This window comes from Micromonospora violae (assembly GCF_004217135.1).
Taxonomy (GTDB): Bacteria; Actinomycetota; Actinomycetes; order Mycobacteriales; family Micromonosporaceae; genus Micromonospora; species Micromonospora violae.
Genome location: NZ_SHKK01000001.1, coordinates 4127811 through 4184704, shown reverse-complemented (window position 1 = coordinate 4184704; position 56894 = coordinate 4127811). Strand labels below are relative to the sequence as shown.

The following is a 56894-nucleotide window of genomic DNA, read 5'->3' as shown; positions in this document are numbered from 1 at the left end:
GACCTCACTGGCCGCGTCGTCCTTCGCCGCGCCGCCCTGCTGACCTCCGCAACCAGCGGCACCGACCGCGACGAGGGCGAGCACGCTCAGGCCCGCGACGAGCCGTACGTCGATTCGTCTCACAGTTGTTCCTCCACACGATTGGCTGGTGATCCGGACATTGGCCGGCTGGCGCGGCGGATGAACACACCCGCCGCCGCGACGGCGGCCAGCACCGCGCCGACCGTGACCGGCACGGGTTCGAGCCAGAGCAGGGTGACGCCGGCGAGGGCGCCCAGCACGCGTTCCGGGGTGCCGGCCGGGCCCACACCGGGCAGCCAGCCACCGGCGGCGACGGCGAGCACCGCCACGCTGAGCGCGGTGACCACGGCGGCGAACGCGATCCGGGGCACGCCGCCGATGCCGAGCAGACCGAGCCCGGCCGGCGTGATGACGAACGCGACCGGAATCAGGTACGCCGGCAGCGCGTACCGCAGGGTCTGCCACATGGTCGGCACCAGCCGGCCGCCGGTGACCGCGGCGGCGGCCACCGCGGCGAGCGCGGTCGGTGGGGACACCTCGGACAGCACCGCGAAGTAGAAGACGAACATCGCCGCCGCCGGTGCGGTGACGCCCAGATCGAGCAGGGCCGGACCGACGATCACCCAACCGATCACGAACGACGCGGTGACCGGCACCGCCAGGCCCAGCAGGCTCAGCGCGACGGCGGCGAGCAACGCGGTGAGCACCAGCACCAGCGTCGGATCCGAGGTGACCGCCTGCGCCCCACCGATCAGCAGCGCCGCCGCCTGCGGCCCGAGACCGGTCTTCGTGGTGGTCGCCGTGATGATGCCGGCGGCGGCGCAGACCGCAGTGACGGCGAGGACGCCGCGTACGCCGGTGACGAGCGCGGTCATCAACCGGCCCGGGGTGAGCCGGTACGCGCGGTCGTTCCTGGGGGCCAGGAAGGACAGCGCGACGGTGAGCACAATGGCGAACACGACCGCCCTCGTCGCCGACATGCCCACCGCGAGGAACACGATGATGGCGATCAGCGAGGCGAAGTGGTAGCCGAACCGGGCCAGCAGACGCCAGGGCGAGCCGACGTCGATCACCACGGGCCGCACGCCGGACCGGCGGGCGTCGATCTCCACGGAGAGCAGGATGCCGAGGTAGTAGAGCACCGTCGGCACCGTTGCCCAGCCCAGCACCTGGAGGTACGAGACGCCCAGGTACTCGGCGATGATGAACGCCGCCGCGCCCAGGGTCGGCGGGGAGAGGATCGCGCCCACGCCCGCTGCGGCCAGCATGCCGCCGGCCCGCTCGGGCGGGTAGCCGGCGCGGCGCAGCAGCGGCCAGGTGACCGCGCCGATGCTCACCGTCGTCGCCGCGCCGGAACCGGAGACGGTGCCGAGCAGGAAGCCGGAGGCCACCGCCGTCCGGCCGGCGGCGGTCCGCGACCGGCGGAACGCCGCGGCCGACAGGTCGACGAAGAACCGCCCGGCCCCGGACAGCTCCAGCACCGCGCCGTAGATGGTGAACAGCACGATGTACGAGGCGGCCACGTCGAGCGGCGTGCCGTAGAACCCGCTGTCGGAGTTGTAGAACGCGTCCACCAGTTGACTGAAGTCGAGCCCGGCGTGCGCCACCGGCCACGACTGCGGCAGTAACCCGCCGTAGTAGCCGTAGCCGAGGAACAGCAGGCAGACCGCCGGCAGGATCCACCCGGTGGTACGCCGACAGGCTTCGAGTAGCAGGAGCAGCAGGACGGTGCCCAGCGCCAGATCCGTCGGTGCCAGCAGACCCTGCCGGTCGAGGAACGCGTTGTAACCGCCGCCACCGCTGCCGATCCCGATCGGCAGGACGGGGTAGAGGCAGGCCACGACCGCCAGGGCGACCAGGACCCAGTCCGTCACGGTGGGTCGCGTCGACGCTGTTGTGGCTGGGGTGTTTTCGGCGCTCGTGCCGCGTTGTCGGCGCGTGCGGAACCGGGCCGGTAGCCGCAGGTCGGCCGGGTAGGCGAGGAAGACCAGCGGGAGTACGCCGGCCAGAAAGATGATCAGGTAGTACTTGCTGCCCTGCGACAGGGGACGGAACACCTGCCACAGGGCGAGAGCGCCGACCGCCAGCGCCACCGTGCTGAGGAGCAGGGCGGTCGGCCCGGACAGCACCCGGCCCGGCTTCTCGTCCTCGAACTGCGCGGCCAGGTCCCGCGTGGCGCGCTCGGCGACGTCAGGCCCGCTCGGGTCGGGTCTGCTCGCGGGGGTGGTGGGGTTGGGTGAGGGGGCGTCGGCGGGTTCCGCTGGCGCTGCCTCCGATCGCGGTCGGGGTGGCCCACCGCCGGGGCTCGCCGCGGTCTCGTCGGCGGGAGAGTTGGCTGGTCGGGCAGGTGGAGACGAACCATCGGGCTTGCTGATGGGCGACACGAGGGGACGATACACGTCGATCGGCTGACGGGTGGGGCATCGATCGGCGTTTCGCCGTCGGCGGTACGGACACCGGGGTGACCGGCCGCCGCGAGCGGTTATTTGCGTGGAGGGCTGTCGGACCTGGCGGTTAGTGTCGGGCGGTGACTTCGGGGCGACCACTGATTCAGGCTCGCGGGCTGGTGAAGCGGTTCGGCGAGTTCACCGCCGTGGACGGCATCGATGTCGAGGTGCGCTCGGGTGAGGCGTTCGGCTTCCTCGGGCCCAACGGCGCGGGCAAGTCGTCCACCATGCGGATGGTCGGCTGCATCTCCCCACCCAGTGGTGGCGAACTGCGCATCCTCGACATGGATCCGGTCCGCGACGGGCCGGCGATCCGCGCGCGCCTGGGTGTGTGCCCGCAACTGGACAATCTCGACCCGGAGCTGACCGTCCGGGAAAACCTGACCGTCTACGCCCGCTACTTCGGCATCTCCCGCCGGGCGGCCCGGGAGCGCGCCGCCGAGCTGCTCGACTTCGTCCAGCTCACCGAGCGCGCCGACAGCAAGGTCGAGCCGCTCTCCGGTGGCATGAAGCGTCGATTGACCATCGCCCGCGCGCTGGTCAACGATCCGGAGATCGTGCTGCTCGACGAGCCGACCACCGGGCTCGACCCGCAGGCCCGGCACCTGGTGTGGGAGCGGCTGTTCCGGCTCAAGCAGCAGGGCGTCACGCTGGTGCTCACCACCCACTACATGGACGAGGCCGAGCAGCTCTGTGACCGGCTGGTGGTGATGGACGGCGGTCGGATCGTCGCGGAGGGCTCGCCCCGGGCGTTGATCGAGCAGCACTCGACCCGTGAGGTGGTCGAGCTGCGCTTCGCCGCCGAGTCGCAGGAGCCGTTCGCCGGCAAGCTCGACGGGCTGGGGGAGCGGGTCGAGGTGCTGCCCGACCGGGTCCTGCTCTACGTTCCCGATGGCGACACGGCGGTCGCCGAGGTCGCCGCGCTGGGGCTCCAGCCGGCGAACGTGCTGGTCCGGCGCAGCGGCCTGGAGGACGTCTTCCTGCACCTGACCGGCCGCACCCTGGTCGACTGACCGCGCCGCGGAGTGCCGGTGGCGACTCGACCGCGACATTACCGGCGTATCGACCTCCGATTCGCGAAGATCCACTCGGCTTCCTGGAAGTCGGGGTGACGCGGCGCCGCGGACAGCCCGATTTCCTGAAACCCGAGTGGATCACCGCTCAGCGGGCTCTGGCCCAGGTGAGGAACCGGTCGCACAGCCGGTGGTGGTCGACCTGGCCGGCGAGATCCCCGGCCGCCTCGTGGTGCACCGTGGCGAGGTAGACGAGCAGGCTGATCCGGTCCTCGCGGTACTCGCCGAGCAGCGCCAGGCGGGCCGGCGAGCAGGGCCACGCCGCGCCGCAGACCCGGCAGCGCCAGGACGGGCGGGCCGCCACATGCGGGCGGTAGCGGGGCATCGGAGTCTCCCATGCTCATCAGCCGGCGGGGCGGGGCGTGTGGACTGGGTGGGAGCGCCCCGGATCGGGGGTCACGGGGCGATCCCGGCCTGGTTCCGCCCGCCGTCCGATCCCGTGAGCGGTTCCGCTGCGTGACAGTCTGCTGATGATCCGACTACGGTGGGAGGTTCCGCACGCCGACGACCAGCGCGTACGCCGATCGGCCCGGCACGGTACGGGAATGTACGGAGGGTGTCCGTGGAGAGTTCGTCCATGCTGGAGCACTTCGCCGAGGAGTTGCGGCTGGCTCGGGCCGCCACCGGGATGTCGCAGACGGCGCTGGCCGAGGCGTTGAGCTACTCCGGTGCGCTGGTCGCCAAGGTGGAGACGTCCGAGCGCCGGCCGAGCCTCGACTTCGCCCGTCGGTGTGACGCCGTGTTCGCCGCCGACGGACGGTTCGAACGCATCCAGCGGCGGATCAGCCGCGAGGCCGTGGTGCCGTGGTTCCGCGACTGGGCCGGCATCGAGCAGGAGACCACAGCACTGCGCTCGTTCGAGCCGCTCTACGTGCCGGGCCTGGTGCAGACCGAGGGTTACGCCCGCGCCATCCTGGCCGGTGCCGGGCTCTTCGCGGCGGACGAGGTCGAGCAGCAGGTGACCGCCCGGTTGGACCGGCAGCACGTGCTCACCCGGGACCGGCCGCCGCTGCTCAGCCTGGTCGTTGACGAGTACGCGCTGCGCCGCCATGTCGGCGGGCCGGACGTGATGCGCGAGCAGTTGCGTCACCTGGTGAAGCTCGGCTCGGCCCTGCCCCGGGTCCGAATCCAGGTCGTGCCGCTGTCAGCCGGTGCGTACGCTGGGCTCGATGGTCCCTTTGTGATCGCCACCACCGCCACCGGTGAGGATGTCGTCTACCTGGACGGGCAACGCCACGGTCAGGTGATCGACCGGTCCGACTACGTGCGGCAGATGGTCGAGGTGTGGGAGTCGATCCGTGGTGAGGCACTATCGCAGCAGCAGTCCCTCGACCTGATCGCGGAAGTGGCGGAGACATGGAGCTGACCGGCGCCCGGTGGCGCAAGAGCACCCGCAGCAACGGCAGCGGCGGCAACTGTGTGGAGGTTGCCGACAACCTTCCTGGTGTGGTCGCCGTTCGCGACTCCAAGGACCCGGGCGGCCCCGTGCTGGTCTTCCCGCCCGACGCGTGGCGGGCGTTCGTCGGTTCCGACTCGGTCCGCCGGTAGCTGGCTGCCACACCGCTTCGATCCGCTCGTTGATCCACTCGGCTTTCAGGAAAACGGGGGATCAGGGCGGCTCTGACACCGCGACTTCCTGCAAGCCGAGTCGATCAAGCAGAGTTGATCAACGAGCGGGCCTGGGGTGGCGCGCGGCGAAACCCGGGCGACACGTCGGCGGGGTCGTCGTAGGGTGACCGGCGGTCTGTCGTACCCCGGGGGTAGACAGGTCGTGGTGGACGGCGCGGTGGGCGGGGTGGTCGGGTGAGTGTGACGGGGTCGGCTCGGTTCCCCTGGGTGCCGGCGTACGCGGTGTTCGAGCACTACCTGGTGGGTCTGCGACGCACCTGGCGGGCCGGGGTGTTCTCCTCGTTCCTGTTGCCGGTGCTGACCGTCGTCGGCTTCGGGCTGGGCGTCGGGGCGTACATCGACCAGGGCGTCGGCGGGGTGCGTTACCTCGACTGGCTGGTCCCCGGGCTGATCGCCTCGACCGCGCTCCAGGTGACCGTCGGTGACTCCACCTGGCCGGTGTTCAGCAACTTCCAGTGGGTCAAGACCTACTTCGCGCAGGGCGCGTCGCCGCTGCGGGTGGCTGACATCGTGGCCGGGCACCTGGCCTTCGTGCTGTTCCGGGTGCTCACCACGATCGCGGCGTTCCTGCTGGTCACCGGGTTGTTCGGGGCGCTGCGGTCGCCGTGGGCGGTGGCCACCCTCCCGGTGGTGGCGTTGCTCGGGCTGGCCGTCGCCGCGCCGACCTTCGCGTACGCCGCGTCGGTGTCGAGCGACAGTTGGCTGGCGATGCTGTTCCGGTTCGCGATCATTCCGATGACGCTCTTCGCCGGGGTGTTCTTTCCGGTCGAGTCGCTGCCCGACGCGTTGCGGTGGCTGGCGTACGTGACGCCGTTGTGGCACGCCGTGGACCTGTGCCGCGCGGCCACGCTCGGCGTCGCCCCACAGTGGTCGATCGCCGGGCACCTGCTCTACCTGGCCGCCTGGGCGGTGGCCGGCTGGTTGCTCGCGCTGCGCGCGTTCCGCCGCAAGCTCATCGTCTAGGGAGCCCTCGTGGTCACGCTGATCCTGCCCCGGCTGGTCGACGTCTCCGCCGCGTCCCGGCGGTCGGCGTCGGTGGTCGGGCGCAACGTCGCGGCGCTGAAGTCGGTCTACTGGCTGCTGCTGCTCTCCGGCTTCGTGGAGCCGCTGCTCTACCTGCTCTCCATCGGGGTGGGCGTGGGCGCGCTCGTCGGTGACCTGCCGCTGCCCGACGGGCGGCTCGTCTCGTACGCCGAGTTCGTGGCCCCGGCGATGCTCGCCTCCTCGGCGATGACCGGGGCGCTCGCGGAGACCACCTTCAACTTCTTCGGCAAGATGAAGTACATGAAGCTGTACGACGGGATGATCGCCACCCCGGTACGGCCGTTCGAGATCGCCGTGGGCGAGTTGGGTTGGGCGATGCTGCGGGGCAGCGCCTACTCGGCGGCATTCCTCGGGGTGATGGTCGCCCTGGATCTGACCAGCGTGTCCCGTGCGCTGACCGCCCTCCCGGCCGCCGTGCTGGTCGGGTTCGCGTTCGGGGCGCTCGGCATGGCGATCTCCACCCTCATGCGCAGCTGGCAGGATTTCGACCTGATGGGCTCCGCGCAGTTCACGCTCTTCCTCTTCTCCGGCACGTTCGTGCCCGCGCAGGCCTATCCGACGGTGCTGCACTGGCTCGTCGAGGTCACCCCGCTGTACCGCTCGGTGCACCTGATCCGCGGGGTCACGCTGGGCAGTGGCGGCTGGCTCTGGCTGCTCGACGTGCTCTACCTGCTGGCGATGGTGGCGATCGGCCTGCTGGTGGCTTCTCGCCGAATGGCCAGGTTGCTCTACAAGTAGGGGTTATCCGCACCCGTCGACGGGGCATGACCGGAGGTGACACCGCCGACCAGGAGGAGGGGCGATGGCCTCGGACGAGTCTTCCGCCCATCGTGAGCGTGAGCGTGACCCCGCCACCACGCCGGTTGGGCCCGACGCGGGCCCGGACAGCCCCACCGACCTGCCCGGCAGTGGCTGGAAGGCGGCGTTCCGCCGGACGATCACCGAATTCCAGGACGACAGCCTGACCGACTGGGCGGCGGCACTGACCTACTACGGGGTGCTGTCCATCTTCCCGGGTGTGCTGGTGCTGATCTCCCTGCTCGGCCTGCTCGGCGAGAGCGCCACCCAGGGCGTCACCGACACGGTCAACCAGGCGGTGCCGGACGGCAGCATCCGGCAGATCATCACCGATGCGATCGAGGCCGCGGGCCGCAACGGTGGCCTCGCCAGCCTCGCCGCGATCATCGGTCTGGTGGCGGCGTTCTGGTCGGCCTCCGGTTACATCGGCGCGTTCATGCGCGCCTCCAACACCATCTATGACGTGCCGGAGGGGCGGCCGATCTGGAAGACGCTGCCGATCCGGCTCGGCGTGACAGCGGTGATCGGGGTGCTGTTGCTGGCGAGCGCGGTGATCGTGGTCTTCACCGGCCGCCTCGCCGAATCGGTGGGTGACGTGATCGGGCTCGGCTCGACGGCGGTCGCGGTGTGGGACGTCGCCAAGTGGCCGGTGCTGCTGATCCTGGTCAGCCTGATGTTCGCGATCCTCTACTGGGCCTCGCCGAACGCGCGGCACGGCGGCTTCCGCTGGGTCAGCCCCGGTGGCGTGCTGGCCGTGGTGATCTGGCTGGTGATCTCCGGTCTGTTCGCGTTCTACGTGAGCAACTTCGGGTCGTACGACAAGACGTACGGGACGCTGGCCGGGGTGATCATTTTCTTGGTCTGGCTCTGGCTCAGCAACATCGCGATCCTGCTGGGGGCGGAGTTCGACGCGGAGTTGGAGCGTGGCCGCGCGATCTCGGCCGGCCACGCGGTGGACGACGAGCCGTACGTCGAGCTGCGCGACGACCGCAAGCTCCGCAAGAAGCGCAACTCCGCCGCCCGCCGCTGACGGCTCAGCGCCAACCGCCGGGCCGCTGACGGCTCAGCGCCAACCGCCGGGCCCACCCCGGCTCAGCGCCAATCGCCCCGCCACCGAGGATCGGCTGGCGGGGCGTTTTTTCGTGATGGTCGATGGAACTGCAGGCGAGGGGTCACGGGCACTCCGTGATCCTTTACTTGATCGACTAGTAGCTTTTGTTCTTTCGGACAAAAGTTGGTCTCGGAACGGTTGAAGCTCTGGACAGGCGGCGTGGCGCGCTCCTACTGTGTCGGACACAACACATCGGCGTTGCGTCGATGTGAACGCTGCCAATGAAGAGGGGGCTTCAGTGCGGACTGTCGACCCCCTGCACGTGCGACTGTTGCGGTTGCTCCGTGACGAGGGCGCCGTGTCCCGGGCCGAGCTGGGCGACCGACTCCAGATGCCGCGCCCGCGCATGCTCGCCGAGCTGGATCGGTTGGTGGCGTTGGGTTACGTCGCCGAGGCGGGCCTCGCCGCGTCCCGGGGTGGGCGTCGCTCGACGCTGGTCGAGCTGAACCCGAATCTCCGCTTCGCCGCCGTCGACCTCGGTGCCAGCTCGATGGATGTCGAGGTGGTCAACGGCCGCCTCGAACCGGTGGCCCACTACGCCGAGGCGGCCGACATCCGCAACGGTCCGAAGGTGACCCTGCAACGGGTCAACGAGCTGCTGCACAAGGCCCGGGTCGACGGCGCGTACGAGCGACTGGACGCGGTCGGCATCGGCGTACCCGGTCCGGTCAGCTTCCGCGACGGCGTTCCGGTCTCACCACCGATCATGCCGGGCTGGGACCGGTTCCCGGTGCGCGAGCTGCTCAGCCGGGAGCACGGCTGCCCGGCGGTGGTCGACAACGACGTCAACATCATGGCGATCGGGGAGCGGCACGGTGGTGTCGCGCACTCGGTGGACGACTTCCTCTTCGTGAAGATCGGCACCGGCATCGGGTGCGGCATCTACCTCACCGGCGAGGTCTACCGGGGCACCGACGGCTGCGCCGGCGACATCGGCCACATCCAGGTCGACGCGCACGGCCCGATGTGCTCCTGCGGCAACGTCGGCTGCCTGGAGGCGCTGTTCAGCGGTGCCGCGCTGGCCAAGGACGCCGCGGCCGCCGCCCGCAGCGGGTCATCGCCGGCGCTGGCCGAGCGGCTGGCGCTGCGCGGTGTGGTGACCGCGCTGGACGTCGCCGAGGGCGCGGTCGAGGGCGACGTGACCTGCATCCAGTTGATCCGGGACGGTGGACGGCGGGTCGGCGGGGTGCTCGCCGGCCTGGTCAGCTTCACCAACCCGTCGATGATCGTGATCGGCGGCGGCCTGGCCCAACTGGGCCACATCCTGCTCGCCGAGATCCGCAGTGTGGTCTACCGCCGGTCCCTGCCGCTGGCCACCGGCAACCTTCCCGTCGTCCTGTCCGAGCTGGGCGGCCGTGCCGGAGTCACCGGCGCGGCGGTGCTCGCGAGCGACGTCGCCTTCGGGGAAGCCGCATGAATCTGTTCGAGGTTCCGTCGTGAGCGAGGAGGAGACTGTGGCCCTGCCCGAGGATGACCCCGCCACCGCGTCGGCCGAGGCCGTCGCCGAGGCGCCGCTGGTCGAGGCTCCCGCCGACACCGTCGCGGGCGAGGTGGTCCTGCGCCTCACCGATGTGGTCAAGACCTTCCCCGGCGTACGCGCGCTCGACGGCGTGCAGCTGGAGGTGCGTGCCGGCGAGGTGCACTGCCTGCTCGGGCAGAACGGCGCCGGAAAGTCGACCCTCATCAAGGTGCTCGCCGGGGTGCACCAACCGGATTCGGGGCTGGTGGAGTGGCGTGGTGAGCCGGCGACGTTCACCAATCCGCAGGCCGCCATGAAGGCCGGCATCGCCACGATCTACCAGGAGCTCGACCTCGTCGAGGACCTGTCGGTGGCGGAGAACGCCTTCCTCGGGCACGAGTACCGCAGCTTCGGGTTCGTCCGGCGCGGCCGGATGGCCCGGCACACCCGGCAGATCCTCAGCCGGCTCGGCCACGGTGAGATTCCGCCGGGACGGATGGTCCGGTCACTGCCTGCGGCGGGCAAGCAGATCGTCAGCATGGCGCGGGCGCTGTCGCACGAGGCGCGTCTGATCATCATGGACGAGCCGAGCGCGGTGCTGGCCCACGACGAGGTCGGCAACCTGTTCCGGATCATCCGGGAGCTGACCGCGCAGGGCATCGCCGTCATCTACATCTCCCACCGCATGGAGGAGATCCGCGAAATCGGCGACCGGGTCACCGTACTCAAGGACGGCCGGACCACGGCGGCGAACCTGCCGGCGCGCGACACCCCGACCCGCGACCTGGTGAGCCGGATGACCGGCCGCACCATCGAGTACGTCTTCCCGGACCGGCCGACCGACGACACCGCGGGTGCCGACCTGCTCCAGGTGGAGGGGTTGACCCGCGAGGGCGAGTTCGCCGACGTCTCGCTGAACGTGCGGGCCGGGGAGATCGTGGGCATCGCGGGGCTGGTCGGCTCCGGTCGCTCCGAGTTGCTGGAGACGATCTACGGTGCCCGCCTCGCGGCGGCCGGCACGGTGCGGATGGGCGGGAAGGTTCTGCGTCCCGGCGTCGGCGCGGCGGTTCGCGCCGGCATGGGGATGGCCCCGGAGGAGCGCAAGAGTCAGGCGTTGCTGCTCGGTGAGCCGATCTACCGCAACGTCACGCTGGCCACCTTCGGCCGGTACGCGCGGCTCGGTTTCACCAACGCCGGCAAGGAACGCGCCGAGGCGGACCGGATCGCCGAGACCCTGGAGCTGCGGCCCCGGGACGTCGACCGGCCGGTACGCACGCTCTCCGGTGGCAACCAGCAGAAGGTGGTGGTCGGGCGGTGGCTGCTCGGCGGCACCAAGTTGCTGCTTCTCGACGAGCCGACCCGGGGTGTGGACGTGGGCGCCCGGGCTGAGCTCTACCAGGTCATCCGGACGTTGGCCGCCCAGGGCGTGGGGGTGCTGTTGGTCTCCAGCGAGGTGCCCGAGGTGCTGGGTCTGGCCGACCGGGTGCTGGTGATGCGGGAAGGGCGGGTCGTCCGCGAAGCAGCGGCCGGCGAACTCGATGAGAACACTGTGCTTGACCTCGTGATGGCGGGGTCCTTGATGGAAGGCGCACCGGCATGAGCGACGCGACTCCCACACCCACCGCGACACCGGAGCGCCCGCAGCTTCCGGCGCAGTCGCCGCCGGTGGATCCGGCGGAGACGGCGGTGGCCAGCGATAAAGCAGCATCCGCGGGCAAGCTCTCCTGGTGGCGGGGTGACGGTGGCGACGGGGCCAAGCGCAACCTCGGTCTGATCGGGGTGCTGGCCGCGCTCATCGTGGTCGGCGCGGTCACCAAGCCCGACCTGTACGGCGACCCGAACTGGGTCTGGAACAACGTCCTGGCCATCCTTCAGCTGGCCTCGGTCGTCGGTGTGGTCACGGTGGGGATGACCTTCGTGATCATCGGTGGTGGGATCGACCTGTCGGTCGGCGCGATCGTCGCGCTGGCCGGGGTCTGGTGCACCACGGTGGCCACCCAGAGCTACGGCGCCGGCGGCATGATCTTCACCGCTCTCGTGGTCGGCATCTGCGTCGGCCTCGTCAACGGTGTGCTCATCTCGTACGGGCGGCTGGTTCCCTTCATCGCCACGCTCGCGATGCTGGTGGCCGCGCGTGGCCTGGCGGCATCGATCTCCAACAAGCAGACCCAGGTGTCGAGCAGCACGTTCATCAACGACATCGCGGCGCGCAAGGTGATCGGGATCCCGATCCTCGTCTACATCCTCGGCGCGGTCGTGCTGGCCGGTTGGGTCGTGCTCAACCGCACCACCTTCGGGCGGCGGACCATCGCCGTCGGCGGTAACCCGGAGGCGGCCCGGCTGGCCGGCATCAACGTCCGGCGGCACACCATGCTGCTCTACGCGCTCTCCGGTCTCTGCTGCGGTATCGCCGCCATCATGCTCACCTCGCAGGCGACCTCGGCGCAGGCGGCGATGGCCAACCTGTACGAGTTGGACGCGATCGCGGCGGCGATCATCGGTGGGACGTTGCTCAGCGGCGGTCGGGGCACCATCGTCGGCTCGCTGCTCGGCGTCATCATCTTCGCCACGATCACGAACCTCTTCGCCATCAACGGCCTCTCCATCGAGGCACAGAACATGGTCAAGGGCGGCATCATCGTCGCCGCCGTCCTGATCCAGCAGTTCAAGTTCAAGTCAGTCACTCGGCTCCTCGCGCGGAACAGGGTCACCACCGCAACCTGACGCACCGCACCGTTGTCCTGGCGACGTCGAAACTTTCGACAGTGGCCGGGCCTCGCACACCCTCACTACCTCATATCCCGCTCCCAGGAGGTCGTTCATGACCCAGCACAGTCGCGACCTGTCGCGCCGCCGGTTGCTCTTCGGTGGAGCCGCAGTAGGCGCTGCCACCCTTCTGACCGCCTGCACCAGCAACGAGACCCCGGCCGCAAGCACCCAGACCAAGGCCGCCGGGAACAGCGAAGGCAACAACGCCCCGGGCAAGAAGGTCGTCATCGGTTTCTCCGCCCCGGCCGCCGACCACGGCTGGATGGGCGCGATCCACGCCAACGCCAAGGCCCAGGCCGCGGCCTACTCGGACGTGGAGTTCAAGGAGGTCGACGGTGGGTCGAACTCGGAGGCCCAGCGGTCCACGCTCGGCACGCTGATCGCCCAGAAGCCCGACATCATCGTCGTGCTGCCGCACGACGGCAAGGAGGTCAACGCCGTTGCCCTCCAGGCGATGCAGGCGGGCATCCCGATCGTGAACCTGGACCGTGCCTTCCCCGACGCGCTGGCCTCGCGGCTGGTCATCAAGGGCGACAACTACGGCATGGGCGTCTCGGCCGGGCACTTCATCGGCAAGATGCTCAAGGACAAGGGTGTCGCCAACCCGGTCATCGGTGAGATCGCCGGTCTGGAGATCCCGCTGACCGTCGAGCGCAGCGAGGGCTTCAAGGCCGCCCTCGCGACCTACGGGTTCAAGGTGACCAACCGTCGCTCCGCCGAGTTCACCTCGGACAGCGGCCAGCGCGAGGCGTCGCAGCTGCTCCAGGCGCTGCCGAAGATCGACGCTGTCTGGAACCACGACGACGACCAGGGCATCGGTGTGCTCGCCGCCATCAAGCAGGCCAACCGGTCGGAGTTCTTCATGGTCGGCGGCGCGGGTTCCAAGCTCGCGATCGACGCGATCAAGGCCGACAACACCGTGCTGAAGGCCACCGTCACCTACAACCCGTCGATGGCCTCGTCGGCGGTCTCGCTCGCGCGGCTCATCGCGCAGGGCCGGGGCATGGGCGACCTGACGGAGCTGCAGGTTCCGAAGGAAGTGACCCTGGCCTCGGAGACGATCACCAAGGAGAACGCGAGCAGCTACGACAAGCTCGGGTTCTGACATATCGGGGGGAGACCCACCTTGTCCACGACAGACAGAGAACTGCGGGTCGGCATGGTCGGCTACGCGTTCATGGGCGCCGCGCACTCACAGGCGTGGCGCACCGTGAACCGCGTGTACGACCTGCCGGCGCGGGCCCGGATGGCGTTGATCTGCGGCCGAGACACAGCGAAGGTGGCCGACGCCGCCGACCGGCTCGGCTGGGACGCGTACACCACCGACTGGCGTGACCTGATCAACCGGGACGACATCGACGTCGTCGACATCTGCACCCCGGGCGACAGTCACGCCGAGATCGCTCTCGCCGCGTTGGCCGCAGGCAAGCACGTCCTGTGCGAGAAGCCGTTGGCCAACACGGTGGAGGAGGCACGGGCGATGACCGCCGCGGCGGATGTCGCCCGGGCCGCCGGAGTGCGGTCGATGTGCGGGTTCAACTACCGCCGGGTCCCCGCGGTCACGATGATGCGCCAGTTGGTCGCCGATGGACGACTCGGGGTGATTCGACACGTCCGTGCGACGTACCTGCAGGACTGGATCGTGGATCCGCAGTTCCCGCTGGTCTGGCGGTTGCAGAAGGACAGGGCGGGCTCCGGCGCGCTCGGTGACATCGGCGCGCACATCATCGACCTGACCCAGTTCGTCACGGGCCAGCGGATCAGTGGCGTGAGCGCGGTCACCGAGACCTTCGTCAAGGAGCGGCCGTTGCCGGCCGAGTCGAGTGGCCTGGCGGCCACGGCGGACGGCGGCACGGCACCGACCGGGCAGGTCACCGTCGACGACGCCGCGGTCTTCGTGGCGCGGCTCGACGGTGGCGCCCTGGCCACGTACGAGGCGAGCCGGTTCGCGACCGGCCGGAAGAACGCGCTGCGTGTCGAGATCAACGGCTCGCTGGGCAGCGTGGTCTTCGACCTGGAGCGCCTCAACGAGCTGGAGTTCTACGACGCCACCCGGCCCACCACGGAGCAGGGCTTCAGCCGCATCCTGGTGACCGAGGGCGAGCACCCGTACATGTCGGCGTGGTGGCCTCCGGGCCACATCATCGGCTACGAGCACTCGTTCACGCACGAGATGCGCGACTTCATCGAGGCGGTCGCCACCGACGTCGACCCGACTCCCTCCTTCTCCGACGCGTTGCAGGTCCAGCTGGTGCTGGACGCGGTGGCCCGTTCGGCGGAGCTCGGCTCGTCCTGGGCCGAGGTGGCACCGACGCTGACCCCGGCGTCCGTCTGACCTTTGACCATCCGCGATGGCGGTGCTCGCACCGCCATCGCCCGACCAGCTTTCCGACGCCGACCGGCGAGGAACCAGCCACGGATTGCGCCCCGTGGCCGGGACAGAGGTCGGCGTCGGGGAGCGTGCAGCCGGGCCGTAGGGCCCGGTGGCGCACGAGCAGGACGGTCGTCCGGTGCGACCGGACCGGGATTCCCCGGCCGCACCGGAGGACCGCCACCATCGGTGACGATCCAGAGGATTTGATGACACCGGTCGGGGCATGCCAACGCCCCGACCGGCCGGATGCGGGGGAGGCAGGGTCGAGACGCCGACCCGACCCTGCCTACCAGCCCCGTCTGCTCGCACCTGCCGGGATCCGGTCCGGCGTCGTCGCCGCCGACGCCGACGTCGGAAGCCGGTGCTGTTCCAGTGCGGGTCGGGCGGACGGGGCCCATCCATCCGGGGCGTATCTTTCCGAAACATATTCTGATATTCCTATATTTAGCGGTACCGACGGTTCCTCGTGAACGGGGAAGGAGCACCATGCGAACAGGTGTCTGGCTGGTAGGAGCGCGCGGTTCCGTCGCGACCACCAGCATCGTCGGAGGGCTCGCGCTGCGAGCCGGCCTGGCCGGGCCCACCGGCTGCGTCACCGAACTTCCCGAACTGCGCGGCCCGGCCCTGCCGGGCTTCGCCGATCTGGTCTTCGGCGGACACGACCTGGCCACCACCCCGCTGTGCAAGCGCGCCGAGGCCCTCGCAGACGCCGGTGTCGTCCCCTGGCGGCTGGTCGCCGCGCTCCGCGACGAGCTGGGCGTGGTCGAGCAGGAACTGCGCACCGCACCGGCCGACGGCACCCAGGCCGACCGGGCCGCCGCCGTGGTCCGCGATCTCACCGACTTCCGCGAGCGGCACGAACTGGACCGGGTCGTGGTGGTCAACGTCTCCGCCACCGAGCCGGCCCCGCAACCGCACCCCGGGCACGCCGATCCGGCGGCGCTGCGCGCTGCCCTCGACGGGCCGGACGAGGTGCTGCCGGTCAGCTCCCTCTACGCGTACGCGGCGGTGCTCGCCGGCTGCCCGTACATCGACTTCACCCCGTCCACCGGGCTGCGGCTGCCGGCGCTGGCCGCGCTGGCCGAGGAGGCCCGACTGCCGTACGCCGGGCACGACGGCAAGACGGGGGAGACCCTGGTCAAGTCGGTGCTCGCGCCGATGTTCGCGATGCGCAACCTGGCCGTGGGCTCCTGGTCCGGGGTGAACCTGCTCGGTGGTGGCGACGGCGCCACCCTCGCCGACCCGGCCGCAAACGCGGCGAAGGTGCAGAGCAAACAGCGGGTGCTCGGCGAGACGCTGGGCTACGTCCCGCAGGGCGGCACCCGCATCGAGTACGTCGAGGAGCTGGGCGACTTCAAGACCGCCTGGGATCTGATCACCTTCAGCGGTTTCCTCGGCACCGGCATGCGGATGGAGTTCACCTGGCACGGCTGCGACTCCGCGCTGGCCGCTCCGCTGGTGCTCGACCTGGCCCGACTCACCGCCGCCGCGCACGCCGCCGGGCAGGTGGGGCCGCTGGTCGACCTGGGCTTCTTCTTCAAGGACCCGCTGGGCTCGCCCACCCATTCGCTGGGCGAGCAGTGGGCCCGGCTGACCACCTTCGCCCGGCAGCTGCACGACGGCGCGGACGGTGCCCATGGCCACGCTGGCTGACCTCGCCGAGCTGGTTCGGGCGCCGGCCGCGCTCTCGGTACCCGGTGACGTGATCGCCGGGGCCGCGGCGGCCGGCGCGTTGAGCCCGCGTACCCCTGCCCTGGCCGGCGCGTCGGTGCTGCTCTACTGGGCCGGCATGGCCGCCAACGACTGGTCCGACCGGCACCTGGACGCCGAGGAACGGCCCGAGCGGCCGATCCCGAGCGGGCGGGTCACCCCGGCCGCCGCGGTCGGTCTCGCGGCGGGCCTCACGGCCGCCGGCGTGGGCCTGGCCGCCGCCGTGGGCGGTCGCCGCGCCGCCGCGCTCGCCGTGCCGTTGGCCGCCACCATCTGGGGGTACGACCTGCTGGCCAAGAACACCGCCGCCGGCCCGGCCGTGATGGCCGCCTGCCGCGGGCTGGACGTGCTGCTCGGCGCGTCCGGCGGCCGGCTGACCCGGGCGTTGCCGGCGGCGGCGACCGTCGCCGCGCACACCTGGACGGTCACCGCCTTGTCCCGCCGGGAGGTCACCGGCGCGGACGCCAGCCTGCCGATGCGCACCCTCGCCGGCACCGCGGCGGTCGCGGCCAGTGCCGCCGTCGCCGTTCCGAGGGCCCGACGCGCGGCCGACCGGACGGTGCACCACACCGGCCCCGCCGACCCGGCTGCGGCGGTCGACGGGGCCGGTGTGCGCGCCGGTCGTACCCGGTCGGCCAGGATCGCGGCCGTGCTGCCCGCCGTGTTGGCCGGCTGGTACGCGGCCCGCTACGGCGCGGCCCAGGTCGAGGTGGTCCGCGATCCGTCGGCAGGGCGGGTCCGCGCCGCTGTCGGCGCCGGGATCACCGGCCTGCCCGCCCTACAGGGTGCGCTGACCGCGCGGGGTGGGGCCGGCCTGCTCGGGGTGGCCGTCGCGGCGGCCGCACCGCTGGGTCGACGGCTGGCCCGGAAGGTCTCCCCGACATGAGCGTGCCCGAGCCCCGGTCCGGCGCGCCGGTCGCCGACGCCACGACGCTGCGCCTCGGGTACGGCACCAACGGCTTCGCCAACCACCGTCTCGACGACGCGCTCGCCGTCATCGCCGATCTGGGCTACGACGGGGTGGCGCTCACCCTGGACCACGACCACCTGGATCCGTTCGCGCCCGGGCTCACCCGCCGGGTCGCCGCGGTCGGTCGACGGTTGGAGTCACTGGGGCTGTCGGTGGTCATCGAGACCGGGGCCCGCTACCTGCTCGACCCGTGGCAGAAGCACGCACCGACGTTGCTGCACGACGACCCGACCCGGCGGGTCGAGTTCCTGCGCCGGGCCGTGCGGATCGGCGCCGACCTGGGCGCGGAAGCCGTGTCGTTCTGGGCCGGCGTCCGACCCGAGGCGGTGTCACCGCAGTGCGCCTGGGACCGGCTGGTGGCCGGCTGCGCCACCGTGGTCGACGCGGCCGACAACGCCGGTGTCACCCTGGGCTTCGAGCCGGAGCCGGGCATGCTGGTGCAGGACATCGCGGACTGGCGTCGACTGCACGCGGCGCTCGACAACCCGGCCCGCTTCGGTATCACCCTCGACATCGGCCACTGCCGGTGCCTGGAGCCCTGGCCGGTGCCGCAGTGCGTGGCCGAGGTGGCCGACCACCTGGTCAACGTGCAGATCGACGACATGCGCCGGGGCGTGCACGAGCACCTGGAGTTCGGCGTCGGCGAGATCGACTTCCCTCCGGTGCTGGCCGCGCTGCGCGACGCCGGTTACCGCGGCCTGGTCGCCGTCGAGCTGCCCCGCGACTCGCACGCCGCGCCCGCTGTGGCCGCGCGGTCGATCGAGTTCCTGCGTGCCGCCGCAGCGACGGCCACCAATGACCACCCTGCCAACACCCTTTGCTCTGCACCCGCCGAGGCGACACCTGCCGAGGCGACGCCCGCCGAGGCGAGACCCGCCGAGGCGACGCCCGCCGTTGCGACACCCGCGACAGAGGCCCCGGCGCATATATAGGTGCAGAGCAAAGGGTGGCGGGGCGCGCCTGGAGCAGCAAGAGGGAGGAGACGGGATGACACCGGATTCACTACGGGCCGCGCTGGGAGGCGTACCCGATCCCGACTGGCTGGACACGGCGCTGCGGCGGGTCGCCGCCGAGCCCACCGCGATCACCCGGCTCTTCCCCGCCGTCGGCCGACGCTGCGGTCGGGCCGCGCTCCCCGAGGCCCCCGGCTGGACCGCCGACGACGCGGCCCGGGTGCTGCTGCTCACCAGCCTGCCCGGCGACCACGCGGAGTACGCCGAGCGCCTCTACCAGCACGGTGACGCGGCCGAACGACGAGCCGTGCTGCGCGCCCTGCCGTTGCTGCCGATCGGCGCCGACGGGGTGCCGTTGCTGCACGACGCGATCCGGACCAACGACACCCGACTGGTCGCCGCCGCGCTCGGCCCCTACGCCCGGCACCTCGACCCGGCCGCCTGGCGGCAGGCGGTGCTCAAGTGCGTGTTCAGCGGGGTCCCCCTGGCCGTCGTGGCCGACCTGGACACCCGGGCCGACGGCGAACTGGCCGCCATGCTGGCCGCGCTGGCCGCCGAACGACACGCCGCCGGCCGGGACCTGCCCGCCGACGCCACCGACCTGCTCCACCGGCTCACCGCCGCATCGCCCCGGGAGGCGTGAATGCGCATCTTCGACCCCCACATCCACATGACCTCACGCACCACCGACGACTACGAACGGATGGCCGCCGCCGGCGTACGCGCGGTGGTGGAACCGGCGTTCTGGCTGGGGCAACCGCGGACCAGCGCGGCCTCGTTCACCGACTACTTCGACTCGCTGATCGGTTGGGAGCCGTTCCGGGCCGGGCAGTTCGGGGTGCGCCACTTCGCCACCGTCGCGCTGAACCCCAAGGAGGCCAACGACCCGCGCTGCCGTCCGGTCCTCGACCTGCTGCCCCGTTACCTGGACAAGGACGCGGTGGTCGCGGTCGGCGAGATCGGGTACGACTCGATGACGCCCGAGGAGGACGAGGCGTTCGCGGCGCAGCTCGCCCTCGCGGTGGCGTACGACCTGCCGGCGCTGGTGCACACCCCGCACCGGGACAAGGCGCGCGGCTGCGAGCGCACCCTCGCCGTGGTCGCCGAATCCGGCATCGACGCGGGTCGGGTGGTGGTCGACCACCTCAACGAGGTGACCGTCAAGCTGGTCCGCGACAGCGGCTGCTGGTTGGGCTTCTCCATCTACCCGGACACCAAGATGACCCCGCAGCGGATGGTGCAGCTGCTGCGGGAGTACGGCACGGAACGGATGCTGGTCAACTCGGCAGCCGACTGGGGACGCTCCGACCCGCTGCTGACCCGGGCCACCGCAGAGGCGATGCTGCTGGCCGGCTTCAGCGACGACGACGTCGACAAGGTGCTGTGGCGCAACCCGGTGGAGTTCTACGGGCAGTCGGGGCGGCTCGACCTCAGCGAACTGGACGAGGCCGTCGCCGTGGACCCGCAGACCGGCAACTCGATCCTGCGCGGCGGTAGCTGATGCGGCTGCGACATGCCGGCGGTGAGACGGTCCACCTTGGCTACTGCACCAACGTGCACCCCGCCGAGGACCTCGCCGGCATTCTCGGTCAACTGGACACCTACGCGGTGCCGGTCCGCGCGGCGCTCGGCAGTGACGTGCTCGGGCTCGGCCTGTGGCTGGCCGCCCCGGTCGCCGCCGAACTGGCCGCCGACTCCGGGCTGCGCCGCCGGTTGCGCGCCGAGCTGGACGCGCGCGGGCTGGAGGTGGTCACCCTCAACGGCTTCCCGTACGCGGCCTTCCAGGCGCCCGTGGTCAAGCAGGACGTGTACCACCCGGACTGGACCACCGGGCAGCGCCTGACGTACACCCTGAACCTGGCCCGGGTGCTCGCCGACCTGCTGCCCGACGACGCCGCCCGGGGTTCCATCTCCACCCTGCCGCTGGCGTGGCGTCAACCGTGGGACACCGGCCGGGCCGACGCGGCCCGCCGCCGGCTGGACGAGCTGGCCGCCGGTTTGGCCACGGTGCAGCGCGACACCGGCCGCGAGGTGCGCATCGCGTTCGAGCCGGAGCCCGGCTGCGTGGTGGAGAGCAGCGCCCAGGCGGCGGCGCTGTTCGCCGGGATGGACACCGAACGGCTGGGTGTCTGTCTCGACCTGGCCCACCTGGCCTGCGCCTGGGAGGAACCGGCCGAGGCGCTGCACCGACTGCGGGCGGCCGGGCTGCCGGTGGTGAAGGTGCAGGTCTCCGCCGCCGTCGAGGCCGCCGACCCGCAGGGTGGGGCCGAGGCGCTGCGCCGCTGGGTGGAGCCACGCTTCCTGCACCAGACCCGGGGCGCCGGGTGCGCCGCGCTGGCCGACCCGGCCGACCCGGCGTACGCGGCCGACGACCTGGACGAGGCGCTGGAGCGGGCGCTGCCCGGCCCGTGGCGGGTGCACTACCACGTGCCCCTGCACGCCCCACCCGAGGAACCGCTCGGCTCGACCCTGCCGGTCCTCCGTGCAGCCCTGAGAGCGCTCTTCGACGGCCCGAACGCCGGCTGCGACCACCTCGACGTCGAGACGTACACCTGGGGGGTGCTGCCGGCCGCACGACGGCCCGGCACCGACGCGGAGCTGGCCGCCGGCATCGCCGCGGAGCTGGCCTTCGCCCGAGACGAACTGGTCGGCCTCGGTCTGACCGTGGAACGCAACGTGAGCATGGGGGTGACGCGATGAGCCGGCGACTGGTGGTCCTCGACGTGGTGGGGTTGACGCCCCGGTTACTGGCGCACATGCCCCGGCTGCGGGGGGTCGCCGACGGCGGCTTCCGGGCCGAGCTGGGCACCGTGCTGCCCGCGGTGACCTGTTCGGTGCAGTCCACCTTCCTCACCGGCGAACCGCCGAGTGGGCACGGGATCGTCGGCAACGGGTGGTATTTCCGGGAGTTGGGCGAGGTGCTGCTGTGGCGGCAGCACAACGCGCTGGTCGGCGGGGACAAGCTCTGGCAGGCCGCCCGTCGCGCCGAGCCCGGCTACACCGTGGCCAACGTCTGCTGGTGGTACGCCATGGGCGCGGACGTCAACTGGACGGTGACGCCCCGCCCGGTCTACTACGCCGACGGGCGCAAGGAACCGGACTGCTACACCGACCCTCCGGAGCTGCACGACGCGCTCACCGGGCGGCTGGGCACCTTCCCGCTCTTCACCTACTGGGGGCCGACGGCCGGGCTGCCGTCGTCGCGGTGGATCTGCCAGGCGGCCGAGCAGATCCTCGCCGACGTGTCGCCCGATCTGACACTGGTCTACGTCCCGCACCTCGACTACGACCTGCAACGCTTCGGGCCCTCGTCGGCCCAGGCCGCTGCCGCCGCAGCCGAGCTGGACGCGGTGCTCGGCCCGCTCCTGGACGCCGCCCGGGCGCGCGACGCCACGGTGGTGGTGTTGTCGGAGTACGGCATCAGCGACGTGTCCCGCCCGGTGGACGTCAACCGGCTGCTGCGCGCCGAAGGGCTGCTGCGGGTGCACACCCAGGCGGGCATGGAGTACCTCGATCCGTGGACGTCGAAGGCGTTCGCGGTCGCCGACCACCAGGTCGCGCACGTCTACGTCAAGGATCCGGTCGACGTGCCGGCGGTGGCGAAGCTCTGCGCCGGCCTGCCCGGGGTGGCCGAGGTGCTCGACGCCGACGGCAAGGCCGCACACGGGCTGGACCATCCGCGCGCCGGTGAGCTGGTGCTGGTTGCCGAGCCGGACGCCTGGTTCACGTACTACTACTGGTTGGACGACGCCCGGGCCCCGGACTTCGCCCGACTCGTGGAGATTCACCGCAAGCCCGGGTACGACCCGGCCGAATTGTTCTTCGACCCGGCCAACCCGGGTGCCGCGAAGGCACGCGCCGGGGTGGCGCTGGCCCGCAAGAAGCTCGGCATGCGCTACCTGATGAGCGCCGTCGGCCTGGATGCCGGCGCGCGGGCGGTACGCGGCTCGCACGGGCGGCTGCCGGACGACCCGGCGGACGCCCCGGTGCTGCTCTGCTCGGACCCGAGCGCGGCCCGCGACAAGATCGCCGCGACCGAGGTCAAGGGGTTGCTGCTGGAGTTGGCCGGGCTGAGCTCCAGCGGTAACGGCGGGTCGGGGGAGGGGACATGACCGTCACCGTCGCGCCCACCGACGCCAGCGAGCTGCGGGCGCGCTTCGACGCGGAGCTGGCCGGGTTCCTCGACCGGCAGGGCCCGGACTGGCCGGACGGCGCGCCGCGCGGCGTGTTCACCGCGCTCCAACGGTTCGTGCTGGCCGGGGGCAAGCGGTTGCGGCCGCTGTTCTGCTACTGGGGTTGGCGTGGCGCGGGGGCTGCCGACGGGACCCCGATCGTGGTGGCCGCGGCGGCCCTGGAGCTGTTCCACGCGTTCGCGCTGATCCACGACGACATCCTGGACGGCAGCGACCGCCGCCGGGGCGAGCCGTCGGTGCACCGCCTCTTCGCCGACCTGCACGCCCGCTCGTCGTGGCGCGGTGACCCGGAGGCGTACGGGCGCAACACCGCGCTGCTCTGCGGGGATCTCTGCGCGGCCTGGTCGGACCAGATGTTCCACGAGTGCGGGCTGAGCACCGAGCAGGTGCACCGGGGGTACGGCGTGTTCGCGCTGATGCGTACCGAGGTGATCGCCGGGGAGTACCTGGACCTGGTCTCCGGGGTGGGCGACGGCTCGGTGGCCAGCGCGCTCACCGTGATCCGGATGAAGGCCGCCCGGTACACGGTCACCCGGCCGTTGCAGATCGGCGCGGCCCTGGCCGGGGCGGGTCCGGAGCTGATCGCCGCGTTGGGCGAGTTCGGTGACCCGCTGGGTGACGCGTTCCAGCTCCGCGACGACGTCCTGGGCGTGTTCGGCGACCCGGCGGTCACCGGGAAGTCGGTCCTTGACGACCTGCGGGAGGGCAAGCCCACGGTCATGATGGCGCTGGCCCGCAGCGCCGCCGACCGGCCGCAGACCCTGCGGTTGCGGGAGCTGTTCGGCAACCCGGCGTTGGACGCCGAGGGCGCGGCGGAGCTGCGCGACATCATCGAGGCGACCGGCGCGCGGGAGCGGATCGAGCAGATGATCCGGGTCCGGACCGAGGCCGCGCTCTCCGCCCTGCGCAACGCCGTGGTGGCCGACGAGGCCCGCGCGGCCCTGGTGGCGCTGGCCGGGCAGGCGATCGACCGACGCGCCTGACCGGCGACTTTCGATCAAATCGACGAAAGTTGATGCTGAACCGCCGGAAGGCATGGACACATCGAGATGTACGACTTAGTGTCGTGACCAACACGACAATGTTTCGTCGAGGTGAACCGGCGGCGCGGTAACCCATCGACCCCTCCACCGCTACGGCATCCGGCGCGACGGCGCGCGCCCGGCCTGGCAGTCACACGTCAGGAAGGGACGGCACAGATGTCTATCAAGGACGCTCCTCGACAACGGTCCCGACGATGGTTCTCCGCCGGATCAGCACTGCTGCTGGCGGTCGCCGCCGGCACGGCCGCCGTCGGCGCCGGCTCGGCCCCCGCACAGGCACACACGATCGTCGCCAGCGACTTCCAGCAGGTCGAGCTGGCCCGTGGCGTGACCGACATGGGTGAGCCGATGTCGTTGGCGGTGCTGCCGGACCGCTCGGTCCTGCACACCGCCCGCAACGGCACCCTGCGCCGCACCGACGCCAACGGCACCACCACCGTGATCGGCACCCTGTCGGTCTACACCCACGACGAGGAGGGGTTGCAGGGCGTCGGGGTCGACCCGGGCTTCGCCAGCAACCGCTACATCTACCTCTACTACGCCCCGCCGCTCTCCACCCCCGGCGGCGACGCACCTGCCACCGGCACCGACTTCTCGGCTTGGAACGGCGTCAACCGCCTCTCCCGGTTCACGCTGAACTCCGACTTCACGCTCAACCAGTCCAGCAAGGTCGACGTGCTCGACGTCCCGGCCAGCCGGGGCATCTGCTGCCACGTCGGTGGGGACATCGACTTCGACGCCGCCGGCAACCTCTACCTCTCCACCGGGGACGACACCAACCCGTTCGAGTCGTCCGGCTACTCGCCGTTGGACGAGCGGACCAACCGCAACCCCGCGTACGACGCGCAGCGCAGCGCCGGCAACACCAACGACCTGCGCGGCAAGATCCTGCGGATCAAGGTGAACGCCAACGGCACCTACTCCATCCCGTCGGGCAACCTCTTCGCGCCCGGCACGGCCAGCACCCGGCCGGAGATCTACGCGATGGGGTTCCGCAACCCGTTCCGGATCAGCGTGGACAAGGCCACCGGCGTGGTCTACGTCGGTGACTACGGGCCGGACGCCGGCTCCACCAGCTCCACCCGAGGGCCGTCCGGCCAGGTGGAGTTCAACCGGGTCGCCGCACCGGGCAACTACGGCTGGCCGTACTGCACCGGCACCAACACCACCAGCGAGACGTACAACGAGTGGGACTTCGCGACCAACTCCAGCGGCGCGAAGTACAACTGCACGGGCGGGCCGACCAACAACTCGTTCCGCAACACCGGCCGGACCACCCTGCCGCCCGCCCAGCCGGCCTGGATCCGGTACGCCGGCGACGCCGGCACCCCGACCGAGTTCGGCGGGGGCTCCGAGTCGCCGATGGGCGGCCCGGTCTACCGGTACAACGCCTCGTCGACCTCCACCACCAAGTTCCCGCAGTCGTTCGACGGGCAGTTCTTCGCCACTGAGTTCGGTCGAGGCTGGATCAAGCCGATCCACGTCAACTCCGACGGCTCCCGGGGCGCCATCGACACCTTCCCCTGGGTGGGCAAGCAGGTGATGGACTCGGCGTTCGGCCCGGACGGCGCGTACTACGTGCTCGACTACGGCACCGGCTACTTCAACGGCGACGCCAACTCGGCGCTCTACCGCTTCGACTACGTCGGCGGCGGCAACCGGGCGCCCACCGCGGCGGCCAGCGCCAACCGCACGTCCGGGGCCGCCCCGCTCGCGGTCACCTTCTCCTCGGCCGGCTCGTCCGACCCCGAAGGTGGGGCGCTGACTTACTCGTGGGCCTTCGGTGACGGCACCACCTCGACCGCCGCCAACCCGACGAAGACGTACACCGCCAACGGCACCTACACCGCAACGCTGACGGTGCGGGACCCGCAGGGCGCCACCGGCAGCAGCAGCGTGCAGATCAACGTCGGTAACACCGCGCCCACGGTCACGATCAACAACCCGGGCAACGGTCAGCTGTTCAGCTTCGGGGACACGGTGCCGTACAGCATCACGGTGACCGACCCGGAGGACGGCACCATCGACTGCACGAAGGTCAAGATGACCTACGTGCTCGGGCACGACCAGCACGGCCACCAGATCACCTCGAAGACCGGGTGCTCGGGCTCGATCACCATCCCGGTCGACGGTGAGCACGACGATGCGGCGAACATCTTCGCGATCTTCGACGCCGAGTACACCGACGCGGGTGGGCTGACCACGCACACCCAGCACACGCTGCCGCCACGGCACCGCCAGGCCGAGTTCTACGGCACCTCGTCCGGGATCAACGTGTTCAGCAAGACCCCGGCCGAGGGCGGCAAGACCGTCGGCGACATCCACAACGGCGACTGGATCGCGTTCCAGCCGTACCGGCTGGGCAACGTGACCTCGTTCAACGCCCGGGTCTCCTCGGCGGGTTCCGGCGGCACCCTCCAGGTGCGGGCCGGCTCGGCCACCGGGACGGTGCTCGGCTCGGCCACGGTCCCGGTGACCGGCGGCTGGGAAACCTTCACCACGGTCACCGGGACGATCACCAACCCGCCGACCGGCACGACCACGCTCTACCTGACCTTCGCCGGGTCGGGCACCGGGGCGCTCTACGACCTGGACGCCTTCACCTTCGTCACCGGGACGTCCCCGGCCGGCGGAACGGGGCCGATCAAGGGCCTCGGCGGCAAGTGCCTGGACGTGCGGGGCGCCGCCACCGCCGACGGCACGCAGATTCAGATCTACACCTGTAACGGCACCGCGGCGCAGACCTGGGCGGTCACGCCCAACTCGACGATCAAGGCGTTGGGCAAGTGCCTGGACGTGTCGGGGGGTGCCACCGCCGACGGCACCAAGATTCAGCTCTGGACCTGCAACGGGACCGCCGCGCAGAACTGGGCTGCCCAGGCCGACGGCACGCTCCGCAACCCGTCGTCGGGCAAGTGCCTCGACGTCTCCGGCAGCAACTCCGCGGACAGCACGGTGGTCCGCCTCTGGACCTGCACCGCCGCCGCCAACCAAAAGTGGACCCTGCCCTGAGCTGGCGGGAGGGGCCTCTCCGACAACACCTAGTGTGAGGTGAGAGGCCCCTCCTAACCGCGATTAGGAGAGCGATATGCGCAGACGCCTGCGACCCGTCCTCGGTGCGGCCATGGCCGCACTCGCCGTCATCGCCTGCACCACCCCGGCCACCCCGGCCAGCGCCGCCGACGCCCCCTACGACGTGCTGGTCTTCTCCAAGACCGCCGGTTTCCGGCACGACGCGATCCCGGTCGGTATCCAGACCATCCGCGACCTGGGCGCGGCGAACAACTTCACCGTCACCGCGACCGAGGACGCCGCCGCGTTCACCACCAGCAATCTCGCCCAGTACGAGGCGGTCGTCTTCCTCAACACCACCGGCGACGTGCTCAACGCCAGCCAGCAGACCGCCTTCGAGTCGTACATCGGCTCCGGCCGTGGGTACGTGGGGGTGCACGCCGCGGCCGACACCGAGTACGACTGGCCGTTCTACGGCAACCTGGTGGGCGCGTGGTTCGCCTCGCACCCGGCAATCCAGCAGGCCAACATCAAGGTGGAGGACCGGGGCCACGCGGCCACCGGGCACCTGCCGCAGACCTGGACCCGCACCGACGAGTGGTACAACTACCGGACCAACGCCCGGTCGACCGCCCACGTGTTGGCGACCCTGGACGAGTCGTCGTACTCCGGCGGCGGGATGGGTGCCGACCACCCGCTGAGCTGGTGCAAGAGCTACAGCGGTGGACGTTCCTTCTACACCGGCGCGGGGCACACCCAGGCGTCGTACGCGGAGCCGAACTTCCGCAACCACCTGCTCGGCGGCATCCGGTACGCCTCGGGCCGGAGCAAGGCCGACTGCCGGCCCGAGACCGGCTACACCCCGCTGTTCAACGGCTCGACGGCCGGCTGGTCGCAGGCCGGCCCGGGCAGCTTCACCAACTCCGACGCCACCCTGACCTCGGTCGGCGGCATGGGGCTGTACTGGTACAACACGAAGCAGTTCACCAACTACTCGCTGAAGCTGGACTGGAAGCTGCTCGGCGACGACAACTCCGGCATCTTCATCGGTTTCCCGCCGTCCAGTGACCCGTGGTCGGCCGTGGACAACGGGTACGAGATCCAGATCGACGCCACCGACGCGGCCGACCGCACCACCGGCGCGGTCTACACGTTCAAGTCCGCCGACATCGCCGCTCGCGACGCGGCGCTGAACGCGCCGGGGGAGTGGAACACCTACGAGCTGTTGGTCGAGGGTGAGCGGCTACAGATCTTCCTCAACGGGGTGAAGATCAACGATTTCACCAACACCGACCCGGTCCGTTCGCTGGCCGGTCACATCGGCATCCAGAACCACGGCACCGGGGACGACGCCCTCTTCCGCAACATCCGGATCAAGGAGTTGGGCACCACCCCGCCGCCGACCGGCACGATCCAGGCCGAGGCGTTCAGCTCGGCCAACGGCGTCTCCGCGTTCGCCAAGGCGGGTGCCAACGGCGGGCAGACCATCGGCTACATCGACCCGGGCGACTGGGCCGGTTACAACGGGGTCGACCTGACCGGGGTCACCTCGTTCACGTCCCGGGTCGTCTCCGGCGGCCCGGGTGGCACCATCCAGGTGCGCACCGGCTCGGCCACCGGCCCGGTGCTCGGCTCGGTCGCCGTGCCCAACACGGGCAGCTGGACGACCTTCGCCAACGTCACCACCGCGCTGTCCAACGTCCCGTCCGGCACCCAGAACCTCTACCTCACCTTCACCGGTAGCGGCACGGGGCTCTTCGACGTGGACGACTTCACCCTGGTCAAGGGGGGTGGGGGCACGAACGGGGTCGGCCCGATCAAGGGTCTCGCCGGAAAGTGTCTGGACGTGCGCGGCGGCGGCACCGCCGACGGCACCCAGATCCAGATCTACACCTGCAACAACAGCGCGGCGCAGACCTGGACCGTGACGCCGAATTCGACGATCAAGGCGCTCGGCAAGTGCCTGGACGTCAACGGCAACGGCACCGCCAACGGCACCAAGATCCAGCTCTGGACCTGCAACGGCAGCGGCGCCCAGAACTGGGCGGCCCAGTCCGACGGCACCCTGCGCAACCCGTCGTCGGGCAAGTGCCTGGACGTCTCCGGCAACAACTCCGCCGACAGCACCATCGTGCACCTCTGGACCTGCCTCAACGCGGCCAACCAGAAGTGGATCCTGCCCTGATCGACTGATCCCGGAAGGGTCGGGAGGCGGTGTCCCTCACGAGCGTGATGCCTCTGAATCATCTTGATGACTCAGAGGCATCACGCTCGCACTGATTCGTCCGCCGCCCCGCGGACGCCCGCGGACCGGCTCACAGCCGACTGCCGTACCTTGACCTGCATGGGGCGGTTCGCGCAGTGGCGCGGGAGGGTGCTCGCGCAGGGGCACCGGCTGGGTGATGCGCTGCGCCGGCCCGGCGAGCCGGACGATCCGTCGCCCGCGCCCAGCTTGAACCGCCTGGACGCATTGGTGGAGGGCTTCACCGCCGGCCAACCGGTGCGGTGGAGCATGGCCGGGCAACCCCGGCCGCTGCCCGGCCCGGTCGACGTCGTGGCGTACCGGATCATCGAGGAAGCGTTGCTCAACGCGTGCCGCCACGCGCCCGGCGCTCCGGTCGGAGTGCGCCTGCGCTACGACGCGGCGGGCATCACCATCGAGGTCCGCGACGAGGGCGCCGGTCCCGCTTCGTCAGGCGGCGGCACCCAGGCCGCCGGGCGAGGTCTGCCCGGGGTACGCAGGCGCGCCGAGCGGCTGGGCGGCACGTTCTCCGCCGGCCCGCGCGCCGGTGGCGGCTTCACCGTACGAGCCGTGCTCCCCGCGCCCGAGGAGATGGCCGAATGATCGGCCGATCGCGGGGCTTCCCCGATGGGGTCATGCGGAAATAGGGTGGAGGACGGCGACCGTGCTGGTGGCCGGTGACCCGGTGGGAGGCGCAACCCGCCGGGCTCAGGTGCTCCGCACCCACCGGTGACCGCCCGACGCCGCGTACGTCCGGTCACCCTCGCCCCGGTCCGCACAAGGAATCCCCATCACAACAGGGGAGAAGGACAATGGCGCGACCCATCACGCTCTTCACGGGCCAGTGGGCCGACCTTCCGTTCGAGGAGGTCTGCCGGCTCGCCTCCGAGTGGGGCTACGACGGTCTGGAGATCGCCTGCTGGGGCGACCACTTCGAGGTCGACAAGGCGCTCGCCGACGACTCGTACATCGAGCGTAAGAAAGAGACCCTCGCGAAGCACAACCTCCAGGTCTTCACGATCTCCAACCACCTCGTTGGTCAGGCGGTCTGCGACCACCCGATCGACGAGCGGCACCAGGACATCCTGCCCGGCCGCATCTGGGGCGACGGGGAGCCGGAGGGGGTCCGCCAGCGGGCCGCCGAGGAGATCAAGGACACCGCGCGGGCGGCGGCGAAGCTCGGGGTGAAGACGGTCGTCGGCTTCACCGGTTCGTCGATCTGGCACACCCTGGCGATGTTCCCGCCGGTGCCGCCGTCGATGATCGAGCGCGGTTACCAGGACTTCGCCGACCGGTGGAACCCGATCCTCGACGTGTTCGACGAGGTGGGGGTGCGGTTCGCGCACGAGGTGCACCCGAGCGAGATCGCGTACGACTACTGGACGACGAAGCGGACGTTGGAAGCGATCGGCAACCGGCCCGCGTTCGGGCTGAACTGGGACCCGTCGCACTTCGTCTGGCAGGAGCTGGACCCGGTGAACTTCATCTTCGACTTCGCCGACCGGATCTACCACGTGGACTGCAAGGACGCGAAGGTGCGTACCGGGGATGGCCGGCGTGGCCGGCTCGCCTCGCACCTGCCCTGGGCCGACCTGCGTCGCGGGTGGGACTTCGTCTCCACCGGCCACGGCGACGTGCCCTGGGAGGACTGCTTCCGCGCGTTGAACGCGATCGGCTACACCGGCCCGATCTCCGTCGAGTGGGAGGACGCCGGGATGGACCGGCTGGTCGGCGCACCGGAGGCGTTGCAGTTCGTCCGCCGGCTCGCCTTCGACGCACCGAGCGCCGCCTTCGACGCGGCGTTCAGCAGCAAGGACTGACCCCACGTCGGACAGACCACGGGCCGGTCGCCCTACGGCGACCGGCCCGTGAACGTGCGGTTGGTCAGAGCGTGCTGGCGTTCGTGCCCGAGCCGGACGGCTTGGTGCGGGGGTTGGTGGACGTCGGCGACCCGGAGGTCGTGCCGACGGTGCTGGTGCCCGCCTTGGCGCCCACGGTGGCGGGCGTGCCGGCGAACGCGTCGTCGGCGGCGGTCAACTCCTGCTTGCCGGTGCTGCCGTTGCCGGTGCCCAGCTTCTCGCCCAGTTTGGTCTGGCCGAGCTTGTCCTTGCCCTCGCTGTAGAGCTTGTTGGCCTGGGCCTGCGCGACCCCGGCCGCCTCCTGGACGGTCGGGTGGTCGAGCACCTTGCGGCCCCGGACCACGAGCTCTTCGTACTTTTCCCGGCCGGCACGGGCGCCCAGGACGAATCCCGCAGCCAGCCCGCCAAGAAACATGATCTTTCCGCGCATGGCGGCTCCTTCCGTACCTGACGCGCCGTCACCCCGCCGAGTTGCCCCGCCGGAAGGCGACCTGTTCGCGCCTGCGTCCTCTGTCCGCAGCTAACTACCCATCCTGCTCTGCGCTCAAGCATGCTTGTGCCGGGATGGCGATTTACCCCGTTTGTCAATGCGCCGGCGGGGAGGGAACCCACTGGACCACCACCGGGGGATGTCCTGTACTCTTGTCCCGTCGCACGGCGTCGGGGAGATCCGAAGCCGAGCGGTGCACGATCCCCTGTAGCTCAATTGGCAGAGCAGCCGGCTGTTAACCGGCAGGTTATTGGTTCGAGTCCAATCGGGGGAGCTTCTCCACCACAACGCCCGTCGGCCCCGGCCAACGGGCGTTAGTCATATCCCCCCACCCACCCCACCCCACCCCCCGCCCCGCCCGGCCCCACCCACGCCCCTGAGCCGGGTCGATCATGGAGTTGTGGTGCCGGAGTTATGCCGTTCTGTCACCTTCGTCCACCACCACAACTCCTTGATCGACGCGGGCGGAGGTGTCGGACGCGCAGCACCGCAACTCCTTGATCGACGCGGGCGGAGGTGTTGGACGCGCAGCACCGCAACTCCTTGATCGACGCGGGCGGGGATGCCGGGTTTGTGCTTTTAGTGGATGTTTTGGCGGCAGGATGGGCGGTGTGTGGGCCGGCCTTTTGGGGGTGTGAGTGGGGATGTCGGGGCGGGGCGGCAGGGCCACGCTGATCGCCGTGGCGGTCGTGCTGGCCTGGTTGGTGATCGGGGGCGTGGCCGGCCCGTACGCCGGGCGTCTCAGCGAGGTCGCCACCAACGACAACGCGGCCTTCCTGCCCACCGACGCCGAGGCGACCCGGGCGCAGGACCTCGCTGGCGAGTTCGTCGACCGGCAGACCATCCCGGCCCTGGTCGTCTACGCCCGGCCCACCGGGATCACCGACGCGGACCGGCAACGGGTGAGCGCCGACGCCGCCCGGTTCGCCCAGATCCCCGGCGTGGTCACCCCCCTACCCCCACCCATCCCCAGCCAGGACGGCCAGGCGCTCCAGGTCGTCGTACCGGTGGACGACGCCGAAGGTGAGGAGATCGGCGCGATCGTCGACCAGCTCCGCGACATCACCGGCGGCGACCGGGACGGCCTCACCGTGGACGTCGCCGGCCCGGCCGGTCTGCTCGCCGACCTGATCAAAGTCTTCTCTGCCATCGACGGACCACTGCTGCTGGTCACCCTGGTCGTGGTGCTGATCATCCTGCTGGTCGTCTACCGCAGCCCGGTCCTCTGGATCTTCCCGCTGCTCGCCGCCGGGATGTCGTACGCCCTCGCCTCGGTCTTCGTCTACCTGCTCGCCGACGCCGACGTGGTCAAGCTCAACGGGCAGGCCCAGGGCATCCTCACCGTGCTGGTCTTCGGCGCCGGCACCGACTACGCGCTGCTGATGATCGCCCGGTACCGGGAGGAGCTGCACCGGCACGACCGCCCCTGGCCCGCCATGAAGACCGCCTGGAAGGGTGCGGCACCGGCCATCATCGCGTCCGGCGGCACGGTCATCGTCAGCCTGCTCTGCCTGCTGCTGTCCAGCCTCAACTCCAACCGGGCGCTCGGCCCGGTCGCCGCCATCGGCATCGCCGCCACCCTGCTGGTGATGCTCACCTTCCTGCCCGCGCTGCTGGTGCTCGGCGGGCGGTGGGCGTTCTGGCCCCGACGGCCCCGAGCCGACCAGGCCGACCCGCGGGCCGAACACGGCATCTGGAGCCGCATCGCCGGCTTCGTCGCCCGGCACGCCCGGCCGATCTGGCTGAGCACCGCCGTCGTGCTGGCCCTGCTGACGTTCGGCCTCACCCAGCTCGGCGCGACCACCCTCGGCCAGTCCGACCTGTTCACCCAGCGCACCGACTCGGTCGACGGCCAGGAGGTGATTTCCCGCCACTATCCGGCCGGCACCGGCAGCCCGGCCACCATCTTCACCGCCGAGCGGACCGCCCGACAGGTCGCCCAGGTGGCGAAGGACGTGCCCGGCGTCGCCGACGTCCGCCCCCTACCGGCCGGCCCGCAGACCGGCCCACCCGAGGAGAACGCCGCCCCGAAGGTCGTCGACGGGCGGGTGCAGCTGGAGGCGACCCTGTCCGACCCACCCGACAGCGACGGCGCCGAGCGGACCATTCGCGAGCTGCGCGTGGCCGTCCACCGGGTGCCCGACGCGGACGCGGTGGTCGGTGGCTTCACCGCGATCAACGTGGACACCTCGGACGCCGCGAAGCGCGACCAGAACGTCATCATCCCGGTGGTGCTGGTGGTCATCGCGGTCATCCTGGCCGTGCTGCTGCGCGCGCTGCTCGCCCCGCTGCTGCTGATCGCCACCGTGCTGCTCAGCTTCGCGGCCACCCTCGGCCTCTGCGCCCTGCTGTTCCGGTACGTCTTCGACTTCCCCGGCGTGGACGCGGCGTTCCCGCTGTTCGCGTTCGTCTTCCTGGTCGCGCTCGGCATCGACTACAACATCTTCCTGATGAGCCGCGTCCGTGAAGAGTCGGTCAAGCGTGGCACCCGGGCCGGGGTGCTCGGCGGCCTCGCCGTCACCGGCGGGGTGATCACCTCCGCCGGCATCGTGCTCGCCGCGACCTTCTCCGCGCTGGCTGTCCTACCGCTGGTGGTGCTCGTCGAGCTGGGTACGGCGGTCGCGCTCGGGGTGCTGATCGACACGATCATCGTCCGGTCGCTGCTGGTGCCGGCGCTCGCGTACGACATCGGGCCGAAGGTCTGGTGGCCGGGCCGGTTGTCCCGGGCGAACGGTGAGCGGGCGGCGCGCGACGGTGGTTGAGACGGTCGCGCGTCACCGGTCAGCCCCACCCGAGCCGACCATTCGGGCCGAGTTGACCCGGCTGTACGGCCGGTGCGCCGCCGGCTGAAACCACCGCGCCACCGCGGCCATCCCCGCCGCGCCCCGCCGCAGGGGCGGCTGCGCAAACCGGTGGCGTTGGGGGAGGGCCCGTTCGTGGCCGGTGACCACCGGACAACCCATCGATCCAGGGTGCTCTCACCAGCGGATGGCGCGCCGCCGGCGCGGTGCTGAACGAGCTGCGTACCGGTCGATACCCGCCGCAAAATGAGGGCACCGCAGCCGTAAATGATCACCTATGATCCCCGCCATGCCCGCCCCCCTACCGGCCCCCACCTTCGACGCCGGTGCCGCGTACCCCGAGGTCAAGAATCTGCGCACGGCCCTCGATGCCGCCGACTGGCCCGCCGTTCGCGCCATGGTCGCCGACCGCGACCCGGACGCCCGGACGATGCTGGCCGGGGTCGTCGCCGATCGGCCCGGGATCGAGGCGTTTCTCCAGCGGGCGTACGACGACAACCCCGAGGACCCCCACGCCGGCCTGCTGCTCGGCGCCTACCTGATTCGCGCCGGCTGGCGGATCCGCAGCTCCTACCGCGCGCAGCACGTCAGCCGGTCCCAGTTCGCCCAGTTCCACGAACACCTGCGCCGCTCCGAGCGGGTGCTCATCGACGTCACCGCCCGGTACCCGGACGATGCGGCCGCCTGGACCCAACGGATCACCAACAACCGTGGCCTCCAACTGGGACAGGCCGAAGCGCGCCGCCGCTACGACCGTCTCGCACAGCACCACCCGCACCACGCGCCCGCGCAGTCGAGCCTGCTCCAGCAGTTCTGCCCGAAGTGGAGCGGCACCTGGGACCGCGCGTTCGGCTTCGCCAGGGAGTGCACCCAGGCCGCCCCGGACGGGGCGCACAACGCGGTCCTGATCGCCGAGGCGCACCTCGAACGCTGGCTGGAGTTCGACACCGAACGGGAGAGTGCCGCGTACCTGCGCGACACCGCGGTGGTCGACGAGGTCATGCAGGCCGGGCAGCGGTCCGTGCTGCACCCCGACTTCGTCGACGGGCCCGGCTGGGTGTCAGTTCGCTCGGCGTTCGCGCTGATCTTCAGCCTGACCGAGCAGTGGACCGCCGCCGCCAGCCAGTTCACCGCCCTCGGAAACCGGGGCACCGACTACCCCTGGGACTACGTCGACGGAGTCGCAGGCTTCACGAAGTACCGCGCCAAGGCGTACGCGAAGGGCGGCCAGTCATGATCCAACACCTGGACGTGGACGGGGTGCCCACGCTCCTCGCCGCCACCGGCGGGCCGATGCGCGCCGGGCTGACCTTCCGGGTCGGCACCGCCGACGAGACGCTCGCCAGCTCCGGCATCACCCACCTCATCGAGCACCTCGCGCTCGCGCCGCTCGGCCTGGCCGACTACCACGTCAACGGGGCGACCGCCCAGGCGTTCACCACGTTCCACACCCAGGGCTCCGACGCGGACATCGCGGCCTTCCTCACCGCTGTCTGCGGGAACCTCACCAACCTGCCGCTAGCGAGGCTGGACGTCGAGAAGGAGATCCTGCGGACCGAGTGGAGCAGTCGGGGCGGCGCCGCAGTCGACAACATCCCACTGTGGCGACACGGTGCCCGGGACTACGGGCTGACCAGCTACCCCGAGTGGGGCCTGGGCGCGCTCACCGCCGACGACCTGCGCGAGTGGGCCGCCCGGTGGCTCACCCGGGAGAACGCGGTGCTCTGGATCGCCGGTGATCGGGTGCCCGCCGACCTGCGGTTGGCGCTGCCCACCGGAACCCGCCAGCCCGTACCGACGGCGTCGTCGGCGCTGCCCCAGACGCCCGCGTACTTCGTGAACGGCTCCCGGGCCGTCGTGCTCGACTCGGTGGTGCGGCGGAGCGCCGCCGCCAGTGTCTTCAGCGGCGTGCTGGAACGGGAGCTGTACCGCTCGTTGCGCCAGGACGCCGGCCTCTCCTACACCACCACCACGGGGTACGAGCCGCGCGGCGACGGCTACGCCACGCTGCGGGCACTTGCCGACGCGCTACCGGAGAAGCAGGACGCGGTGCTCGGCGGCTTCATCGACGTGTTGGCCAAGATGCGAGTCGGCCGAATCGAACAGGCGGATCTCGACGCCACCATCGCCAAGCGGGAAGACATCCTCGGCATCGCCGAGGTGGACGCGGCACGGCTGCCGTCGTACGCCCTCGACCTCCTGGCCGGAGAACCGACCCGCACCGTCGACGAGCACCGGGTCGAGCTCAAGGCCGTCGACCTCGCCGCCCTGCACGAGGTGGCGAAAGAGATGTCCGCGTCGGCGCTGCTGATGGTGCCCGGCGGACTCAGCGCCGACTGGGCCGGCTTCGTCGCCGCACCCACTCACTCGACCGAGATCCTGCAGGGCTCCACCTACACGTCGAAGGAAGGGAACTCCGCGCTGCGCGTCGGCGTGGACGGGGTGACCGTTCTGCAGACCGACAATCCGCTGACCGTCCGGTACGACGACTGCGCCGCCATGCTGGTCTGGCCGGACGGCGCCCGCCAGCTCATCGGCTCGGACGCTATCGCACTGCACATCGAGCCCACCCTGTACAACCTGAACCCGGGGACGATCCCGGCCATCGACGCCAAGGTGCCAGACGACCGGCAGATCGCCATGCCGGCCCGCGACCCAGACGAGATCCCACAGCCACAGACCGCCGTACGGCAGCACACGGAATCCGCCGACAGCACCTGGTGGGAACTCCCCGTGATGGTGCTCAGCGGAATGGGCATCCTCCTGGTCGGTGCCCTGAGCGTGCTGCTGACCCTCGCCATGCTCCTCACCGAGACCGAACCGGGCGAGGAACAGCTCTGGGGTGCTGTCGTGGTGCTCTGGCTGCTCACTGTTATTCTCGCGTTGCCCATCGTGAAGCTGCAGCGACGGCGGCGGGGTCGATGAGGTGGGGCTGGAACGCTGCTGGCCCGTGATCCACCGGGCGGGATAAGATCCGGCGCGGTGTTCGGGGCGGTAGCTCAGCCGGTTAGAGCAGGGGACTCATAATCCCTCGGTCGCGGGTTCGAGTCCCGCCCGCCCCACCGATGTCATTCTGGTCTCGAACTGCGCTTCTTGGTTCGTATGCTGTCGCTAACTATAGCCTGGGCTATAGTTAGCTCCATGCCTCACGGTTCCGATCGTCGCTGGGCGATCAGAACGACCAGCGATGTCCGCGACTGGTTGCGCTCGCTCCGCCCTACCGATCCGGCGACGTACCGGTCGGTCAACGTGGCGATCGACATGCTCGCTGACGCCGGTCCGGGTTTGGGGCGTCCACTGGTCGACACGCTCAAAGGTTCGAACATCAGCAACCTCAAGGAGCTGCGACCGAGGTCTGGGCGGGAAGTCGCCATCCGGGTTCTGTTCGTCTTCGATCCCTGGTCGCAGGCGGTGTTGTTGGTGGCCGGCAATAAGGCCGGCGACTGGTCTCGATGGTACGAGGAAGCAATTCCGGTCGCCGAGGTCGCGTACGAGGGCTGGCTTGCCTTTGAGAGGAAGCGGAGGGAGGGCTGATGGGCGACTTCCATGACTGGGACGACATCCGTGCCGAGCTGCACGACGGGGACGACGACGCGCTCGATGTGGAGCGTGCCCGTACCGAGGCGTGGGTCAGCGCGTTCCACCTCGCCGAGGAGCGTAAGCGGCTGGGTCTCACTCAGCGGCAGGTGGCCGAGTTGATGGGGGTCACGCCGGGCCGGGTCAGCCAGATCGAGAATGGCGACCTGGAGGCCAACGAGGTTGCGACCCTCAGCCGGTACGCCCGAGCGCTGGGCGCTCGCATGCGGATCATCTTCGACTACGGCAGCGATCTCCGTCAGATCGCCTGATCCTGCGCCGGGCCATGGTGGTACCTCCGGCCCACCAACTGTTCTCCCAGGTCAGCCACGCTGCCGACGACCCGGACAGACCGCGTCGAGATCAGGACCGATGCCTCAGGTAGCAGCAGCACAGCGGCTGTGGGGCCGGGGTGACGTCGTACCCGGTTGCTACGGTCAGCCGCAGCTGGCCGGTCAGAGCAACCCCATGCGGGACAGCGCGGCTACGGGGGGCGGGCAGTGGTAGGTCCCCGGAGTGATCCCGGGACTGAATATGGGACACCGCGACCCGCCCCGCCCCGCCGGCCAACCGCCCGGCGATTGGGTGACGCACGCCACTCGATTGATCCTTAAATAGATCGGCGGCTATATAATCTGCTCCGTCCACCACTAGTGGTACGGGGAGGATCGATGCACGTTGGACGAAGGTTCGTCCGATCTTCAGTCGCTCTCGCAATGTTGATCACAACTATCGTCGCAGGTCAGGGCCAGGTGGCCGCTGCGTCGGAGAAGTCGGAGACACCGGCGGACGCGCTGGTCGCCAGCGACGAGGTACGCGCCAAGGCGCAGAAGACGTTGGCCAGCGTCGGCAGGAGTGCCGCGCCGAGGCTCGTCGAGGACGAGGACGGGCAACTCCTGCGCGCCACAAGCGAAGTGCCCGACTTCGCCGGCATCTGGCTCGACGACGGCCCGACGGGGGCGGTGACGACCATCGCGGTCGCTCGATCCGGTCGCCAGGGCGCTCAGGTCGCCGCCGATGTGCAGGACGCGTTCCGCCGGCAGCCGGCCGCAGCGCTGGCTCTCAGCGAGGGCGCCACGGCGCTCGCAAAGCCGGGCACCCGCGTGCGGACCGTCGAGGTCTCGTACACGTTCGCGCAGCTGAAGAAGTGGCAGACCGTGATGGACGCGCTGCTCGCTGACGGCGTGGTGACCTTCACGGACGCCGACGAGCGCAACAACACCGTCACCGTCGGCGTCAGCGACCAGGGGGCGCGTGCGGACATCGTCCGGTACGCGAAGAAGGCGGGCGTTCCCAGCGATGCGCTGAATGTCGTCGAGGCGACCTTCGGCCGCCAGTCGCTCCGGGACGACCACCGGCCGGTGAGCGGCGGTCAACAGATCTCGTACGCGCTTCCGGTCATCGGGGACGTCGGCACCATCTGGTACACGGCTTCGTGCACCCTGGGTGTCACCGCCCGCATCGTCAACACCTCCCCGGCGGTCCCGGGCTACCTGACGAACTCCCACTGCTCCACGGATTACGCCGAGACCGACTACGTGTACCACTGGCAGCCCGAGATCCCCTGGGGTGCCTTGTGGAACACCGCCAACCGCATCGGCTACGAGGTGCTCGATCCGTCGCTGTACACCGGAAACCCGTACGGCTCGGACGCGCTGGCGTGCCCGTCCGGCTACCAGTGCCGGCTCAGCGACGCGGCTTTCGGGGCGTTCGACGGCGATTACACGTCCACGCCGACCGGCTGGATCGCCAGGCCCTCGACCACCGGCACCATCAACTGGAACGGCTCCGACAAGTACCGCATCACGGCTACTGGAACGCCCACCGGTGCCATCCGCGCGGTCGGCCGTACCTCCGGCATGACCACCGGCACGATTACTCAGAGTTGCGTCCGGATCAGCAACATCGCGGACATGCCGAATATCGGCCAGAACTGCCAGTACCTCGGGACCTACTCGTCCCAGCCAGGCGACTCCGGCGGCCCGGTTTTCCGCGTGACCAACAGCCCGCTCACCAACGATGTGACGTTCGTCGGATTGAACTGGGGCTCCGGCACGGTCAACGGGCAGCCCATCGGCATCGTCTCGGCCTGGCCGATGATGCAGGCTGACTTCTACCCGTACGACGTTCGGGTGTGCGTCTCCGTCTACGGCTGCTAGCACCGCCCGCAGGAGGGCCGGACGCCCCGGAGGCGTCCGGCCCGCAGGCGTCAACCGCGCGGCGGCACCTCACCCGGCGGTCAGGTTTGGTACAGCACCGCCCGGTAGCCCCACAACGCCGCGACGATCAGCACCGCGATCCCTACTGCCAACGGCCACCAGCGACCACGCGGGCGGGCGAGGGCGACGACGACGGTCGCCACGTACAGCACCGCGACGACAGCCGTCCAGAGTGTCGCGGTGGGCACCCGATCGGCGATCCGGCAGCCCGCAGGCACGGGCAGGACGGTCGCGCAGACGTCAAAGCGCGGCACGGCCAACCACCAGAAGCCCGCCACGGCGGCCCCCGCTATGACAGTGGCCGCCGCGACCCCAAGCCACGAGCGGGCGCGCGCGGGCACCCTCATCCCCGCCGACTCAGTCATAGCCGGAACTATATTCGTCGGCCTTGCCGGAGACCCACGTTGTCCAGGGCGCGGTCGATGTGTGGTCGTGTGCGTACGCTCGTCGTCTGTGTGCGCGGCGGTCACCAGTCCTCGCAGGGGAAATGCGTTGACCGTACGCAGTCGTGATTCAGGATCAGCAGGACTCGAAACCGTCCGCTGTCGGCTAGCTGGTGGAAGAGCCTCGTGCCGAGCTCAGCCGTCGCGCTCGGATTCGACACGTCCAAACAGAAGGGGTGGCTGCGGAAGGGCTCGTCCGTGTCGGGGTCGGTATCGAGCCAGACGGCGAAGTTGTCGTCCGCGCCAAAGAAGTGCCGCTGGTCGCCGGCTCTTTCCACCAGTTCCACGCCGATGATGCCGGCGACCGTCAACGCGACCTGCTCCAGTGGTGGCAGCCCATCCGCCTCGACCGGCCCGAGAAGCAACGTGGTTTCCATGTTCGTTCACCATTCCCTCAGCCGCTGCCGCCACCACGCCCGCGCGTGCCAGGAACTCCGCTCGGCAGCTCGGGGGTCTGGCAGTGTCTTGCGGAGGAACTCCTCGTCCAACGGGTCGATGACACGCTGCAACTCGCGGCGGGCGGGCGCTGGCAGTCGGCGCAGCGCGTCGTCGAGGACGTCCCGCTGCTCGACCGGATCGCCGCAGCCCGGACAGGAGCAGCAGTCCAGGGACAGCTCCAGCCACCGCCCTGACTGCCGAATCGTACGACGATACGCATCCAGCGCGGTCGCTACCGAGATGCCCGGATGCCTGCGTTCGAGCCTGACGATCGCCGCGTTCGCCCCGTTCGACAGACCATCAATGCGGCGGGTTGTGCCGGCGGCCCGCCCGGCCGACGGAAACAGGGAGCGCAGCGCCCCGGGAGATCTACGCGCCATGGACCTTTCGAGGCTGACTCATGGCGAACACCCTGCCACACCACGGTCACGACCTGCCAACGTATTTGGGCAACCCGCCTCGGGGCGCCGAGAGCGTGATCGACTCGCATTTCAGGAAGTCGCGGTGTCCGGACGCGGGTGATAGCCCGGATTCCGGAAACCCGAGTGGATCAGCGGGCGCCGGCAGAGCGAACAGCCCAGGCCGTGGATCGTGTCCAGTCCGCGACGAACAGAGCCGGGTCGCCGGGCTGCGGATTTAGCCTGATTCGGTGATCTCGATGGTTGGCGCGGGCGTGCGGGTGAGGCTGCTCGGGCCGGTGGAGGTGGTCGTCGCCGGCAGTCCGCAGGCGGTCAACGGGTTGCGCCGCAGGGCGGTACTGGCGACGTTGGCACTGCACGCGGGCCGAGTCGTCAGTGTCGACCGGCTCATCGACGTGGTCTGGGGCGACCACCTACCGGCCACCGCGGCGAACACCTTGCAACGGCACGTCTCCTACCTGCGCGGGGTGCTCGGCGAGCCGGGATCGATCGTGGCGCGCCCGCCCGGTTACCTGCTCGACACCGGGCCGGATTCCACGGATGTCCAGGCCGCCGAGCGCCTCATCGACCTGGCCCGGCGGTCGACGGACCGGCACGAGCAGGTCAAGCACCTGACGGCCGCGGTGGCCCTCTGGCGAGGTCCGCCGTTGGCCGACGTGGCCGGGTCCGCGTGGCTTGAGGAGCAGGCGGAACACCTGGCACGCCTACGGTTGGAGGCCGAACGGTCGCTCGTCCAGGCCCGGTTGTCCCTCGGCGAGCACGCCGGGCTCGTCCCCGGGTTGGAACAGCTGGTCCGGCAGCACCCGTTCGACGAGCACCTGCACGCGCAGCTGATGCTCGCCCTGTACCGCGATGGCCGACAGAGCGAAGCGGTCGCCACGTACCGGCGGCTGCGCGACAGCCTGCGGGAGAACCTCGGCATCGACCCGGGTCCGCGGCTACGGGACCTGGAGTGCGCCATCCTGCGCCAGGACACCGCGATCGCCGCACCGGCACCGGCCGCCACGGCATCGGCGCCGGTGGCGGCGCAGCTGCCTCCGCCCGTACCCACGTTCACCGGACGTGACGCGGAGCTCGCCGCACTGGACGCGCTCGTCGACCGGGGCGGCGCCGTGGTGGTGTCCGGGACCGCCGGCGTCGGCAAGACCACCCTCGCCGTGCACTGGGCGCACCACGCCGCCGCGCACTTCCCCGACGGGCAGCTCTACGTCAACCTGCGCGGCTTCGACCCGGCGGCCACCCCGACCGAACCGGCGCGGGTGCTGCACGGGTTCCTGGAGGCGCTCGGCGTTCCGGCAGCCCGGATGCCCAGCGACCCGGACACGATGACCAGCCTGTACCGCACGACGGTGGCGGGCAAGCGGCTGCTGGTGGTGCTCGACAACGCGCGCGACGCGGAACAGGTCCGGCCGCTGCTGCCCGGCTCACCGGACTGCCTCGCCATCGTTACCAGCCGCGACCGGCTCATCCCGTTGGTCGTCACCGAGAGCGCCCAACCGGTGCCGCTCGACCTGCTGAGCCCCGGCGAAGCCCGCGCCATGCTGGTCGGCCGACTCGGGGCACGTCAGGTCGCCGCCGAACCCGAGGCCGCCGACGACATCGCCCAGCGGTGCGCGCGGCTGCCCATCGCCCTGGCCATCGTGGCGGCCAGGGCCGCCACCAACCGGCACTTCTCGCTGGCCGCCGTCGCCGGTGAACTGGGCGACCTGGACGCCTTCCACGGAGGCGACGAGGCCACCGACGTCCGGGCGGTCTTCTCCTGGTCGTGCCGGACCCTCAGCCCCGCCGCGGCCCGGCTGTTCCGGCTGCTGAGCCTGCACCCGGGCCCGGACGTCTCCGCCCCGGCCGTGGCCAGCCTGGCCGGCGTCGACGGGCCAACCACCGGCCCTCTGCTCACCGAGCTGACCCGGGTGAATCTCTTCACCGAGCACACGTACGGGCGCTACGCGTTCCACGACCTGCTGCGCGCGTACGCCGGCAGCCTCGCCGACGAGGCCGAGCCGCCCACCGAGCGTCGCGACGCCGTCCACCGGCTGCTCGACCACTGCCTGCACACCGCGTACGCCGCCGACCTCGCGCTGCACCCGCACTTCAGCGCGATCAGCCTCCCGCCACCCCGGGCGGGCGTGACGCCGGAACGCCCCCGGAACCGGTCGGCCGCCGCAGCGTGGTTCGCCGCCGAGGTCCCCGTCCTGCTCGCCGCGGTGCCGCTCGCGGCGCGGTCCGGTTTCGAGGGACACGCCTGGCGGCTCGCCTGGACGTCGGCCGGCTACCTGCACCGGCAGGGGCACTGGCAGGACTGGCTCGGCACGCAACAGATCGCGCTGGCCGCCGCGTCCCGCATCGGGGACCAGGCCGGGCAGGGCCACGCCCACCGCAGCCTCGGTCTCGCCTGCTCCCGGCTTCGACGGTACGAGGAGGCCGACGACCACCTGCGGCGGGCGCTCGACCTGTTCACCGACGTCGGCGACGACACCGGACGGGCACACACCCGCCTGAACCTCGGTCAACTGGCGGAGCGGCAGGGGCGGCACCAGCAGGCGCTGCACCATTCCCGGCGGGCCCTGGCCCTGTTCCAGGGGGCCGGAAACCGGGCCGGGCAGGGGTACACCCTCAACGCGGTCGGTTGGCAGGAAGGGCTGCTCGGCAACTACCACCGTGCCCTTGAGTCGTGCGGTGCGGCGCTGCTGATGTTGCAGGAGGTGGACGACGTCCAGGGGCAGGCCGACACCTGGGACAGCCTCGGCCACGCCCATCACCAACTCGGCGACGACCGGCGGGCGATCGCCTGCTACGAGCACGCCCTCGAACTCTTCACCCAGGTCAACGACCGGTACGCCGAAGCGGGCACGTACGTGAACCTGGGCGGCAGTCACCGGGCGCTCGGCGACCTCGCCGCCGCCCGGGCCGCCTGGCGGCGAGCCCTGACCATCCTCGACGAACTCGGCGACGCCGGCGCCGACTCGCTCCGCGCCGACCTCGAACAACTCGACGCCACGCCGTCGCGCTGACGTACCCCCCTTTCCGCGCCGTTTCCGGGCCGTTTCAGCGCGGCTCGGCACTCTTCGGACATCAGTTTCTTCCGCACCAGGAATGGAGCGTCCGATGAGTCGTTTGGCACACCACCTCGCGGTGATCGGGGTAGTCAGCGCGACGGTACTGGCCATGTCCTCCGCCGCCGCCGTGGCCCGGACCGACAAGCCGCCGCACAAGGGCACCGACTGCGTGGTCGAGTACGTCGACGAGCGCGGCGGCGTCGTCCGTACCGAGACCGAGCGCGAAGGCCGAGAGTACGGTCAGTTCCGCTGCGTCGGCGGGCAGTGGACGTTCGCCTGGGAGCCGTTCCGGGCCGACGACATGATCACGGCCGACGCGATCCAGCTCGACCCGTCCGGTGCCGTGTCGGTCCGGCGGTTCACCGGCCCCGCGCTCGGCTACGACCTCACGGTGGGTGAGATGGCCGGCATCGCCCGAGCCATCAGCGGCAGCCGGGAGGTGGTCGTCGACCGCGCGATCGTGGCGGTCGACGACGGCAAGGAGCGGACCCCGGAGCAGATCCAGGCGCTGCTGGCCGGCAAGGACGACACCGGGGTAAAGGTGCTGGACATCGTCGACAAGCCGAACGCCGCCATGTCGACGAAGGACCTCATCGACGAGGCGGGCGGCACCCCGGAAACGACAGTCGTCTACTTCAGCATCTGGGGTGCGATCAAGGCGGCGGTCGCCTGGGTCGTGGACAAGATCGGCGATATCGGCGAGTGGATCGACGACCACTGCGACTGGGGATCCCCCAACGACGTGGGCGACATCGTGACGTGTCGCTGGTAGCCCGTTCGACCCCGCCGACTCCGAGCACCGAGATGAGGACAGCATGACAACTCTGCGGGACATCACCAGGCGCGCCACCATCGTCACGACCGCTTTGATCGTCGGGCTGACCGCGTCGTACGCCCCGTCGCAGGCCGCCGAGGGGGAGGCCCGGACGACGATCACCGATCACCCCGGCGCACCGGGGACGATGCTTCAACAACTCGAGGACCTGACCGGCCGGCCCGTCGGCGACCTGGACAAGGTGCTGGCCGTCGACACCGGCGGACGGAACCTCACCGGCGAGCAGCTCGACGCGCTCGTCGCCGGCAAGGAGGTCGACGGCGTCAAGGTCGTCGGCACGATTCCGGGCAGCCGGGACGTCCTCGGCACGACCATGGCCGACCTCGCCGACGGGGCGTACGACGGCAGGGGTGACGGCGGGACGGCGACCTCCCTGCTCTTCGCCTCATCCACCCCGGACGGCCGGGAGTGGTGCCTGACCATGTGTGTCGCGTCGGGCAAGTCCATCTGGGAATGCCTACTGTCGCGCCGGACGGGCGAACTGATCCTCACCCTCGACTTCGCCGGCAGCACCACGCTGGGCGAGACGAAGGCCGCCTTCGAGAAAGCCAATGGCGTCGCCATCGACGGCCCGGACAGCGTGGAGACGCTGATCGGCGAGGGTGAGCCCTCGGAAGACGACATCAAGGCGCTCCTCGACGGCGAGGACGTCCCGTCGCTGCGCCGGGTGGCGACGCTGAACGGACCGGATCCCGGGTGGACGCTGGCCGACCTCGGCGGAAAGTCCGGCGACCCGCACGCGGAGATGAAACTGCGCATCGTGTGGTTCGACGTTCCGATCCTCGGCCGGGTCGCCGTGGTCTGCCGCTCGTACGACGACGGGAAGACCTGGAAGTGCACGGCCCAGCAATGGACCGGCTTCTGGTAGGCCACCGACAGTCCCGCTCCGCATCGACCTCACCGGCCGGCGCGGAGCGGGTCGATCGCCGGCGTTCATCCACAGGCGCGCCGCTGGCTTTCGCCGAGCGTGTCCCTGACACTCAGAACATGATCAGCAACGATCCTCGCGTTCCCTGGCCACCTCGCCTATCCCACCCGTCCGACACGTCGACACTGCCGCTCTACATGGTCATCTTCTTCGTCCTGGGGCTCGTGAGCTTCGCGGCCCACGGAATGGGCGACGGCGGGGAAGCCCTCATAATCGCGAGCATCGTCTCGGGAGTCTTCTTCACCTGCTTCCTGATCCTGTTCACCGTCTACTGGGTGGGGTACCTGCTGAAGGGGCACGCGATCTGGCTATCCGAGCGCGAGGCTGAGCCCGGTGGGCCGCCGGCGGGTCAACAGCCATAGCGCTGACCCTGTCGTGGCGATGTCGGCGACTGACACAATGTGATGCGTGGATGGGGAGCAGCGGGAGCGCGCCGTCTTCATTGCTGAAGCCGAGTTGCTCGAACAGCGGCACGACTCCTGGGCCTCACTTCAGCGGAGGCAAGCCGCGTTCTGGCAACGCTGGAACACCTTGACCACTGTCTCGTCGGCCGTCCTCGCCGGCGCTTCGGGGGCGGCCGGGCTGGCCTCCGCTGAGCTGGGCACGGCAGCTGCGATCGCGGCCCTGGTGGCCGCCGGCCTCGCCTCGGTAGCCAGCAGCTCCGGGGCCGCCAACCGCAGCGAAGCGGCGTTCACCTCCGCTGCGGCCAACCAGGCCCTGGCCGACCAGGCCAGGGCCTTCCGGACCATCTGGGCGCCACACCAACCGCTGACCGATGTGCGGGCCCGGTTTGCCGAGCTCTCCCAACAACGTGATCAGGCGGTCACCAGCGCGGCGTTGAAGTTGGGTAGGCGGACGTTGATGCGGTATCTCCAGAGGGACGCGCCCTCGGTCAGCGGGTGAGGAGACTGACGCCGCCCGTCCAGCTCGGCTCGCTGCCGGAGCGCCAGAGCACCAGAGCGCCGCTCGGCCACCTCTCAGGAGGCGGCCGAGCGGATCTCCGATCGGGTCGCGACGATGCGGTGGCGGCGGACCGGGTACAGCACCGGGTGCGCGATGCTCCAGGCCCCGCCCACGCACACGAACTCCTTGTAGCGGGCCGCCAGCTTCCCGGTGAGGCGGGCCGGCTTGGCCCGGTCGTCGGCGGTCACGTACTGGATGATGCCGTCGCGGCGGCCGAGGCTGATGCACTGGTTGAAGTAGCGCAGCGGGGCCTTCGGGAACTTCGTCTGGCCGGTCAGGCGCGCGGCGATGGCGTCGGCGGCCTGCCAGGCCATTGGGATGCCCGAGGCGCAGGACATCCGCAGTGGCTTGCCCCCCGGGCCTTCGGCGATCGCGGCGTCGCCCACCGCGTACACGTCGGGGTGCGAGACCGACCGCATGCTGTCGTCGACGACGATCTGCCCGGTGTCCGCGACCGCCAGGGTCGTGGCGGCGGCGATGGGGTGGACGGCGAAGCCGGTCGTCCAGACCGTCACCTGGGCTGGGATCTCCCGACCGTCGCGGGTGACCACGTTGGTCGCGTCGACCCGCGCGACGTCGGTGTGTTCGTGGACGGTGATGCCGAGCCGGTCGCAGACGCCGCGCAGGTGCTGCTGGGCCTTCCCGGTGAGCCAGTCACCGAGACCACCGCGGGCGGCGATCGCGACGTCGAGGTCCGGCCGGGCCTCCGCGATCTCGGTGACCGCTTCGAGACCGGTGAGGCCCCCGCCGACGACGAGCACGGTCCCGCCGGCCGCGAGGTGGGCGAGACGATCGCGCAACCGCAGCGCCGACGGCTGGCCGGCGATGTCGTACGCGTGCTCGGCGACCCCGGGAACGACGTGGTCCGCGGCGGTGCTGCCGAGGGCGTAGACGAGCGTGTCGTACGTGATCTCGTCGGTGCCGTGGTCGTCGATGAGCGCGACGGTCCTGCGGTCGGCGTCGACGGCGGTGACCCGCGCCAGTCGAACGTCGACGCCGGTGCCGGCGTAGATGTCGGTCAGCGGACGCCGCTTGAGGTCCTGCCCGGTGGCGACCTGGTGCATGCGGACCCGCTCGACGAAATCGGCGTCGGCGTTGACGACGGTGATCTCGGTGTCGTCAGGGTGCAGCCGCTTGGCGAGGCGACCGGCGGCGATGGCTCCGGCGTAGCCGGCTCCGAGGACGACGATGCGGTGCTTCATGGTGGCACTCCTGTCTCGGTTGTGGTCGCTTCCTGAACCGAGCAGCGACGCGATTCCTGACAGGAGTTGGCTATGACCTGGATCACCAGGTGTGGAAAGGTTCCCCGTGCTCGGAGGCGGACCACTGCCGGGTGGCGCGGTCGAGCTTGTCGGGGTTGACCTGGTTGTGGATCGCGGTGATGCCTTCGGGCGTCACCTCCAGCGACATCACGCCGACGACGCGGTCGTCGACCACGACCACCACCGCCGGAGCGCCGTTGACGGTGGCGACGTGCAGGGCGGGGTTGCCACCGAGCAGGTCCCGTTTGACGTCGGCGGGCGTCAGCTGGCCACGCAGGAACTTCGCCACCGGCAGTGCGCCGACGATCGGCGCCGTCCGGGCCGGGATCTTGCCGCCGCCGTCGGCGGTGCTCGTCGCGTTGTCGGTCAGCAACTCCACCAGCCGCTGGATCTCCCCGTTGTTCGCCGCGGTGAGGAACTCCGCGACGACCTTCCGGGCGGCGGCCAGGTCCACCTCCGTGCGGGCCCGCTCCGCGGTGACGTGCTGCTTGGCACGTCGGTACGTCTGCTGGCAGTTCGACTCGGTGATACCGAGGATCTCGGCGATTTCACCGTGCGAGTAGCCGAAGGCCTCCCGCAGCACGTACACGGCGCGCTCGTTCGGCGACAACCGCTCCAGCAGGGTGAGCACCGCCATCGAGACCGATTCGCGCTGCTCGGCGGTGTCCAGCGGGCCGAGCATCCGGTCCCCGGCGAGGACCGGTTCGGGCAGCCACGTGCCCACGTACGTCTCCCGCCTTGCCCGCGCCGAGGTCAGCTGGTTCAGGCACACGTTGGTGAGGACCTTCGTCAGCCACGCCTCGGGCGTCTCGACGTGCTCCCGGTCGGCGGCCTGCCAGCGGAGGAACGTGTCCTGGACGGCGTCCTCGGCGTCGCTGGCCGAGCCCAGCAGGCGATAGGCGATCGCCTCCAGGCGACCCCTGGAGTGCTCGAACAGCTCGACCTCGTCCGGACTGAGCGGCATGACTAGACAGTATCCAGGCGCACGGCGAACGGCTCAGAGCTGGCTCGCACTCGGGCGGGAAACCTGGCTCGGCTCCCGTCGACCCACGTAGAAGATCAGCCCGGCCAACAGCAGTACGAGCGCCAGCGGCACCAACACGGGCGCGAGGCCCCGCCAGACCGGCCACGTCGGCTCAGCCCATCCGTACGCCATCAGGCCCTGCCAGGTGTAAACGACGCCCGGGAGGAGGACGATCGTCACCAGCGTGCCAACCAGTCGGGGTACGGGTGGGCGTTGCCGTCCCACCAGCCAGAACAGCGCCGCTCCAGCCGCGGCGCCCAGGGCGGTGGCAGCGAGCGTGACGGTGACATAACCATCGGGCGCGGCTGGCGTGAAGCTCAGGATCGCCATGCTGTCCACCTGGGTGAGCGTGGCTGTCAGCCCGTCCCGCTCGGCCCGCCAGCCATCGCAGGGCGTGCCCGTCACCCGGTCACTGCCCTGCCAACCCAGCGCGGTGGCGTTGCGCTGCACCGATTCGGAGTGCCCGCAGGTGGCAGTGTCGCTGTAGTGGAATCTCGCGTACGCCGAGCCGAAGTCGTCGGGAGCCATCACCCCGTAGCGGTAGTGGTGGCCGACGTCCGACCCGACTGATTCGGTGCCGGGAAGCAGCTCCGCCGCCATGCCCTGTGCCTGGTCGACGTTGAATGGCGCGGTGCCGCGGCCGGCGTACCAGGAGCCGAGGCTCAGGCCGACCGTGCCGAACAGCACCGCACCGAGCAGGACCATCGCGACCGGCCGTAGGCGGTATCTCACCGGCGACTCCTTTGTCTGTGCGGAGGAGCGTAGCCAAAGCGATCGAGCTTTGGTGCCCGCAGAGAGGGGCCGCGAGCGTGGGGTGGTCGTACCCTTGCTGCGGTGACCCCCGACCCCCTGCGCCGTGCCCTCACCGCCCCCGCGGACCCGCCGCTGCGGCCCCTGCCCGACCAGGTCGTCGCCCTGCTGGAGGCCCTGCACGCGCCGCCGCGCCTCGCCGCGCACCTGCGGGCCGTGCACGACGTCGCCGCGCAGCTCAGCGGCGCGATGGCCGAGCGGTTCCCGCAGCTTTCGTTCGACCGGGAGGCGGTGCTCTTCGGCGCCGCCACCCACGACATCGGCAAGGTCCGGCACCCGGAGGAGCTGTCCGGGCCCGGGTCCGCGCACGAGCCCGCCGGCTACGAGCTGCTGCTCCAGCACGGCGTCGCCGAGTCGTCGGCCCGGTTCGCGCGGGACCACGCGTCCTGGCACCAGGACGGCATCGGCGTCGACGACCTGCTGGTCAGCGTGGCCGACAAGGTGTGGAAGGGGAAGCGGGTCACCGACCTGGAGGAGTTGCTCGTGGACCGGCTGGCCGACGCCACCGGCCGGGAGCGGTGGTCGGTCTTCCTCGACCTGGACGACATCCTCGACCGGATCGCCGCCGACGCGGACCGCCGGCTCGCCTTCCAGGCCACCCATCCGGTACGTGGGTGACGCTGGTCAGCGGCTCGCCGGTGTGCGGACCATGAACACGTCCACCGGATCCTCGCTGTCGAGGGCGAAACCGTGCCGCTCGTACAGCCGCCGGGCCGGGCTGCCCCGCAGCACGTTCAGCCGGACCAGCGTGCCGTCGCGGTCGCAGCGCTCCAGCAGCTCCCGCAGCACGGCCGTGCCGATGCCGCTGCCCTGACAGCGCGGGGCCAGGTAGAAGTGCTCCAGCCAGTGGGCGTCCCCGTCGGGCCGCAGCGCCACGCAGCCGGCGAACGCGCCGTCCACCTCGACGATCCAGGTGTACGCCGGCGCGAAGCCGTCGCGCAGGCGCTGCCGTACCCGTTGGTCGTCGTACCGCCCGAGCCGCTCCAGATCGGCCCGCAGCACCACGGCCCGTAGCTCGGCCACCGCCTCGACGTCCGCCATCGAGGCCGCCCGGATCGTCCAGTCCGCCATGATCAACAGGCTATCGGGGGCTCGGCGCTCTGGCGTTGGCGCAGCCCGGCGACGAGGAGTCCGACCAGGCGACGCGCGTCGTACCGGGGATCGCCGGCGCCGATGCAGAGATTGCCGACCCCGCGCAGCAACTCGAAGGCGGTCACGTCGGGACGGATCTCGCCTGCCGTGGCGGCGGCGTCGAGCAGTTGGGCGCACACCGGGACGAGGCGGTCCAGGAAGTAGGCGTGCAGCTTCTCGAAGGCGGCGTCGTCGGACTGTAGTGCCTCGGCGAGGCCGTGCTTGGTGGCCAGGAAGTCGACGAAGAGGTCGATCCACTGGGCGAGGGCGGCGTGCGCGCTGCTGCTGTCGGCCAGCAGTGCCGGGCCAGCCTCGGCGCACGCCTCGACCTGGTGCCGGTAGACGGCGACGATGAGGTCGGCGCGGGTCGGGAAGTGGCGGTAGATCGTGCCGACGCCGACACCGGCCCGGGCGGCGATGTCCCGGACGGGCGCGTCCACGCCGGAGGTGACGAAGGTCGAGGCGGCGGCGTCCAGCAGCGTCGCCTCGTTGCGCCGGGCGTCGGCCCGCTTCCGCGGGGTCGATCGTCCTGATCCGCTGTCGATGTCGGGCACCGCGCCGTTACCTCCGTCACTTGGCAAACGGAACGCTGTTCCGTATCGTTCTTAGCGGAACATGGTTCCACTTGCTCAGGATGCCAGAGCGGGTGGGCCAGTGCCACTTCAACCCTTCCGTGGAGGAACAGCCATGCAGTACCGCACTCTGGGGCGCACCGGCGTCCAGGTCAGCACCCTCGCACTGGGCGCGATGAACTTCGGCAAACTGGGGCACACCACCCAGGATGAGGCAACGGCGATCGTCGACGCCGCGCTCGACGCCGGAATCAACCTGATCGACACCGCCGACATGTACAGCCAGGGCGAGTCGGAGCAGATGGTGGGTAAGGCCATCGCCGGCCGCCGCGACGACATCGTGCTGGCCACCAAGGCCGGCATGCCGATGGGCGACGCGCGCCACCAGCGGGGCAGCTCGCGCCGCTGGCTGGTCACCGAACTGGACAACAGCCTGCGCCGCCTCAACGTCGACCACGTCGACCTCTACCAGATCCACCGGTGGGATCCGACCACCAGCGACGAGGAGACCCTGTCGGCGCTGACCGACCTGCAACGGGCCGGGAAGATCCGCTACTTCGGCGCCTCGACCTTCCCCGCGTACCGCCTCGTGCAGGCCGAGTGGGCCGCCCGGGAGCACCACCTGAGCCGGTACGTCACCGAGCAGCCCAGCTACTCGATCCTGCAACGGGGGATCGAGGCCCACGTCCTGCCGGTGACCGAGCAGTACGGGCTCGGTGTGCTCGCCTGGAGCCCGCTCGCCTCGGGCTGGCTCTCCGGCGCGATCCGGGCCGGCCGGGAGATCACCACCAGCCGTTCGGCGGTCCTGCCCGCCCGCTTCGACCTCAGCATCCCGGCCAATCAGGCCCGGCTCGACGCCGTCGAGCAGCTGGTCACCGTCGCCGACGAGGCGGGGCTCACCCTGATCCAGCTCGCCCTCGGCTTCGTCACCGCGCACCCCGCCGTGACCAGCGCCATCATCGGCCCCCGCACCATGGACCACCTGCACAGCCAACTCGCCGCCGCGGACACCGTCCTCCCCGCCGACGTGCTCGACGCGATCGACGCGATCGTCGCACCCGGCGTCGACCTCGCCGCAGGCGAGAAGTTCGACACCCCGCCGGCCCTGCTCGACCCGGCGCTGCGGCGTCGCTGAGCCGTCAGGTGCAGTGATCGACGCCGCTGGTCACCTAGGATGAGACTCATGAGCGCTGAGGCTGTCGGCATGCACATGCCCGCCGTTGTGACGCTCGACGACGTGGCGGCGATGAACGCCGCCGATCCGAACGGTCACCGCTACGAGACCAGCCCCGAGGGGGTTCTCTCGGTCATGCCGCCGCCCGATTCGGAACACGCCACGATCGCCAGTCGCCTCTTCGCCTGGCTGATCGTGGCGGGGTGGCCCGCCGAGCAGGTGCTTCAGGCAGTCGGTGTGCGCATCCCCGGACCGGACGGTGACGGTGGCCGCATTCCCGACCTGAGTGTCTGGCGTAAGCCGCCGTCGCGCAGCGTCTGGGCGGCGGTCTCCGACGTCGTGCTCGTCGTGGAGATCGTCTCGCCGGGCTCGGAGGCGATGGACTCGGTGACCAAGGTCCGCGAATACGCGTCGGCGGGGATCCCGCAGTACTGGGTGGTCGATCGGGACGGCGCGCAGACAGTCACGCTGCACCGGCTCAGCGGCGACGGCACCTACGAGGCGCGGGCACGCATGCCGCTGGCCTGGTTGCTCCAGACCGTCCCGGCCGACCACCTCGACTGAGTAGGCGTCGCGCCGCCTCACCGGGCGTTGTCGCAATTCGGACAAGACGGTAAAGCCCCTGGTAGAGCACTCTTGGGGCAGGTGGAGGTAGACGGGTGGCGGGCCACATCCCGATCCTCCGGACCGGTAGGGACAGTACCGTCCGCGCCGGTGCCGCCCTCACCCAGCCCGGCCTCGAAGCCGTGGCGGTCACGGCACAGCTGCCGTGCCGATCCCGCGTACGACAGGCCGTGGCTGCCACCGACACCCCTGCGGGCGCCAGCAGGGGTGCCTCCGCCCACCGGGACAGGGACGTCAGCACCGCCGACGGTCAGGCAACGCCGTCCGCCGGCCGTGCTGGTCGTCCCCGTGCCCCGCCGGCCTTTCGCACTGTGGACCCCGCCGGGGTCCGGCGTCGTCTGACCGCGCGCCGAGCCCAGGCGACCGAGCCAGAAAGGGCCCGACATGGCCGCTCCCACCGCGACCGCAGCCCTGAACGCATCCGTCTTCACGCCGGGTGACCAGATGCTGCTGACCGTCACCTACTCAGATGCCGACACCAAACCGCTGACCGTCACCATCGTGGTCACCGACGCGCAGGGCAACAGCAGCGCGCCGGTCAAGGTCACGGCGGTCATCGACCCGCTCACCGTGACCGTCACCGACAACTCCGGACGGACCTGGACCCGGGTCTCCGACAACGGCTCCGTGGCCGTGTATCGGTCGGTGGCGTGATGCCCCGGGTCACCGTCCAGGTCCGTGATGCCGCCGGCAACACCACGACGGCCGCCGCCGACTACAGCCTGGGTCAACCCGTGCTCGGCGGCTACTACCTCTCCGGGGGCGCCGACCCGACCGCCGACATGGCCGGCGGCAACTTCCGGTCCCTCACCCAGTACCGCAGCCTCGCCGACGGTTACGTCTTCCCCGGCTACAACCGGCCCTGGCTGGTCAGCCTGGGCAGGGCCGGGGTGCAGATGAACATGGTCCTGGAGTTGAAGCACTACGGTGCGTCGAGCTACGGGACGCAGAGCTTCGCGGTGGACGGCACCACCTACACCGTGCCCGCACCGACCATGACCATCCAGCAGCGACCCGGGACCACCTGGCCGAGGGCGTACGGATACGGACAGGTGCTCAAGGGGCAGTGCGACGGGTTGCTGGCCCGCGCGCTGTCGCAGTACCGCACGCTCGGCTTCGGGGTGAACATCCAACTCGCCTCGGAGTTGGACACGGACCACGAGTTCGGCACCACCGAGGACGGCAAGGCGTACAGCTGGGCCGAGTCGGACGCTCGGGCGGTGCAGGCGATGAACTACATCCTGACGTGGTTCAAGGCACGGACGCTGCCGGCCGGGACGACCTTCTCGGTGGGGCTGGGCGGCTTCGACCGAGCCTGTTTCCAGCGCACCCACCCGGAGTCGCTGATGTCGCGCCTCGACTACCTCCAGTGGAACGCGTACGCCACCAACGCCAGCCACACCGCGCTGGCCCGGTTCCGTCGTACCAAGGACTGGGCGGTGGCGGATCTCGGCCCGGTGGCGCTGTCCCGGCCCGTGATCATCGCCGAGTGGGGAGTCAGGGTGGCCGAGATCCCGAACCAGGCGGCCTGGATCGCCACCGTGCCGGCGGCCATCGCCCAGCTCAACGCCGAGCGTGGACCACGGATCGTGCGCACCAACTACTTCAACTCCGGGTGGGGCACCCTGACGCCGAAGGCGGCCGGGTTGACCGCGCTCCGCGAGGCGTACGCCAAGCGGCCGTACGTCTGACCGGGTTCCGGCGGCTTCGGGCTCCGAGGCCGCCGGGACCGCACCGGTCAGCCCGGGCCGAGCCGTTCGGCGTACGCGTCGCGCAGCTCGGGCCAGCCGAAGTCCTTGGCCTCCGCGCCGCGGATCGGGCCGACCGGATCGCCGTCGAGCAGCCGGTCGGCCACGTCGAGGCAGAGGTGCCAGCCGGCCGCGACCATCGGCAGCATGCCCCGGTCGGCGACGGTGTGCCGCAGGGTGAGCCGGGTGCCGTTGCCCAGCGGGCTCAGCTCCCAGCGCAGCAGGTCGTCGCCCCAGGTGTACTCCAGCAGGTGCGGCGGCTCGGCCCGGCGTACCGTCGCCGGATCCTCCTGGGTGGTCTCGCCGTCGACGAGGGTGAGCACGACGGCACCGGCGTTGCCGAGATCGCGGTCGGCGAGGAACGGCGCCCACTGTGCGAGCTGGGCCGGATCGGTCAGGGCCGCCCAGACGGTGGCTGGCGGATGCCGCAGGTCGCGGACGAAGACCAGCGTCGCGCCGGCGTCGGCCGGCTCGGCGTGCACGTCGGCGGGTGGGCTCGGGCGAAACGCGTCGCGGTCCATTCACTGCTCCTGACTGTCGAGGTGCCGTTCCAGGGCGTCCAGGTGTCGGGCCCAGAGTCGCCGGTACGGGTCGAGCCAGCCGTCGACGTCCCGCAACGGGCCGGGGTCGAGGCGGTAGATCCGCTGACGGGCGGCCGTCCGGCAGGTGACGAATCCGGCGTCGCGAAGCACCCGTAGGTGTTTGGAGACGGCCGGCTGGCTGACCCCGAGCCCGTCGACCAGCTCGCCCACGCTGCGTTCGGCGTCGCGGAGCTGATCGAGGATCCGGCGCCGGGTGGGCTCGGCAAGGACGGCGAAGGCGTCGGTGGACACCAACCTAACATGCCTCGTTATTCATATGACTGTCAAGGCATGTGTCTGGGGTGTCCATCCCGAGGCGGGGACACCGATCGGCTCCCTATGCTCGGATCATGGAACTTCGGATCTTCACCGAGCCCCAGCAGGGCGCAAGCTACGACCAACTGCTCGCGGTCGCCCGCTGCGCCGAAGACGCTGGCTACGGCGCGTTCTTCCGGTCCGACCACTACCTGGTGATGGGTGACGTGAGCGGCGAACCGGGCCCCACCGACGCGTGGACCACCCTCGCCGGTCTAGCCCGGGACACCAGTCGGATCCGGCTCGGCACCCTGATGACCGCCGCCACCTTCCGGCTGCCCGGCCCGCTGGCGATCACCGTGGCGCAGGTCGACCAGATGAGCGGCGGCCGGGTGGAGCTGGGCATCGGCACCGGCTGGTACGCCGAGGAGCACAGCGCGTACGGCATGCCGTTCCCGCCGCTCGCCGAGCGGTTCGACCGGCTGGAGGAGCAACTCGCCGTCATCACCGGGCTGTGGTCCACCCCGGCGGGGGAGCGGTTCGACCATGACGGCCGGTACTACCCGGTCCGGAACTCGCCCGCCCTGCCCAAGCCGGTGCAGCGGCCGCGCCCACCGATCCTGCTCGGCGGGACGGGCCCGAAGCGCACCCCTCGGCTGGCCGCCCGCTACGCCGACGAGTTCAACCTACCGTTCGCCTCGGTGCCGGACACAGCCGCGCAGTTCGACCGGGTCCGCGCGGCCTGCGCCGAGATCGACCGGAACCCGGCCGAGATGGTCTGGTCCAACGCGCTGGTGCTCTGCTGCGGGCGCGACGACGCCGAGGTGGCGCGCCGCGC

Annotated in this window: 54 protein-coding genes, 2 tRNA genes and 1 pseudogene (2 of these 57 cut by a window edge); 43 read left to right on the top strand and 14 right to left on the bottom strand. The window is 70.8% G+C overall.

What is annotated here, in order from left to right; all coding sequences use genetic code 11:
• Nucleotides 1–123 carry the start of a TAXI family TRAP transporter solute-binding subunit gene (locus tag EV382_RS18425; RefSeq protein ID WP_130403575.1) on the bottom strand. The gene continues 897 nt to the left of window position 1, outside the view, so 123 of the gene's 1020 nt are visible here — the first part of the coding sequence; the start codon lies at nucleotides 121–123; its stop codon lies off the left edge, out of view.
• Entirely contained in the window at nucleotides 120–2405 is a 2286-nt protein-coding gene (locus EV382_RS18420) for a TRAP transporter permease (RefSeq protein ID WP_130403573.1), read from the bottom strand. The genes EV382_RS18425 and EV382_RS18420 overlap by 4 nt, the downstream gene beginning before the upstream one ends.
• Nucleotides 2406–2548: 143 nt before the next feature.
• On the opposite strand from EV382_RS18420, the gene EV382_RS18415 reads away from it, so the two are divergent.
• On the top strand, nucleotides 2549–3481 hold the full coding sequence (locus EV382_RS18415; protein ID WP_130403571.1) for an ABC transporter ATP-binding protein: 933 nt from the start codon (nucleotides 2549–2551) through the stop codon (nucleotides 3479–3481).
• 148 nt (nucleotides 3482–3629) lie between these two features.
• Here EV382_RS18415 and EV382_RS18410 read toward each other — a convergent pair whose 3' ends face one another.
• Complete coding sequence (locus tag EV382_RS18410) at nucleotides 3630–3866, bottom strand: flavin reductase (protein WP_130403569.1); 237 nt, start codon at nucleotides 3864–3866, stop codon at nucleotides 3630–3632.
• Nucleotides 3867–4103: 237 nt separating this feature from the next.
• Here EV382_RS18410 and EV382_RS18405 point away from each other — a divergent pair, with 237 nt between their 5' ends.
• From EV382_RS18405 to EV382_RS18300, 22 genes are all read left to right on the top strand, one after another.
• Complete coding sequence (locus EV382_RS18405) at nucleotides 4104–4907, top strand: helix-turn-helix domain-containing protein (RefSeq protein ID WP_244236749.1); 804 nt, start codon at nucleotides 4104–4106, stop codon at nucleotides 4905–4907.
• Nucleotides 4898–5089 carry a DUF397 domain-containing protein gene (locus tag EV382_RS18400; RefSeq protein WP_130403567.1) on the top strand — a complete coding sequence of 64 codons (192 nt, stop codon included), beginning with the start codon at nucleotides 4898–4900 and terminating at the stop codon, nucleotides 5087–5089. Before EV382_RS18405 ends, EV382_RS18400 begins: the two co-directional genes overlap by 10 nt.
• A 255-nt stretch (nucleotides 5090–5344) precedes the next feature.
• The gene (locus EV382_RS18395) at nucleotides 5345–6133 is read left to right on the top strand and encodes an ABC transporter permease (protein WP_130403565.1); all 789 of its coding nucleotides are present in this window, start codon (nucleotides 5345–5347) and stop codon (nucleotides 6131–6133) included.
• Between the two features lie 9 nt (nucleotides 6134–6142).
• A complete protein-coding gene (locus tag EV382_RS18390; RefSeq protein WP_130403563.1) occupies nucleotides 6143–6952 on the top strand; it encodes an ABC transporter permease in 810 nt (269 codons plus the stop codon).
• A 64-nt stretch (nucleotides 6953–7016) separates the two neighbouring features.
• Nucleotides 7017–8042, top strand: a complete 1026-nt coding sequence (locus EV382_RS18385; RefSeq protein ID WP_130403561.1) for a YihY/virulence factor BrkB family protein — start codon at nucleotides 7017–7019, stop codon at nucleotides 8040–8042.
• 319 nt (nucleotides 8043–8361) lie between these two features.
• Complete coding sequence (locus EV382_RS18380) at nucleotides 8362–9540, top strand: ROK family protein (RefSeq protein ID WP_130403559.1); 1179 nt, start codon at nucleotides 8362–8364, stop codon at nucleotides 9538–9540.
• A gap of 133 nt (nucleotides 9541–9673) precedes the next feature.
• The gene (locus EV382_RS18375; protein WP_208758634.1) at nucleotides 9674–11182 is read left to right on the top strand and encodes a sugar ABC transporter ATP-binding protein; all 1509 of its coding nucleotides are present in this window, start codon (nucleotides 9674–9676) and stop codon (nucleotides 11180–11182) included.
• On the top strand, nucleotides 11179–12306 hold the full coding sequence (locus EV382_RS18370) for an ABC transporter permease (protein WP_130403557.1): 1128 nt from the start codon (nucleotides 11179–11181) through the stop codon (nucleotides 12304–12306). The genes EV382_RS18375 and EV382_RS18370 overlap by 4 nt, the downstream gene beginning before the upstream one ends.
• A 97-nt stretch (nucleotides 12307–12403) precedes the next feature.
• Complete coding sequence (locus EV382_RS18365) at nucleotides 12404–13456, top strand: substrate-binding domain-containing protein (RefSeq protein ID WP_130403555.1); 1053 nt, start codon at nucleotides 12404–12406, stop codon at nucleotides 13454–13456.
• 54 nt (nucleotides 13457–13510) lie between these two features.
• Complete coding sequence (locus tag EV382_RS18360) at nucleotides 13511–14686, top strand: Gfo/Idh/MocA family protein (protein ID WP_425271993.1); 1176 nt, start codon at nucleotides 13511–13513, stop codon at nucleotides 14684–14686.
• 525 nt (nucleotides 14687–15211) lie between these two features.
• Complete coding sequence (locus tag EV382_RS18355) at nucleotides 15212–16378, top strand: inositol-3-phosphate synthase (protein WP_130403551.1); 1167 nt, start codon at nucleotides 15212–15214, stop codon at nucleotides 16376–16378.
• Nucleotides 16362–17321: an SCO3242 family prenyltransferase gene (locus tag EV382_RS18350; protein ID WP_130403549.1), complete on the top strand. Its 960-nt coding sequence runs from the start codon at nucleotides 16362–16364 to the stop codon at nucleotides 17319–17321. The genes EV382_RS18355 and EV382_RS18350 overlap by 17 nt, the downstream gene beginning before the upstream one ends.
• A complete protein-coding gene (locus EV382_RS18345; RefSeq protein ID WP_244236748.1) occupies nucleotides 17318–18337 on the top strand; it encodes a sugar phosphate isomerase/epimerase family protein in 1020 nt (339 codons plus the stop codon). The genes EV382_RS18350 and EV382_RS18345 overlap by 4 nt, the downstream gene beginning before the upstream one ends.
• Nucleotides 18338–18392: 55 nt before the next feature.
• Nucleotides 18393–19001 carry an EboA domain-containing protein gene (locus tag EV382_RS18340; protein WP_130403547.1) on the top strand — a complete coding sequence of 203 codons (609 nt, stop codon included), beginning with the start codon at nucleotides 18393–18395 and terminating at the stop codon, nucleotides 18999–19001.
• Nucleotides 19002–19859 (top strand): TatD family hydrolase, encoded by an 858-nt coding sequence (locus EV382_RS18335; protein ID WP_130403545.1) that lies wholly within the window; start codon nucleotides 19002–19004, stop codon nucleotides 19857–19859.
• The gene (eboE, locus tag EV382_RS18330) at nucleotides 19859–21058 is read left to right on the top strand and encodes a metabolite traffic protein EboE (protein WP_130403543.1); all 1200 of its coding nucleotides are present in this window, start codon (nucleotides 19859–19861) and stop codon (nucleotides 21056–21058) included. Before EV382_RS18335 ends, eboE begins: the two co-directional genes overlap by 1 nt.
• The gene (locus tag EV382_RS18325) at nucleotides 21055–22470 is read left to right on the top strand and encodes an alkaline phosphatase family protein (protein ID WP_130403541.1); all 1416 of its coding nucleotides are present in this window, start codon (nucleotides 21055–21057) and stop codon (nucleotides 22468–22470) included. Before eboE ends, EV382_RS18325 begins: the two co-directional genes overlap by 4 nt.
• Complete coding sequence (locus EV382_RS18320; RefSeq protein ID WP_130403539.1) at nucleotides 22467–23534, top strand: polyprenyl synthetase family protein; 1068 nt, start codon at nucleotides 22467–22469, stop codon at nucleotides 23532–23534. Before EV382_RS18325 ends, EV382_RS18320 begins: the two co-directional genes overlap by 4 nt.
• A gap of 216 nt (nucleotides 23535–23750) precedes the next feature.
• Nucleotides 23751–26606 carry a PQQ-dependent sugar dehydrogenase gene (locus EV382_RS18315; RefSeq protein ID WP_130403537.1) on the top strand — a complete coding sequence of 952 codons (2856 nt, stop codon included), beginning with the start codon at nucleotides 23751–23753 and terminating at the stop codon, nucleotides 26604–26606.
• Between the two features lie 76 nt (nucleotides 26607–26682).
• Entirely contained in the window at nucleotides 26683–28791 is a 2109-nt protein-coding gene (locus EV382_RS18310; protein ID WP_130403535.1) for a ThuA domain-containing protein, read from the top strand.
• Nucleotides 28792–28950: 159 nt separating this feature from the next.
• The gene (locus tag EV382_RS18305) at nucleotides 28951–29451 is read left to right on the top strand and encodes a sensor histidine kinase (RefSeq protein ID WP_165435825.1); all 501 of its coding nucleotides are present in this window, start codon (nucleotides 28951–28953) and stop codon (nucleotides 29449–29451) included.
• Between the two features lie 209 nt (nucleotides 29452–29660).
• Complete coding sequence (locus EV382_RS18300; RefSeq protein ID WP_130403531.1) at nucleotides 29661–30668, top strand: sugar phosphate isomerase/epimerase family protein; 1008 nt, start codon at nucleotides 29661–29663, stop codon at nucleotides 30666–30668.
• Between the two features lie 64 nt (nucleotides 30669–30732).
• Here EV382_RS18300 and EV382_RS18295 read toward each other — a convergent pair whose 3' ends face one another.
• The gene (locus tag EV382_RS18295; protein WP_130403529.1) at nucleotides 30733–31137 is read right to left on the bottom strand and encodes a hypothetical protein; all 405 of its coding nucleotides are present in this window, start codon (nucleotides 31135–31137) and stop codon (nucleotides 30733–30735) included.
• 261 nt (nucleotides 31138–31398) lie between these two features.
• Here EV382_RS18295 and EV382_RS18290 point away from each other — a divergent pair.
• The 9 genes and pseudogenes from EV382_RS18290 (at nucleotide 31399) to EV382_RS18250 (ending at nucleotide 39733) form a co-directional block, all read left to right on the top strand.
• Nucleotides 31399–31471: transfer RNA gene (locus tag EV382_RS18290), tRNA-Asn, on the top strand.
• A gap of 370 nt (nucleotides 31472–31841) precedes the next feature.
• The gene (locus EV382_RS18285) at nucleotides 31842–33959 is read left to right on the top strand and encodes an MMPL family transporter (protein WP_130403527.1); all 2118 of its coding nucleotides are present in this window, start codon (nucleotides 31842–31844) and stop codon (nucleotides 33957–33959) included.
• Nucleotides 33960–33978: 19 nt separating this feature from the next.
• Nucleotides 33979–34279 (top strand): annotated as a pseudogene (locus tag EV382_RS33545) (amine oxidase); the annotation flags it as partial.
• Nucleotides 34280–34287: 8 nt separating this feature from the next.
• Nucleotides 34288–35235, top strand: a complete 948-nt coding sequence (locus tag EV382_RS33540; protein WP_130403525.1) for a tetratricopeptide repeat protein — start codon at nucleotides 34288–34290, stop codon at nucleotides 35233–35235.
• Nucleotides 35232–36923 carry a M16 family metallopeptidase gene (locus EV382_RS18270; protein ID WP_130403523.1) on the top strand — a complete coding sequence of 564 codons (1692 nt, stop codon included), beginning with the start codon at nucleotides 35232–35234 and terminating at the stop codon, nucleotides 36921–36923. The genes EV382_RS33540 and EV382_RS18270 overlap by 4 nt, the downstream gene beginning before the upstream one ends.
• 63 nt (nucleotides 36924–36986) lie before the next feature.
• A tRNA-Ile gene (locus EV382_RS18265) sits at nucleotides 36987–37060 on the top strand.
• A 79-nt stretch (nucleotides 37061–37139) separates the two neighbouring features.
• Entirely contained in the window at nucleotides 37140–37532 is a 393-nt protein-coding gene (locus EV382_RS18260; RefSeq protein ID WP_130403521.1) for a type II toxin-antitoxin system RelE/ParE family toxin, read from the top strand.
• Nucleotides 37532–37846, top strand: a complete 315-nt coding sequence (locus EV382_RS18255; protein WP_120727370.1) for a transcriptional regulator — start codon at nucleotides 37532–37534, stop codon at nucleotides 37844–37846. Before EV382_RS18260 ends, EV382_RS18255 begins: the two co-directional genes overlap by 1 nt.
• A 444-nt stretch (nucleotides 37847–38290) precedes the next feature.
• Nucleotides 38291–39733, top strand: a complete 1443-nt coding sequence (locus EV382_RS18250) for a chymotrypsin family serine protease (protein ID WP_130403519.1) — start codon at nucleotides 38291–38293, stop codon at nucleotides 39731–39733.
• 80 nt (nucleotides 39734–39813) lie between these two features.
• On the opposite strand, the gene EV382_RS18245 is transcribed toward EV382_RS18250, so the two are convergent.
• From EV382_RS18245 to EV382_RS18235, 3 genes are all read right to left on the bottom strand, one after another.
• Nucleotides 39814–40158: a hypothetical protein gene (locus EV382_RS18245; RefSeq protein ID WP_130403516.1), complete on the bottom strand. Its 345-nt coding sequence runs from the start codon at nucleotides 40156–40158 to the stop codon at nucleotides 39814–39816.
• A 101-nt stretch (nucleotides 40159–40259) separates the two neighbouring features.
• Nucleotides 40260–40613 (bottom strand): hypothetical protein, encoded by a 354-nt coding sequence (locus tag EV382_RS18240; RefSeq protein WP_130403514.1) that lies wholly within the window; start codon nucleotides 40611–40613, stop codon nucleotides 40260–40262.
• A 6-nt stretch (nucleotides 40614–40619) separates the two neighbouring features.
• Nucleotides 40620–41054 carry a hypothetical protein gene (locus EV382_RS18235; protein ID WP_130403512.1) on the bottom strand — a complete coding sequence of 145 codons (435 nt, stop codon included), beginning with the start codon at nucleotides 41052–41054 and terminating at the stop codon, nucleotides 40620–40622.
• Between the two features lie 278 nt (nucleotides 41055–41332).
• Between EV382_RS18235 and EV382_RS18230 the strand changes: the two genes are divergently transcribed.
• The 5 genes from EV382_RS18230 to EV382_RS18210 all read left to right on the top strand — a co-directional run bounded on the left by EV382_RS18230 (nucleotide 41333) and on the right by EV382_RS18210 (nucleotide 46815).
• Nucleotides 41333–44104: an AfsR/SARP family transcriptional regulator gene (locus EV382_RS18230; RefSeq protein WP_244236967.1), complete on the top strand. Its 2772-nt coding sequence runs from the start codon at nucleotides 41333–41335 to the stop codon at nucleotides 44102–44104.
• Between the two features lie 94 nt (nucleotides 44105–44198).
• Nucleotides 44199–44921 (top strand): hypothetical protein, encoded by a 723-nt coding sequence (locus tag EV382_RS18225; RefSeq protein ID WP_130403508.1) that lies wholly within the window; start codon nucleotides 44199–44201, stop codon nucleotides 44919–44921.
• 43 nt (nucleotides 44922–44964) lie between these two features.
• Nucleotides 44965–45852: a hypothetical protein gene (locus tag EV382_RS18220; RefSeq protein ID WP_130403506.1), complete on the top strand. Its 888-nt coding sequence runs from the start codon at nucleotides 44965–44967 to the stop codon at nucleotides 45850–45852.
• A 119-nt stretch (nucleotides 45853–45971) separates the two neighbouring features.
• The gene (locus tag EV382_RS18215; RefSeq protein ID WP_130403504.1) at nucleotides 45972–46274 is read left to right on the top strand and encodes a hypothetical protein; all 303 of its coding nucleotides are present in this window, start codon (nucleotides 45972–45974) and stop codon (nucleotides 46272–46274) included.
• A gap of 46 nt (nucleotides 46275–46320) precedes the next feature.
• The gene (locus EV382_RS18210; RefSeq protein ID WP_130403502.1) at nucleotides 46321–46815 is read left to right on the top strand and encodes a hypothetical protein; all 495 of its coding nucleotides are present in this window, start codon (nucleotides 46321–46323) and stop codon (nucleotides 46813–46815) included.
• Nucleotides 46816–46889: 74 nt separating this feature from the next.
• Here the strand turns inward: EV382_RS18210 and EV382_RS18205 are convergent, their stop codons facing one another.
• The 3 genes from EV382_RS18205 to EV382_RS18195 all read right to left on the bottom strand — a co-directional run bounded on the left by EV382_RS18205 (nucleotide 46890) and on the right by EV382_RS18195 (nucleotide 49893).
• Entirely contained in the window at nucleotides 46890–48077 is a 1188-nt protein-coding gene (locus EV382_RS18205; protein WP_130403500.1) for an NAD(P)/FAD-dependent oxidoreductase, read from the bottom strand.
• 82 nt (nucleotides 48078–48159) lie between these two features.
• Nucleotides 48160–49101 (bottom strand): RNA polymerase sigma-70 factor, encoded by a 942-nt coding sequence (locus EV382_RS18200; RefSeq protein WP_130403498.1) that lies wholly within the window; start codon nucleotides 49099–49101, stop codon nucleotides 48160–48162.
• Nucleotides 49102–49134: 33 nt separating this feature from the next.
• Complete coding sequence (locus EV382_RS18195) at nucleotides 49135–49893, bottom strand: hypothetical protein (protein WP_244236747.1); 759 nt, start codon at nucleotides 49891–49893, stop codon at nucleotides 49135–49137.
• Nucleotides 49894–49995: 102 nt separating this feature from the next.
• Here EV382_RS18195 and EV382_RS18190 point away from each other — a divergent pair, with 102 nt between their 5' ends.
• Nucleotides 49996–50589 (top strand): HD domain-containing protein, encoded by a 594-nt coding sequence (locus EV382_RS18190; protein WP_130403496.1) that lies wholly within the window; start codon nucleotides 49996–49998, stop codon nucleotides 50587–50589.
• Nucleotides 50590–50595: 6 nt separating this feature from the next.
• On the opposite strand, the gene EV382_RS18185 is transcribed toward EV382_RS18190, so the two are convergent.
• Both EV382_RS18185 and EV382_RS18180 read right to left on the bottom strand, forming a co-directional pair.
• Nucleotides 50596–51042, bottom strand: coding sequence for a GNAT family N-acetyltransferase (locus tag EV382_RS18185; protein WP_130403494.1), 447 nt, complete (start codon nucleotides 51040–51042; stop codon nucleotides 50596–50598).
• A 2-nt stretch (nucleotides 51043–51044) separates the two neighbouring features.
• Nucleotides 51045–51647, bottom strand: coding sequence for a TetR/AcrR family transcriptional regulator (locus EV382_RS18180; protein WP_425271992.1), 603 nt, complete (start codon nucleotides 51645–51647; stop codon nucleotides 51045–51047).
• A 142-nt stretch (nucleotides 51648–51789) separates the two neighbouring features.
• Here EV382_RS18180 and EV382_RS18175 point away from each other — a divergent pair, with 142 nt between their 5' ends.
• The 4 genes from EV382_RS18175 to EV382_RS18160 all read left to right on the top strand — a co-directional run bounded on the left by EV382_RS18175 (nucleotide 51790) and on the right by EV382_RS18160 (nucleotide 55163).
• Entirely contained in the window at nucleotides 51790–52809 is a 1020-nt protein-coding gene (locus tag EV382_RS18175; protein WP_130403490.1) for an aldo/keto reductase, read from the top strand.
• A 48-nt stretch (nucleotides 52810–52857) separates the two neighbouring features.
• Entirely contained in the window at nucleotides 52858–53412 is a 555-nt protein-coding gene (locus EV382_RS18170; RefSeq protein ID WP_130403488.1) for a Uma2 family endonuclease, read from the top strand.
• 444 nt (nucleotides 53413–53856) lie between these two features.
• On the top strand, nucleotides 53857–54126 hold the full coding sequence (locus tag EV382_RS18165) for a hypothetical protein (protein ID WP_130403486.1): 270 nt from the start codon (nucleotides 53857–53859) through the stop codon (nucleotides 54124–54126).
• Entirely contained in the window at nucleotides 54126–55163 is a 1038-nt protein-coding gene (locus tag EV382_RS18160; RefSeq protein WP_130403484.1) for a hypothetical protein, read from the top strand. Before EV382_RS18165 ends, EV382_RS18160 begins: the two co-directional genes overlap by 1 nt.
• 47 nt (nucleotides 55164–55210) lie before the next feature.
• Here EV382_RS18160 and EV382_RS18155 read toward each other — a convergent pair whose 3' ends face one another.
• A complete protein-coding gene (locus tag EV382_RS18155; RefSeq protein WP_130403482.1) occupies nucleotides 55211–55741 on the bottom strand; it encodes an SRPBCC family protein in 531 nt (176 codons plus the stop codon).
• Nucleotides 55742–56053 carry an ArsR/SmtB family transcription factor gene (locus tag EV382_RS18150; RefSeq protein ID WP_130403480.1) on the bottom strand — a complete coding sequence of 104 codons (312 nt, stop codon included), beginning with the start codon at nucleotides 56051–56053 and terminating at the stop codon, nucleotides 55742–55744.
• 98 nt (nucleotides 56054–56151) lie between these two features.
• Between EV382_RS18150 and EV382_RS18145 the strand changes: the two genes are divergently transcribed.
• Nucleotides 56152–56894, top strand: partial view of an LLM class F420-dependent oxidoreductase gene (locus EV382_RS18145; protein WP_130403478.1) — the 5' portion only. It continues 187 nt past the right edge of the window; the window shows 743 of its 930 coding nt (coding positions 1–743); it begins with the start codon at nucleotides 56152–56154; the stop codon falls past the right edge of the window.

Bases quoted from the DNA above. Each gene is read 5' to 3' on its own strand.
- EV382_RS33540 (WP_130403525.1), top strand. From the start codon at position 34,288: ATGCCCGCCCCCCTACCGGCCCCCACCTTCGACGCCGGTGCCGCGTAC.
- EV382_RS18230 (WP_244236967.1), top strand. From the start codon at position 41,333: ATGGTTGGCGCGGGCGTGCGGGTGAGGCTGCTCGGGCCGGTGGAGGTG.
- EV382_RS18175 (WP_130403490.1), top strand. From the start codon at position 51,790: ATGCAGTACCGCACTCTGGGGCGCACCGGCGTCCAGGTCAGCACCCTC.
- EV382_RS18315 (WP_130403537.1), top strand. From the start codon at position 23,751: ATGTCTATCAAGGACGCTCCTCGACAACGGTCCCGACGATGGTTCTCC.
- EV382_RS18240 (WP_130403514.1), bottom strand. From the start codon at position 40,613: ATGGAAACCACGTTGCTTCTCGGGCCGGTCGAGGCGGATGGGCTGCCA.
- EV382_RS18320 (WP_130403539.1), top strand. From the start codon at position 22,467: ATGACCGTCACCGTCGCGCCCACCGACGCCAGCGAGCTGCGGGCGCGC.
- EV382_RS18340 (WP_130403547.1), top strand. From the start codon at position 18,393: ATGACACCGGATTCACTACGGGCCGCGCTGGGAGGCGTACCCGATCCC.
- EV382_RS18260 (WP_130403521.1), top strand. From the start codon at position 37,140: ATGCCTCACGGTTCCGATCGTCGCTGGGCGATCAGAACGACCAGCGAT.
- EV382_RS18295 (WP_130403529.1), bottom strand. From the start codon at position 31,137: ATGCGCGGAAAGATCATGTTTCTTGGCGGGCTGGCTGCGGGATTCGTC.
- EV382_RS18170 (WP_130403488.1), top strand. From the start codon at position 52,858: ATGAGCGCTGAGGCTGTCGGCATGCACATGCCCGCCGTTGTGACGCTC.
- EV382_RS18235 (WP_130403512.1), bottom strand. From the start codon at position 41,054: ATGGCGCGTAGATCTCCCGGGGCGCTGCGCTCCCTGTTTCCGTCGGCC.
- EV382_RS18270 (WP_130403523.1), top strand. From the start codon at position 35,232: ATGATCCAACACCTGGACGTGGACGGGGTGCCCACGCTCCTCGCCGCC.
- EV382_RS18245 (WP_130403516.1), bottom strand. From the start codon at position 40,158: ATGACTGAGTCGGCGGGGATGAGGGTGCCCGCGCGCGCCCGCTCGTGG.
- EV382_RS18370 (WP_130403557.1), top strand. From the start codon at position 11,179: ATGAGCGACGCGACTCCCACACCCACCGCGACACCGGAGCGCCCGCAG.
- EV382_RS18385 (WP_130403561.1), top strand. From the start codon at position 7,017: ATGGCCTCGGACGAGTCTTCCGCCCATCGTGAGCGTGAGCGTGACCCC.
- EV382_RS18305 (WP_165435825.1), top strand. From the start codon at position 28,951: ATGGGGCGGTTCGCGCAGTGGCGCGGGAGGGTGCTCGCGCAGGGGCAC.
- EV382_RS18250 (WP_130403519.1), top strand. From the start codon at position 38,291: ATGTTGATCACAACTATCGTCGCAGGTCAGGGCCAGGTGGCCGCTGCG.
- EV382_RS18285 (WP_130403527.1), top strand. From the start codon at position 31,842: ATGTCGGGGCGGGGCGGCAGGGCCACGCTGATCGCCGTGGCGGTCGTG.
- eboE (WP_130403543.1), top strand. From the start codon at position 19,859: ATGCGGCTGCGACATGCCGGCGGTGAGACGGTCCACCTTGGCTACTGC.
- EV382_RS18225 (WP_130403508.1), top strand. From the start codon at position 44,199: ATGAGTCGTTTGGCACACCACCTCGCGGTGATCGGGGTAGTCAGCGCG.
- EV382_RS18310 (WP_130403535.1), top strand. From the start codon at position 26,683: ATGCGCAGACGCCTGCGACCCGTCCTCGGTGCGGCCATGGCCGCACTC.
- EV382_RS18160 (WP_130403484.1), top strand. From the start codon at position 54,126: ATGCCCCGGGTCACCGTCCAGGTCCGTGATGCCGCCGGCAACACCACG.
- EV382_RS18345 (WP_244236748.1), top strand. From the start codon at position 17,318: ATGAGCGTGCCCGAGCCCCGGTCCGGCGCGCCGGTCGCCGACGCCACG.
- EV382_RS18185 (WP_130403494.1), bottom strand. From the start codon at position 51,042: ATGGCGGACTGGACGATCCGGGCGGCCTCGATGGCGGACGTCGAGGCG.
- EV382_RS18220 (WP_130403506.1), top strand. From the start codon at position 44,965: ATGACAACTCTGCGGGACATCACCAGGCGCGCCACCATCGTCACGACC.
- EV382_RS18365 (WP_130403555.1), top strand. From the start codon at position 12,404: ATGACCCAGCACAGTCGCGACCTGTCGCGCCGCCGGTTGCTCTTCGGT.
- EV382_RS18325 (WP_130403541.1), top strand. From the start codon at position 21,055: ATGAGCCGGCGACTGGTGGTCCTCGACGTGGTGGGGTTGACGCCCCGG.
- EV382_RS18200 (WP_130403498.1), bottom strand. From the start codon at position 49,101: ATGCCGCTCAGTCCGGACGAGGTCGAGCTGTTCGAGCACTCCAGGGGT.
- EV382_RS18360 (WP_425271993.1), top strand. From the start codon at position 13,511: ATGGTCGGCTACGCGTTCATGGGCGCCGCGCACTCACAGGCGTGGCGC.
- EV382_RS18410 (WP_130403569.1), bottom strand. From the start codon at position 3,866: ATGCCCCGCTACCGCCCGCATGTGGCGGCCCGCCCGTCCTGGCGCTGC.
- EV382_RS18255 (WP_120727370.1), top strand. From the start codon at position 37,532: ATGGGCGACTTCCATGACTGGGACGACATCCGTGCCGAGCTGCACGAC.
- EV382_RS18355 (WP_130403551.1), top strand. From the start codon at position 15,212: ATGCGAACAGGTGTCTGGCTGGTAGGAGCGCGCGGTTCCGTCGCGACC.
- EV382_RS18350 (WP_130403549.1), top strand. From the start codon at position 16,362: ATGGCCACGCTGGCTGACCTCGCCGAGCTGGTTCGGGCGCCGGCCGCG.
- EV382_RS18300 (WP_130403531.1), top strand. From the start codon at position 29,661: ATGGCGCGACCCATCACGCTCTTCACGGGCCAGTGGGCCGACCTTCCG.
- EV382_RS18165 (WP_130403486.1), top strand. From the start codon at position 53,857: ATGGCCGCTCCCACCGCGACCGCAGCCCTGAACGCATCCGTCTTCACG.
- EV382_RS18335 (WP_130403545.1), top strand. From the start codon at position 19,002: ATGCGCATCTTCGACCCCCACATCCACATGACCTCACGCACCACCGAC.
- EV382_RS18155 (WP_130403482.1), bottom strand. From the start codon at position 55,741: ATGGACCGCGACGCGTTTCGCCCGAGCCCACCCGCCGACGTGCACGCC.
- EV382_RS18400 (WP_130403567.1), top strand. From the start codon at position 4,898: ATGGAGCTGACCGGCGCCCGGTGGCGCAAGAGCACCCGCAGCAACGGC.
- EV382_RS18205 (WP_130403500.1), bottom strand. From the start codon at position 48,077: ATGAAGCACCGCATCGTCGTCCTCGGAGCCGGCTACGCCGGAGCCATC.
- EV382_RS18215 (WP_130403504.1), top strand. From the start codon at position 45,972: ATGATCAGCAACGATCCTCGCGTTCCCTGGCCACCTCGCCTATCCCAC.